General features: G+C 39.6%; 51 protein-coding genes and 4 tRNA genes. 25 read left to right on the top strand and 30 right to left on the bottom strand.

Annotated features, from left to right (window positions below):
• The 3 genes from tnpC to ND6B_RS00090 all read right to left on the bottom strand — a co-directional run.
• Window positions 1-1424: IS66 family transposase (gene tnpC, locus ND6B_RS00080; RefSeq protein WP_033102914.1), on the bottom strand; the 1424-nt coding region annotated here is incomplete at its 3' end.
• Window positions 1425-1504: 80 nt separating this feature from the next.
• Window positions 1505-1855 (bottom strand): IS66 family insertion sequence element accessory protein TnpB, encoded by a 351-nt coding sequence (tnpB, locus tag ND6B_RS00085; protein WP_016899347.1) that lies wholly within the window; start codon window positions 1853-1855, stop codon window positions 1505-1507.
• Complete coding sequence (locus ND6B_RS00090; RefSeq protein ID WP_008467385.1) at window positions 1852-2193, bottom strand: hypothetical protein; 342 nt, start codon at window positions 2191-2193, stop codon at window positions 1852-1854. The genes tnpB and ND6B_RS00090 overlap by 4 nt, the downstream gene beginning before the upstream one ends.
• Window positions 2194-2316: 123 nt before the next feature.
• Between ND6B_RS00090 and ND6B_RS19790 the strand changes: the two genes are divergently transcribed.
• From ND6B_RS19790 to ND6B_RS00105, 4 genes are all read left to right on the top strand, one after another.
• Window positions 2317-2727 carry a TraR/DksA family transcriptional regulator gene (locus ND6B_RS19790; protein WP_016899346.1) on the top strand — a complete coding sequence of 137 codons (411 nt, stop codon included), beginning with the start codon at window positions 2317-2319 and terminating at the stop codon, window positions 2725-2727.
• 294 nt (window positions 2728-3021) lie between these two features.
• A complete protein-coding gene (locus ND6B_RS00095) occupies window positions 3022-3933 on the top strand; it encodes an SIR2 family protein (protein ID WP_033104428.1) in 912 nt (303 codons plus the stop codon).
• A complete protein-coding gene (locus ND6B_RS00100; protein ID WP_033104427.1) occupies window positions 3930-6743 on the top strand; it encodes a hypothetical protein in 2814 nt (937 codons plus the stop codon). Before ND6B_RS00095 ends, ND6B_RS00100 begins: the two co-directional genes overlap by 4 nt.
• Window positions 6744-7146: 403 nt before the next feature.
• Window positions 7147-7449 carry a hypothetical protein gene (locus ND6B_RS00105; RefSeq protein WP_033104426.1) on the top strand — a complete coding sequence of 101 codons (303 nt, stop codon included), beginning with the start codon at window positions 7147-7149 and terminating at the stop codon, window positions 7447-7449.
• A gap of 78 nt (window positions 7450-7527) precedes the next feature.
• Here the strand turns inward: ND6B_RS00105 and nth are convergent, their stop codons facing one another.
• The 12 genes from nth to ND6B_RS00165 form a co-directional block, all read right to left on the bottom strand.
• Complete coding sequence (nth, locus tag ND6B_RS00110; RefSeq protein ID WP_033104425.1) at window positions 7528-8160, bottom strand: endonuclease III; 633 nt, start codon at window positions 8158-8160, stop codon at window positions 7528-7530.
• A gap of 46 nt (window positions 8161-8206) precedes the next feature.
• Window positions 8207-8905, bottom strand: coding sequence for an electron transport complex subunit E (locus ND6B_RS00115; RefSeq protein ID WP_024601098.1), 699 nt, complete (start codon window positions 8903-8905; stop codon window positions 8207-8209).
• Entirely contained in the window at window positions 8902-9540 is a 639-nt protein-coding gene (gene rsxG / locus ND6B_RS00120) for an electron transport complex subunit RsxG (protein WP_024601099.1), read from the bottom strand. The genes ND6B_RS00115 and rsxG overlap by 4 nt, the downstream gene beginning before the upstream one ends.
• Window positions 9537-10595 carry an electron transport complex subunit RsxD gene (rsxD, locus tag ND6B_RS00125; RefSeq protein WP_024601100.1) on the bottom strand — a complete coding sequence of 353 codons (1059 nt, stop codon included), beginning with the start codon at window positions 10593-10595 and terminating at the stop codon, window positions 9537-9539. The genes rsxG and rsxD overlap by 4 nt, the downstream gene beginning before the upstream one ends.
• Window positions 10592-12982 carry an electron transport complex subunit RsxC gene (gene rsxC, locus ND6B_RS00130; protein ID WP_033104424.1) on the bottom strand — a complete coding sequence of 797 codons (2391 nt, stop codon included), beginning with the start codon at window positions 12980-12982 and terminating at the stop codon, window positions 10592-10594. Before rsxC ends, rsxD begins: the two co-directional genes overlap by 4 nt.
• An 8-nt stretch (window positions 12983-12990) precedes the next feature.
• Window positions 12991-13545 carry an electron transport complex subunit RsxB gene (gene rsxB, locus ND6B_RS00135; RefSeq protein WP_033104423.1) on the bottom strand — a complete coding sequence of 185 codons (555 nt, stop codon included), beginning with the start codon at window positions 13543-13545 and terminating at the stop codon, window positions 12991-12993.
• A gap of 1 nt (window position 13546) precedes the next feature.
• Entirely contained in the window at window positions 13547-14128 is a 582-nt protein-coding gene (gene rsxA / locus ND6B_RS00140; RefSeq protein WP_008115244.1) for an electron transport complex subunit RsxA, read from the bottom strand.
• 244 nt (window positions 14129-14372) lie between these two features.
• The gene (locus ND6B_RS00145) at window positions 14373-16316 is read right to left on the bottom strand and encodes a bifunctional diguanylate cyclase/phosphodiesterase (protein ID WP_013465281.1); all 1944 of its coding nucleotides are present in this window, start codon (window positions 16314-16316) and stop codon (window positions 14373-14375) included.
• A 173-nt stretch (window positions 16317-16489) separates the two neighbouring features.
• Window positions 16490-16566, bottom strand: a tRNA-Asn gene (locus ND6B_RS00150).
• 23 nt (window positions 16567-16589) lie between these two features.
• Window positions 16590-16666: transfer RNA gene (locus ND6B_RS00155), tRNA-Asn, on the bottom strand.
• 21 nt (window positions 16667-16687) lie between these two features.
• Window positions 16688-16764: transfer RNA gene (locus ND6B_RS00160), tRNA-Asn, on the bottom strand.
• A 21-nt stretch (window positions 16765-16785) separates the two neighbouring features.
• Window positions 16786-16862 (bottom strand) — tRNA-Asn (locus tag ND6B_RS00165).
• Window positions 16863-17900: 1038 nt separating this feature from the next.
• Between ND6B_RS00165 and ND6B_RS00170 the strand changes: the two genes are divergently transcribed.
• The 5 genes from ND6B_RS00170 to ND6B_RS00190 all read left to right on the top strand — a co-directional run bounded on the left by ND6B_RS00170 (window position 17901) and on the right by ND6B_RS00190 (window position 23983).
• Window positions 17901-19280 (top strand): MATE family efflux transporter, encoded by a 1380-nt coding sequence (locus ND6B_RS00170; protein ID WP_033104422.1) that lies wholly within the window; start codon window positions 17901-17903, stop codon window positions 19278-19280.
• Complete coding sequence (uvrB, locus tag ND6B_RS00175; protein ID WP_033104421.1) at window positions 19277-21271, top strand: excinuclease ABC subunit UvrB; 1995 nt, start codon at window positions 19277-19279, stop codon at window positions 21269-21271. The genes ND6B_RS00170 and uvrB overlap by 4 nt, the downstream gene beginning before the upstream one ends.
• Window positions 21272-22201 carry a class I SAM-dependent methyltransferase gene (locus ND6B_RS00180; RefSeq protein ID WP_013465277.1) on the top strand — a complete coding sequence of 310 codons (930 nt, stop codon included), beginning with the start codon at window positions 21272-21274 and terminating at the stop codon, window positions 22199-22201. It begins immediately after the preceding gene.
• Between the two features lie 8 nt (window positions 22202-22209).
• Window positions 22210-22875 carry a tRNA (adenine(22)-N(1))-methyltransferase TrmK gene (locus ND6B_RS00185; protein ID WP_033104420.1) on the top strand — a complete coding sequence of 222 codons (666 nt, stop codon included), beginning with the start codon at window positions 22210-22212 and terminating at the stop codon, window positions 22873-22875.
• 94 nt (window positions 22876-22969) lie between these two features.
• A complete protein-coding gene (locus ND6B_RS00190; protein WP_033104419.1) occupies window positions 22970-23983 on the top strand; it encodes a hypothetical protein in 1014 nt (337 codons plus the stop codon).
• An 11-nt stretch (window positions 23984-23994) separates the two neighbouring features.
• On the opposite strand, the gene ND6B_RS00195 is transcribed toward ND6B_RS00190, so the two are convergent.
• Entirely contained in the window at window positions 23995-24237 is a 243-nt protein-coding gene (locus ND6B_RS00195) for a hypothetical protein (RefSeq protein ID WP_013465274.1), read from the bottom strand.
• A 165-nt stretch (window positions 24238-24402) separates the two neighbouring features.
• Here ND6B_RS00195 and ND6B_RS00200 point away from each other — a divergent pair, with 165 nt between their 5' ends.
• Window positions 24403-24852, top strand: coding sequence for a methyltransferase family protein (locus ND6B_RS00200; RefSeq protein ID WP_013465273.1), 450 nt, complete (start codon window positions 24403-24405; stop codon window positions 24850-24852).
• A gap of 60 nt (window positions 24853-24912) precedes the next feature.
• Here ND6B_RS00200 and queC read toward each other — a convergent pair whose 3' ends face one another.
• Window positions 24913-25569, bottom strand: coding sequence for a 7-cyano-7-deazaguanine synthase QueC (gene queC / locus ND6B_RS00205; RefSeq protein WP_013465272.1), 657 nt, complete (start codon window positions 25567-25569; stop codon window positions 24913-24915).
• A gap of 145 nt (window positions 25570-25714) precedes the next feature.
• Here queC and queE point away from each other — a divergent pair, with 145 nt between their 5' ends.
• Window positions 25715-26380 carry a 7-carboxy-7-deazaguanine synthase QueE gene (gene queE, locus ND6B_RS00210; RefSeq protein WP_033104418.1) on the top strand — a complete coding sequence of 222 codons (666 nt, stop codon included), beginning with the start codon at window positions 25715-25717 and terminating at the stop codon, window positions 26378-26380.
• 107 nt (window positions 26381-26487) lie between these two features.
• Here queE and ND6B_RS00215 read toward each other — a convergent pair whose 3' ends face one another.
• The 3 genes from ND6B_RS00215 to ND6B_RS00225 are packed head-to-tail and all read right to left on the bottom strand — an operon-like array spanning window position 26488 to window position 27937.
• A complete protein-coding gene (locus ND6B_RS00215; RefSeq protein WP_024601109.1) occupies window positions 26488-26760 on the bottom strand; it encodes a hypothetical protein in 273 nt (90 codons plus the stop codon).
• A gap of 15 nt (window positions 26761-26775) precedes the next feature.
• Entirely contained in the window at window positions 26776-27078 is a 303-nt protein-coding gene (locus tag ND6B_RS00220; RefSeq protein WP_033104417.1) for a hypothetical protein, read from the bottom strand.
• 52 nt (window positions 27079-27130) lie between these two features.
• Complete coding sequence (locus ND6B_RS00225; RefSeq protein WP_033104416.1) at window positions 27131-27937, bottom strand: hypothetical protein; 807 nt, start codon at window positions 27935-27937, stop codon at window positions 27131-27133.
• Between the two features lie 300 nt (window positions 27938-28237).
• On the opposite strand from ND6B_RS00225, the gene ND6B_RS00230 reads away from it, so the two are divergent.
• Window positions 28238-29716 carry a substrate-binding periplasmic protein gene (locus tag ND6B_RS00230; protein ID WP_033104415.1) on the top strand — a complete coding sequence of 493 codons (1479 nt, stop codon included), beginning with the start codon at window positions 28238-28240 and terminating at the stop codon, window positions 29714-29716.
• A gap of 133 nt (window positions 29717-29849) precedes the next feature.
• Here ND6B_RS00230 and ND6B_RS00235 read toward each other — a convergent pair whose 3' ends face one another.
• A complete protein-coding gene (locus tag ND6B_RS00235; protein ID WP_033104414.1) occupies window positions 29850-30296 on the bottom strand; it encodes a hypothetical protein in 447 nt (148 codons plus the stop codon).
• 257 nt (window positions 30297-30553) lie between these two features.
• On the opposite strand from ND6B_RS00235, the gene ND6B_RS00240 reads away from it, so the two are divergent.
• The gene (locus ND6B_RS00240) at window positions 30554-30934 is read left to right on the top strand and encodes a BlaI/MecI/CopY family transcriptional regulator (RefSeq protein ID WP_028835022.1); all 381 of its coding nucleotides are present in this window, start codon (window positions 30554-30556) and stop codon (window positions 30932-30934) included.
• A gap of 11 nt (window positions 30935-30945) precedes the next feature.
• Window positions 30946-32550 (top strand): M56 family metallopeptidase, encoded by a 1605-nt coding sequence (locus ND6B_RS00245; protein WP_033104413.1) that lies wholly within the window; start codon window positions 30946-30948, stop codon window positions 32548-32550.
• Window positions 32551-32703: 153 nt separating this feature from the next.
• Here ND6B_RS00245 and bcp read toward each other — a convergent pair whose 3' ends face one another.
• Together bcp and ND6B_RS00255 are read right to left on the bottom strand one after the other, a co-directional pair.
• Complete coding sequence (gene bcp, locus ND6B_RS00250) at window positions 32704-33183, bottom strand: thioredoxin-dependent thiol peroxidase (RefSeq protein WP_013465264.1); 480 nt, start codon at window positions 33181-33183, stop codon at window positions 32704-32706.
• A 10-nt stretch (window positions 33184-33193) separates the two neighbouring features.
• Window positions 33194-33727 (bottom strand): glycine cleavage system protein R, encoded by a 534-nt coding sequence (locus ND6B_RS00255; protein WP_013465263.1) that lies wholly within the window; start codon window positions 33725-33727, stop codon window positions 33194-33196.
• Window positions 33728-34082: 355 nt separating this feature from the next.
• Between ND6B_RS00255 and bamC the strand changes: the two genes are divergently transcribed.
• Both bamC and ND6B_RS00265 read left to right on the top strand, forming a co-directional pair.
• A complete protein-coding gene (gene bamC / locus ND6B_RS00260; RefSeq protein ID WP_033104412.1) occupies window positions 34083-35141 on the top strand; it encodes an outer membrane protein assembly factor BamC in 1059 nt (352 codons plus the stop codon).
• Window positions 35142-35206: 65 nt separating this feature from the next.
• A complete protein-coding gene (locus ND6B_RS00265) occupies window positions 35207-36595 on the top strand; it encodes a YjiH family protein (protein ID WP_024601116.1) in 1389 nt (462 codons plus the stop codon).
• 34 nt (window positions 36596-36629) lie between these two features.
• Here ND6B_RS00265 and ND6B_RS20065 read toward each other — a convergent pair whose 3' ends face one another.
• Together ND6B_RS20065 and ND6B_RS00270 are read right to left on the bottom strand one after the other, a co-directional pair.
• On the bottom strand, window positions 36630-36779 hold the full coding sequence (locus tag ND6B_RS20065) for a DUF2897 family protein (protein WP_076916055.1): 150 nt from the start codon (window positions 36777-36779) through the stop codon (window positions 36630-36632).
• A gap of 85 nt (window positions 36780-36864) precedes the next feature.
• Window positions 36865-37401, bottom strand: coding sequence for an acyloxyacyl hydrolase (locus tag ND6B_RS00270; protein ID WP_033104411.1), 537 nt, complete (start codon window positions 37399-37401; stop codon window positions 36865-36867).
• 246 nt (window positions 37402-37647) lie between these two features.
• Between ND6B_RS00270 and ND6B_RS00275 the strand changes: the two genes are divergently transcribed.
• Window positions 37648-38241 carry an MlaC/ttg2D family ABC transporter substrate-binding protein gene (locus tag ND6B_RS00275; RefSeq protein ID WP_024601118.1) on the top strand — a complete coding sequence of 198 codons (594 nt, stop codon included), beginning with the start codon at window positions 37648-37650 and terminating at the stop codon, window positions 38239-38241.
• A gap of 209 nt (window positions 38242-38450) precedes the next feature.
• On the top strand, window positions 38451-39788 hold the full coding sequence (locus tag ND6B_RS00280; RefSeq protein WP_024601119.1) for an ankyrin repeat domain-containing protein: 1338 nt from the start codon (window positions 38451-38453) through the stop codon (window positions 39786-39788).
• A 63-nt stretch (window positions 39789-39851) separates the two neighbouring features.
• Here the strand turns inward: ND6B_RS00280 and ND6B_RS00285 are convergent, their stop codons facing one another.
• From ND6B_RS00285 to ND6B_RS00305, 5 genes are read right to left on the bottom strand one after another with little or no spacing between them, the layout of a single operon-like run.
• Window positions 39852-40304 (bottom strand): DUF2069 domain-containing protein, encoded by a 453-nt coding sequence (locus ND6B_RS00285; RefSeq protein ID WP_033104410.1) that lies wholly within the window; start codon window positions 40302-40304, stop codon window positions 39852-39854.
• Window positions 40301-40855, bottom strand: coding sequence for an NAD(P)H:quinone oxidoreductase (gene wrbA / locus ND6B_RS00290; RefSeq protein ID WP_033104409.1), 555 nt, complete (start codon window positions 40853-40855; stop codon window positions 40301-40303). Before wrbA ends, ND6B_RS00285 begins: the two co-directional genes overlap by 4 nt.
• The gene (gene arsC, locus ND6B_RS00295; RefSeq protein WP_013465254.1) at window positions 40855-41202 is read right to left on the bottom strand and encodes an arsenate reductase (glutaredoxin); all 348 of its coding nucleotides are present in this window, start codon (window positions 41200-41202) and stop codon (window positions 40855-40857) included. Before arsC ends, wrbA begins: the two co-directional genes overlap by 1 nt.
• Window positions 41203-41256: 54 nt before the next feature.
• Window positions 41257-42714 carry a M48 family metalloprotease gene (locus ND6B_RS00300; protein WP_033104408.1) on the bottom strand — a complete coding sequence of 486 codons (1458 nt, stop codon included), beginning with the start codon at window positions 42712-42714 and terminating at the stop codon, window positions 41257-41259.
• Window positions 42715-42726: 12 nt separating this feature from the next.
• Window positions 42727-43377 (bottom strand): hypothetical protein, encoded by a 651-nt coding sequence (locus ND6B_RS00305; protein ID WP_033104407.1) that lies wholly within the window; start codon window positions 43375-43377, stop codon window positions 42727-42729.
• Between the two features lie 143 nt (window positions 43378-43520).
• Here ND6B_RS00305 and ND6B_RS00310 point away from each other — a divergent pair, with 143 nt between their 5' ends.
• From ND6B_RS00310 to ND6B_RS00340, 7 genes are all read left to right on the top strand, one after another.
• Window positions 43521-43739, top strand: coding sequence for a hypothetical protein (locus tag ND6B_RS00310; protein WP_033104406.1), 219 nt, complete (start codon window positions 43521-43523; stop codon window positions 43737-43739).
• Window positions 43732-44808 (top strand): AI-2E family transporter, encoded by a 1077-nt coding sequence (locus tag ND6B_RS00315; protein WP_033104405.1) that lies wholly within the window; start codon window positions 43732-43734, stop codon window positions 44806-44808. Before ND6B_RS00310 ends, ND6B_RS00315 begins: the two co-directional genes overlap by 8 nt.
• Before the next feature lie 107 nt (window positions 44809-44915).
• On the top strand, window positions 44916-47171 hold the full coding sequence (locus ND6B_RS00320; RefSeq protein ID WP_033104404.1) for an aminotransferase class V-fold PLP-dependent enzyme: 2256 nt from the start codon (window positions 44916-44918) through the stop codon (window positions 47169-47171).
• A 319-nt stretch (window positions 47172-47490) separates the two neighbouring features.
• Window positions 47491-49137: a glucose-6-phosphate isomerase gene (pgi, locus tag ND6B_RS00325; RefSeq protein WP_033104403.1), complete on the top strand. Its 1647-nt coding sequence runs from the start codon at window positions 47491-47493 to the stop codon at window positions 49135-49137.
• Window positions 49138-49371: 234 nt separating this feature from the next.
• Window positions 49372-50844 (top strand): glucose-6-phosphate dehydrogenase, encoded by a 1473-nt coding sequence (gene zwf / locus ND6B_RS00330; protein ID WP_013465247.1) that lies wholly within the window; start codon window positions 49372-49374, stop codon window positions 50842-50844.
• A gap of 3 nt (window positions 50845-50847) precedes the next feature.
• Entirely contained in the window at window positions 50848-51558 is a 711-nt protein-coding gene (gene pgl, locus ND6B_RS00335) for a 6-phosphogluconolactonase (RefSeq protein WP_013465246.1), read from the top strand.
• A 578-nt stretch (window positions 51559-52136) separates the two neighbouring features.
• Complete coding sequence (locus ND6B_RS00340) at window positions 52137-54755, top strand: TonB-dependent receptor (RefSeq protein ID WP_033104402.1); 2619 nt, start codon at window positions 52137-52139, stop codon at window positions 54753-54755.
• The last annotated feature ends 41 nt before the right edge of the window (window positions 54756-54796 follow it).

Genomic DNA, 54796 nt, shown 5'->3' with positions numbered 1-54796 from the left:
TCATCAAGGCAAGCACAGATGTAATTAAATGGGATTAGACCATTTATCTTGGCGGTTTCCACAATGCTGTAAAGGGTGGCACTAGCATGGGCACCGTTAGCCGTTTGGCTAAATAACCAATTCTTTCGGCCTATCACAAACGGTTTTACCGCGCGTTCTGCTCTATTATTATCGATGCTAAGTCGGCCTTCATCAACATAGCGTATGAGCTTGTGCCATTGATTTGCCAGGTAATTAGCTGCCTCTATCAGTTTGCTGTTCCCCACTAAATTTGGCTGATCCTGCTCAAGCCATATTTTTAGCTTGCTAAGAATAGGCAGGCTAACCTCTTGTCTTGCCGTATATTTGTCATCCACACTTTTATCTTTGATGCGTGACTCAACGCCGTACAGTTTTTGGATAAGGCTCAATACCACATCCGCTTTGCCGGTTTTGTTTTTACCTTGTAGCTTTTTCGCGTCGATAAATTTACGACGAGCATGCGCCCAGCAGCCAATTAAGGTTGCCTCTGTTCTGGCATAGGCTTGATAGCCATCCACGTGCAAGTACCCTTGATATCCATCAAGATAATTGACCACGCAGGCGGCCGCGCGACTATTGTGGAAGTCGTAAAGTACGATATTAGGGATGGGATTATTCGGGTCTGGTGAATCTCGACCCGAGCAATACACCCACATGTAACTGTTTACTTTGTCCGATTTCACCACCTTTAATGGCGTTTCATCGGCAAACAGCGTGGGTTGCCTTAACAGCTCGGCTTTAAGCCGTTCAACTAATGGCGCGAAGAGTGAGGCTGATTTGTCTATCCAGCTGCTCATGGTCTGTCGACTGAGTTCAATACCGTATTGCTTAAACATCGCTTCCTGGCGATACAGCGGTAACCCGTATTGGTATTTACTGGTGATAAGCTGACTGAGCAAACTGCTGGTTGCAATGCCTTTGTTGATGGGCATGGCAGGCATTGAGGCTTGTTTAATCTGTGTCTGAGTTGAGGATTTATCACAGTGACGGCAGGCGTATTTAGGCCTAATATGCTCAATCACTTTGATTTTAGCGGGTATGAACTCAAGCTTTTCTGACTTATCTTCACCCATTTTATGTAGCTCACCGCCACAGCAATCACAGGTTTTGTCGATGATGTCGTGAATAACCTGCTCACGAGGTAAGTCTTTTGGCAGTGGCTTACGCACCGGCTTTTTACGGGTATAGCTAATGGATTGTTGCTCTGCCTCAACTTCCTCAACAATTTCTTCCACTTCATTGAATAACTCGCCTTGCCCGGCAAAGCCTTCAGCACTTTTGCCGAATTGTTTTTGTTGGGCCAAGTTCCAGCGCTCTTCCAATGCCGCAATCTGGGCATCCTTCTGCGCTAACAGTTTTTCAAGTTCAGCAATGCGCTGTTTAAGGGCGAGTTCATTTTTCATGACGCCTATTTTAAGGCATCATCAAAGGCTTTGCAGTGCTAACTGAACTCACTTTGATGATCATCAATCGATCGCAAATATTAAAGCATTTGCTTACCTGCGACATCAATTTTACTGTGTCCAATCACATCATAACCCGATAATAACCAGTGTAATTGCTGCTCGCTTAAGGTCATGGTGGGTGACATGAGTTTGGGCCATTTGAACTTATGCTTATCTAATCGCTTATACCACAGTGCAAAACCGGTGTTATCCCAGTAAAGCAGTTTGAGTTTGTCACGGCCTTTATTACAAAACACAAATAGCGCACCACTGAGCACGGGTAGTTCAAGCTCTGCTTCCACCAACGCCCCCAGACCATTAATTGATTTTCGAAAATCAACGGCATCGGCACATAAATAGACGGTGGGTACATCAACGAACATCCTCATACCGTTAGCCCTTTAATAATGGCAACGATATCGGCCGTCGCTAAATCGATAGGAAACGTGAGTTGGCCGGTTAGCGTATCAAACTGCAGCGTATTTTGACGAGTTTGCGCGCAGACTTCAGTAGTTTGTTTTACCTGGACAAAACGTGATGATGTAAGGCACTGCGTGTGCACTGGCAAGGTGGAATTAGGCTGGTCTTTTGCCAGTAAAGCACGTTGTTTATAATAAGTCGTAATAGCGACATTATGGTGTTGGCAGAATTCAATATTAGTACCACTAAACGTACTGCGTTTCAGCAAAAGCTGCTGCCACTGTGCGCTTGTTCTGTAAGTTTTCATCACCTGCTCCGAATTTATCATTGAGCAGGTATTTTTAGATAATCAGAACATCGATGCTAGGTGTGGTTCGCTAGACGCTTACAGTTTAAATACCTTTTTGATGTTTAGTATAGGATATAAGGAATGCATGAATTTTTAAAAACAGACCAATTAGGGCATATAATAAACCAAGTTAATGATGAAATTTCTATGCTTAAGAATGCTCTGAATGAACCAATAAATAAGAATGTTGAAAGCAATGTACTTGCAGATATTTTAGATCGAGCGGCACTAGAAGAAGAGCGTAAGCAACAATACATTTCACGTTATAGAAAAGGTCTGCAGCTGAAGGCATTGCAACGAGTTAAATTTAGGCTTCAAAAAGAACCTGGCGAATACGGGTATTGTGAAACATGCGGTATTGAAATTCAGTTTAAAAGATTAGTAACAGTGCCAACGGCAGAAAACTGCTGTGATTGCCAATCTATAATTGAAGTTCAAAATAGATATAAGTGTCGGAGGACAATAATTATGAAACTCGACAATAAATACTAAAACCATGACAATAAAGTTCGAAACTTTTCGATGCTATTTGTCGCAGTCTGCCTTTTGTTCTAACAAGCTTTTGCCCCAAAATGAGTTACAAGATAGTGATTGAGTTGTAAGTGTAAGTGGGCTAAATCTAGTGTGTATGGGCTCAATTTTAACCTTAAGTGCTTCAAGTTCCCATATCATGCTTTATCTCTGTGAAAAATCATGTAAAGTAACTGATAATTAGAATAATTTTTCAACATCGAGATGGAAGGGCCTGATGCGAGAATTGCTAACAGTAAAAATGAAGGTTAGCTAATGGCAGATTTTTTGCGGGAAATGCCGGAGTTGGACCCTGAAATAATAACGGCAGCAAAGGAAGGGTCTCTCGTATTATTTATTGGTGCAGGTATATCCCGGCTCGTTGGTCATCAATCATGGGATGGCTTTGCATACGGTGTAGTTGAACAACTATTGAATAACAGGGTTATTAATCATTATGAAAAGGAGATGATTAATGCCCTTGCAGATCCACGTAAACGCCTTTCAATTGCAAAAATCCTTGATGACGAAAATGAAAATGGTACACAAGTTGATTATCAAAAAATATTTACGTTATCCAAAGAAAATAGTGATATTTACAAAAGTATAAATGAATTTGGTTGTACCTTTGTAACAACCAATTATGACAAGCTAATAGTTCCCGAAATTTCCAAAGAGAAAAGTGAAGATGAATGGCGTTATTTCGAAAGAAAAGACTTATTAAGCGCTAACTTGGATCAGAAAGGTGCTGTTGTACATATTCATGGTTGTGTTGATGAACCAAGTAGCATGGTTATAACTACAAAAGATTACTTGAATCACTATACATCTGGTGAGGTTCCTGAGTTTTTACAAAAGCTATTTTTAAATAAAACAGTCTTATTTTTAGGGTACGGATTAGAAGAAACTGAAATACTCGAATATGTACTTAAATCAAGTAATCAGGCAGGCTCCGCTGAAACAAAATTATTTATACTTCAAGGGTTCTTTCAAGCTGAGCAACTACTGTTCGATAAGTTAAACAAATATTATCGCAAATCTTTTAATGCCAAATTGATCGGTTTCTTACGAGACCATGAAAATTATGAACAGCAAACAAGCATTATTGAAAAGTGGGTAAAGCAGCTTGATTTTGGTGGAGCAAGCTTGGCTGAGCAATTAGCTGAGCTTGATAGTGATTTGTCATGAGCACTAATTTAACTGTAAAACAAAGAAATGCTCTTCAGAGAGTTAGAAATGAACCCGCGTTAAAGCCTTGGCTATTTAAAAAAGTCGATGATTTAGTATGGTTTGATGCATTTTTAGAGTCAGGGTACTTAGATCCTGAATGTAACCCAGCTCCAGTTACAAAGTCTGACGGTACAATTCACATACCCTCATGGCCCATCACAGAATATCTTGTTTCGTCATCTCTTAAATTAAGAGAAGAAAATGATGTCGAAATGGCACGAAAATATTTAAGCCTACTAAAAGAAGTTACTCAATATGCGGTAGCAAATGAGCGTTCTAACTACAGGACATGGTGGCAATTCAGTAAAATTCTTAGAAATATACCTTTAGAGGTTATCAACCTTGACGATATTGGCTGTGTTAGCGACTGGCTAAACGATAAATTTGACCGCTATCTTGTTAATAAGGAAATTAGTGAGTGGATGTTAGAGCTGATTGATATTAATACTGAACAGTCGGTTTCATTCGGCATATTTCTGTTAGATAAGTTATTTGCAATTCACAGTGTTGAAGGCAGATACGCAGATAATAAACATGAAGCCGTATTGGGCTTTGATGATTATCAAGCAGGAAAGTTTATAGAAGAGAATGCTGCGGCTCTCGGTGAAAAGTTAGGTTTAGTCGCAGTAAACTTATGTGAGCAAAAACTCAAAGAAGTACTCGATATTAATCGCAATGATAAGTGGTCGAATGTTTGGCGTAACGCAATACCTGAGCATAAGCAAAGCAGCAGACACAATGACGCTGATGATATTGTTCTAAAGCTTTTTAGAGATGCTTTGTTAGGTTACGTAAAAGAAGATTCTGATAACAACGCTAATGAAAAACTAACAGAGTTAATCAATAGTGATTACCAAACTATTAAACGTGTCGCTATCTATGTTGCGAGTGTATATTTTGAAAAACTTGAACAGCAAGTAATAACTTTAGTTATTCAGCCAAATCATTTTAACGATAAGTATCGCCATGAGCTTTGGCATTTTATCCACAAGAATTTTTCTTCACTACGAGCAGAGCAGCAAAAATCAGTTATTGCAGCGATAGAGTCGTTAAATGTGACGGATGAAGAAACTGGAGTGCTATTAGACAAACCAACTGCTTACAAGCAGTCAAATTGGTTTGCCGCTATCAAAGATGAAAATGAAGTGACACAAGCGAAGTATCAAGCTTGTGTTGATATTACAGGTGCTGAGCCAGATCATCCCGACTTTTCATGTTATATGAGCGGTGGTGTTGCGGTAGATGTATCTCCACTGTCTGTTTCTGAACTTGCAGTTATGCTTGAAGACATTGATTCGTTGATACATTTCTTAAACGAGTATAAGGAAGTTGGACACTTCAATGAACCGGGCATAGAGGGATTAGTTAATACGTTTGAAGAGCTAGTTTTACTCGATAGTTGTGAAATCCTTAATAATTTGGATTCATTCATTGATCTTAAACCACATTATCTAGACAAAATATTTTCTGCTTACTCAAAGTTATGGACAGATAAAGCACAGCGACCGTGGAACGAACTTTGGCCTAAAATTATTAACTTTGCTACTAAATTGTTTAATGAAGCTTCTTTTTGGAACTCTGTTGATAATACGGATTCAGGCCCGTTCATAGGTGACAAACACTGGGTGATCAGTTCTTATTGTCGATTAGTAGAATCAGGATGTGAAAAGGATGAACACGCTTTTAGTCTTGAGTTAACACACGATGTTAAAAATACGCTTGAGCTAATTCTAAACAAAGCATCTGGTGAAGATTTTAATGATGACTCTGATGCTGTATCTATGGCTATTAATAGTCCAAGGGGTCGCTGCTTAGAGGCTTACTTTAAATTAGCTCTATATCAATGCAGAAATGTTGAAAAAGATTCAGAAGAGCACATACGAATATGGGCTGGCTATCAGCCAACTTTCGATAATGAACTGAGCAAGCCACATACTGCTGGTGAATATGAATTTATTACGATTCTATTAATGTATGTGCGTAACTTTCTTTATCTTTCTAAAGACTGGACTGTGCAAAATATTGAGCAAATGTTTGGTGAAACAAATTCTCTTCAATGGCGATGCGCTATACAAGCCTATTCATATGTAGGTTGGCTAATTCCTGAAATTCATGCTCATTTTAAAGAAAAACAATATTATCCCGCACTGCTAGATGATGAAAGCTTTTCAGATACGGTTAAAGGTCGCTATATAGAATATGCATGTATTGAATATCTTCAAAAAAGAGATCAACTTGATGATGAAAGCTTGTTGAGGCTTCTTTTAGGTAGACAAAAAGAAAGTGAGTTAAGCAAAGTTGTTTGGTTTTTATGGTCTATAAGAGACCAAAATATAGAAAAGACCAAAGAGTTAGTATTTGCTCTATGGCCTGATTTAGTTGAGCTAATTAATCAACAAAATTTTGATAAAAAGCCTTTGGCATCCAAGCTAGCTTTGTGGGTGGAATACATAGATGAGTTGACTGTGGATACTAAAGCTTGGTTGATGGCTGTCGCTCCTTATGTTAATGACGATCATAATGGTATGTCGTTTATGAAAGAAATGGCGAGGTTGAGTGAAGGCTATGCCACAGATGTCGCAGACATTTGGATAGAGACATTATCAAAGCCATTCTATATGTATGATCTAGACCCTTTAGAAACAATATTTAAGAATATAATTTCGTTAGGTCAGGTCGGACAGGTTATTTCAAAAAAAATTGCTGACATTTACATAAAAAATAATGATGAGCCAGTGGTAGCGATGTATCAAAGGATCACTAAATAATGAGGTATTATAGCTCAGAAAGTCTGAGAGTGTTGACTACAACTTTTTTCCACGAACGTGTTTCAGCAAAAAATGCTAACACGTTTTTGTCCAAAAGTGAGTTAGAGTGACGTCCGTTTTCATGATTCAGCGATTTATTTGTTTGTTAGCGTGATCGTCTGCTAGTGGCACTTTGGCGAAGTCCGCCTAGAGCGAGGAACGGTCATTCAGGAGATTTGCCGTCAGCTAAGTAAGACTAAGAGGATACTTTTCCCTTTTTCTACCTGACGAAATAGCACTTACTAATCATAATATGTATAGCTAGTAATAACTCATGTTTTTTGCTATTAATGTATGTTCACAAAATAAGGACGTTTCGCGCTAAAATAGGGTTATATGGTTTGGCATGGAAAGGGAGAATTTAATGGCTAGACATCGTGTTGGTAATTCATATTTATCAGATGAAGAGCTCTCTGAGCATCAATCAGAAAATTGGAAAATATGGATATTTATCATAGCTGCATTGTTTACTGGGTTAGTTGTAGCAAATATTACAGATGGACAAATTGACCTCAAATTAATGAGATTTTCCATAATTATCGGCTCGGCTATATTAGTAGGTGTCATAGCTGCAAAATTAAGTGAAGTTATTCGCTGGGCAGTATATTTATCTATTGTGCTTGGAATAACCTATTTTGTAGGCTCACTCATTTGGTCGTCGCTGTGATACATATAACAATCATTGAAGTCGCACGCCCCACAAAGCGTGTCACCAATGTCCGCTCATGGCAAAAGCAGGCTTTGATTACTCTGTTTTATCCTTAAACTCACACAAATCTTCAATAATGCATGAACCACATTTTGGTTTACGTGCCACGCAAGTATAACGCCCATGTAAAATGAGCCAGTGGTGCACGTCTACTTTAAATTCTTTGGGGATAACTTTTTCGAGCTTTTGCTCAACCGCAACCACGTCTTTACCCATAGCAAGCTTAGTGCGGTTTGAAACACGGAAAATATGCGTATCTACAGCGATGGTCGGCCAGCCAAAAGCAGTGTTCAGTACTACATTAGCAGTTTTACGGCCAACGCCGGGCAGGGCTTCTAGGGCTTCACGGTTTTCAGGCACGATGCCATTATGCTGATCAACCAGTATTTGGCACATTTTATAAACATTGGCGGCTTTGGAATTAAACAAACCGATGGTTTTTATGTAATCACGTAGTGTGTCGTGGCCTAAATCTAAAATGGCTTGGGGTGTGTTAGCCACTGGAAAGAGCTTACGGGTGGCTTTATTTACCCCAACATCGGTTGCTTGTGCTGAGAGTGTTACTGCAACTAGCAACTCAAACGGGCTTGAGTACTCAAGCTCGGTTTCAGGGTGTGGGTTTTGCTCACGTAAACGCGAGAGTATTTGGTGACGTTTTTCTTTATTCATGTAACTTAAAACGCATTCGCTTTTATTAAGTTAATGCGTTTTCCCCTTAAGTTAAGCTAGTAACACGCGCTCGCGGGCCTTTTTCAGCTTCTGGCGGCGTTACTTGTTTTGATTTTATTTGTGCATCAATGACGTTTTTAGCGGCGATCAGCAGCCCAAGCCCTAAGAATGCGCCCGGTGGTAAAATGGCCAGTAAAAACTGGCTATCAAAGCTAAACACTTCAATGCGCAATATAGCAGCCCAAGGCCCGAGTAATAAATCGGCACCATCGAATAAGGTGCCTTGGCCAATCAACTCTCGCATAGCGCCAAGGACAACCAGAACCAACATAAAGCCTAAGCCCATCATCAAGCCATCAAAGGCAGATAAATGCACTGGATTTTTAGAGGCAAATGCTTCAGCACGACCAATAATGGCGCAGTTAGTCACAATCAACGGAATGAAAATCCCTAAAGATTGATAAAGGCCAAAAGTGTAGGCGTTCATTAACAGCTGCACAATCGTCACAAAACCGGCAATGATCATTACAAAAACCGGTATTCTGATATCTTTAGGCACCCAATTGCGAACAAATGATACGGTAATATTAGAGCCCACTAACACTAACAAGGTTGCTAAGCCTAAACCTAGCGCATTAGTAATCGTGGAGGTAACAGCAAGTAAAGGACATAAACCTAATAACTGTACTAAGGCGGGGTTATTTCCCCATAGGCCTTCTTTATAAAGGGTTTTTAATTCACTCATGGTGTTACCTCAGGGCAAGCATTCGCTGCTGCAAAAAGATCATCAAAGTTATTTTGTGCATACACTACCGCATTTTTAACTGAGCCAACTACAGCGCGAGGCGTAATGGTTGCGCCAGTAAACTGATCAAACTGACCGCCATCTTTTTTAACGGCCCAACGCGCGTCACTTTCGCTTTGTACTGTTTTTGAATTAAATGAGGTGATCCAGTCTGACTTTTTAATTTCAACTTTATCGCCTAAACCTGGGGTTTCTTCATGCTTAGTAACCCTTACACCAGCAACGCTGCCATCGCGATATACCGCGCTAAGCAAGTTTATATCGCCACTGTAGCCGCTAGGAGTGACATGACGAATGACTAATGCAACGGGTTCGTCATCTTTACGTGCACGGTAAATTACTTGGTTGTCGTATGGCCCCAGTAAAGGATCAGATATAATTACACAATCTTGCGATAGCTCATTGCTGTATTTGGAATGCGGTAATACTTCTTGTAACTGGTTAGTTAATTGCAGTTGCTCTTGCTCTGCAATTTTATCAGCGGTAAGTGTATTAATTGTGGCAACGAGTCCCGTTGTTAGTAACGCAAACCCACACAATATTGCGCCATTTTTTACCATTGAAGAAATAATCATTTTACTGCTCCATGGCCATAAGTTCTTGGTTGTGTGTAGTAATCAATAAGCGGTACTGTAATATTGATCAGTAATACGGCAAATGCAACCGCATCCGGAAAGCCACCAAATGTACGAATTAAATACACAATTAAACCAATCGCGGCACCATAAATAAGGCGACCTCGATTGGTGGTTGCAGCTGATACAGGATCGGTGGCGATAAAAAAGGCCCCCAGCATAGTCGCACCACTAAACAAGTGAAACACTACACCCGGCTCTGTACCTGGCGAGGCAATATAACCAATTGCTGCGCATAAGCTTAAGCTTGCAATAAAACTCACTGGTATATGCCAGTTAATTACTTTTGTTTTTAACAGGTAAAGGCCGCCGAGTAAGAAGGCTAAGTTAACCCAACCCCAACCTAGGCCAACCCATTCATTAAATACCGGTTTTTGCATACTTTCAGTGACGGTAAGACTATGAGTAATATCTGTTTTTAAGGTATCAAGTGGGGTGGCCATCGTGCTGCCATCAATACCCACTCTGAGCTGATCTAAGCTATATCCAAGAGTTGTAAAGTCACTAAATATTAGACTAAGCTGCTGGCTAAAAGTAATGCCCGTATTGAGTAACTCTGTAACTGGTAACCAGGCCGTCATTTGCACAGGAAATGAAACTAATAAAAGTACATAGGCCGCCATTGCAGGGTTAAATAAATTAAAGCCCAAACCACCATAAAGTTGCTTAACAATAACAATGGCAAATAAACACCCTATAACAATAACCCACCACGGCGCTAAAGGTGGAATACTAATAGCTAATAGCACACCGGTTAGCCATGCGCTGCCATCGCTTAATGAAGGCCAAATAGGGCGCTTACGCATTAACATAATGGCTGCTTCAAATGCGCTCACACACACTAATGCTAATAATAATTGGATAAGTACACCGGTACCAAAAAATACAACTTGTGCAATAACACCAGGAATACAGGCCGCAATCACAGTTAGCATTAACCGTGTCACAGACTTGTGACTATGATTGTGGGGTGAACTGGCCATGGTTAGTTTCATGACTGATCGTTTCCTTCTTTTTGTTGCTTTTTAGCTTTAGCACGGGCAATGGCGGCGGCTACGGCGGCTTTCTTTTTTTCTTGAGCTGTTTGTTGTGAACCTTCTGAAGATTCATCGTTGCCTTGTGGCTCAGCATTTTCATTCTGTTGTGCTAATGCATTAGCTTGCGCTGCTTTCTTAGCTTTAGCACGGGCAATAGCAGCAGCTACGGCGGCTTTTTTATCATCGGCAGCGACTGGCGATTCAATTACTGTGTCATCACTTGGCGCTTGCTCATTGGCTTGTGCAGCCTTTTTGGCTTTAGCACGAGCGATAGCAGCAGCCACGGCAGCTTTTTTATCATCGGCAGCAACTGGAGATTCACTTGCAGTGTCATCACTTGCTGCCTGCTCATTTGCTTGTGCTGCTTTTTTGGCTTTAGCACGGGCAATAGCGGCAGCGACGGCGGCTTTTTTATCACCGGCAGCGACGGGTGATTCACTTGCAGTGTCATCGCTTGCTGTTTCCTCATTAGCTTGTGCTGCTTTTTTGGCTTTAGCACGGGCAATAGCTGCAGCGACGGCGGCTTTTTTATCATCGGTAGCGACTGGCGATTCACTTTCTGTGTCATCACTTTGCGCTTGTTCATTGGCTTGTGCTGCTTTTTTAGCTTTAGCACGGGCAATAGCGGCAGCAACGGCTGATTTTTTATCATCTACAGGCTCGTCATCACCATTGTTTTGTGCCTTTTGTTCTTTATAAAGGCGAGCTTGCTCTTTACGGGCTGCGCGTTCTTTTGCAACTTCACTGTTATCTGGCTCAAGTTCGCCACCTTGCTTTTTCGCTTTAGCACGCGCAATTGCCGCTGCTACAGCTGATTTATTGTCACCATCGCTAGTTTTATCTTTAACGCGGGCAAGGGCATCGGCTACTTTTTGCTGCTCTTCGGTCGATTTAGGGGCAGGTTTACGTTTGTGGCGATTTTTTCGCTCAGCTTGTTCTTGCTCTAAACGCGCTTTACGTGCATCAAAGCGTTCTTTAGCGCGATCAGATTTTATCTTCTCGGCAATTTGCTCTTTAATCTCAACTTTTGCAACGCGGTAGTACTGAACGAGTGGTATTTCACTTGGGCAAACATAGGCACACGCGCCACATTCAATACAATCAAATAAGTTATGTTCTTGGAGTTTGTCGTATTCTTTTGATTTAGCAAACCACTGTAACTGCTGTGGTAACAATGAAGCAGGGCAGGCATCGGCACAGGCACTGCAGCGAATACAGGCTTTTTCTGGGCCAGGCTCTGCTAATTCTTTGTGATCTGGGGCAAGTATGCAGTTTGTTGTTTTAACAACGCCAATACGAACTGTGGGTAAGGTAAAGCCCATCATAGGGCCGCCCATGACCACGCGTTGTTGTGGCACCGGTGAAAAACCTTGGCAATCAAGTAAGTGCTTAATTTCAGTACCTAATAACGCCCATACATTGCCAGGATTATGTATAGTATTGCCGGTAACGGTAACGACACGTTCAATTAACGGTTTACCTTCGTATACAGCTTGCTGAATCGCAAATAAAGTGCCGGTGTTATGTACTAAAATGCCGATATCAGCAGGGATACCGCCGTTTGGTACTTCACGGTTAGTGAGCAGTTTTATCAGCTGTTTTTCACCGCCAGAAGGGTAAACAGTAGGCACGGTTTGTATTAAAATATGCTCGCTATGCTTCGCCGCTTCTGTCATGGCTGTGATAGCCTCGGGCTTATTGTCTTCAATGCCAATAATACACAGCGTCGGATTGAGCAGCTGTTGCATTAGCTCAATACCTTTGACTATTTCAGCGGCGTGCTCACGCATTAAGGTATCGTCAGCCGTGATGTAAGGTTCACACTCAACCGCATTAACAATCAAAAATTCAATAGGTTGTTTAATATCAGCTTTTACATAGGTTGGGAAGCCTGCGCCGCCCATACCAGAAATACCCGCATTATGAATAACATCAACTAGTTCATCGTGTGATGCAGTGGCTGGGTTTGCTAAAGGCGATAATTCACACCAGGTATCGTTGCCATCGGGTTCAATAATAATGCTTAATTCAGGTAATGCCGAAGGATGCGCTGATGGCATAGGCGTAATATCAATAATAGTGCCAGAAGTCGGTGCATGTATTGGCACCGACCAATTAGCTGATGGCTTTGTTAACGCTTGGCCTTTTAACACGTGCTGGTTTTTTTCAACTATTAATTTACCACTAGCGCCAATGTGCTGCTTTAAAGGCAGAACAAGTTTTTCAGGCAAAGGGAGTCTGGCTATAGGCGCACTATTAGATAATGATTTCTGCTGAGGAGGATGTACGCCGCCAGGAAATGCCCAAACGGTGCCTTTTTTTATTTGTTCAAGTAACTTTTCCACTCAAACCTCTAATCTATTTGGGTAACAGGAATAGCGTCTAGTTGCCATTTCCAAGTTTGTTTTGTTGGTGCAACGGGTAGCATGTCAATACAATCAACCGGACAAGGTTCAACGCACAAGTCACAGCCTGTACATTCGTCAATTAGAACGGTGTGCATTTGTCGGGTTGCACCAACAATGGCATCAACAGGGCAGGCTTGAATACATTTGGTACAACCAATACATTCATCTTCGCGAATGTAGGCCACCGTTTTAACTGGCTCGGCTTGTTCTCCGCCAGCGAGGGGTTTAGCCTCAACCCCCATTAAATCAGCTAGCTTTTTAACGGTCGCTTCACCACCTGGAGGGCATTTATTTATTTCATCGCCATTGGCAATGGCTTCTGCATAAGGACGACAGCCCGGGTAACCACATTGGCCGCATTGTGTTTGCGGTAAAATGGTGTCGATTTGTTCTACAACAGGGTTACCTTCAACTCGAAAGCGTACTGCTGCAAACCCTAAAATTAATCCGAAAATTAACGCCAGCAAACCCAGCGCTATTAAAGCGTACAACAAGGTCATATTAAAACTTCACTAATCCAGTAAAACCCATGAAGGCCATTGACATTAAACCTGCCGTTATCATTGCGATTGAGGCACCTTTAAATGGGGTTGGTACGTCTGCTGCGGCTAAACGTTCGCGCAATGCAGCAAATAAAACCAATACTAATGAAAACCCCACCGCAGCACCAAAGCCATAAACGGCCGATTGTAAAAACGTGTGATCTTCTTTGATATTTAATAAAGCAACACCCAATACCGCACAGTTAGTGGTTATTAAAGGTAAAAATATTCCCAGTAACCGGTAAAGCGTTGGACTGGTTTTTCTGACAACCATTTCAGTAAATTGTACAACAACAGCTATCACTAAAATAAAGCTCATTGTTTTCAGATAGGTAATATCCAATGGTAATAAAATATACTCATTTACTAAATAGCTTGTCACAGAGGCAAGCGTTAGCACAAAGGTAGTTGCCAAAGACATACCTATGGCTGTGTCAAGTTTCCCAGACACGCCCATAAACGGGCAAAGGCCTAAAAATTGTACTAATACAAAGTTGTTGACTAACACTGTTCCAATTAATAACAAGACGTATTCTGTCATGTGTGCCTCACGCTAATAAAATCCCGTGTATTATCCTTTTTTCTACTGTGATTAACAACACGTTGAGTGATTATCAGTTAAATAAACAACGTTAAATAATGGGCTAATTGTAAAGGGTTAAAATCAAGGGACATTGCAATTAAAAAACTGTCAGCATTTTAACGGCTGAAAATTCATAAAAGCACACTTTAGAACGTAAAAAAGAGCATACATGCTCTTTTTTACGTTAATTGGAGTAGAGGCGTTAGATGTCTTTGGGCTTTTCAATGTAGTAACCTTGAACACCATCTAGGCATAGCGTTTCTACAATGTGTTTTTCTTCTTGGCTTTCGACGCCCTCAGCAAAAACACTGACGCCAATTCGGTGTGCAAGGTCGACCATTAAACGCATAAAGTACTGATTATTTTTATCATCCTCTAAGCCTCGGGTATAACTTGCATCCATTTTAATAAAGTCTGGTTTTAAATCTCTGAAAAACTTAAATGATGTGAGTCCTACACCAAAGCGTTCAACAGTAATTCTGGCTCCAACGCGATGCACCATATCAATAAAACGTTTGCTTGCTTTAATGTTTTGTTGCAGACCAAATTCACTCACCTCAAAAATTAACTTAGAAGCAATATGGGTATCTTTAAGCAAACGACGCTCTAACCAAATCATAAATTGGTCACTGTGCGCACTTGAAGGGGTGATATTTAAGCCAAAGTATTTTTCAGATAAATTACTCGATTTTATTCTTTCTAATGACGATTCTATAATTAACTTATCAATTTCTATTGCCATATCGAGCTTTTCAGCCATTGCTAAAAATGAAGCGGTAGGCAAAGCTTGATTTTCTTCTGTTTTGAAGCGGGCTTGAATTTCAGCATAGGCTTTAATGCTTTTACCTAATGGCATAATATTTTGGATCACTAAATGGACGCTTTTAGACTCGATCACTTCGTTAATCACTTTACGCCAGTTTTGATTACCAAACCCTGCGCTCACATTATTAACAAGATCAGTATCGCGCTGCACATGCCACGCATTAGCTTGCTTAGATTGCGCCATACTCATTGCGTTATCAACGATAGAGAGCAACTCACCTAAAGGTTTGGCTTTTTCGTAACCCACAATACCTGTGTTTGCAACCGAGCTAAGCTCTTGGTTTTGCATGTATTGAGTAAAGCGAGATTGTAAGTTTTCACCAAATTTTTCAGCTTCTTTTAACGGGGTATTCGGCAATATAATTATAAAGTCAGAGCTGTTTACTCTAAAAACTTGACTGCCGGAATAGGTGCCACTGATATTTACTATGATATCTGCAACCGACTTAATGTACTCATCACCTTTTTGATAGCCTCGACTTTGATTAATTGACTGTAACTCACTACAGCGGACAAGTGCTAAAGAGCCAAATGTGCTTATTTCGGTGTTTTCTATATTTTTTTCGTAGTAATCAACAAACATATTGCGATTACCTAATTCAGTAACACCGTCTTTGTAGGCTTCACGTTTAATATCGTGGGCTGCATTTTTTATATTGTCGTTTTTACTTTTTAAAAAGTGTGATAAACGATTAAAGCTAGGAATTAAACTTTTCCCCAACTTAGCTAACTCAGGTGAATCAATTTTAGTTGCAAAATCATCACCTAGTTGGTTTTGATTAATATATACATCAATAACATCAGCAACGTCCGTACATATATTGTCGTTAATGTGCTTAACAATGGTTTTCATCAATATAATAGGTATTAGGGCGAGTAGGGTGCTAACAATTAAAATAACAAAAAACGCGGTTTGAAACTGCTCACCCAAGTGAGTAATGTTTAATTTAAATTCAATTTTTATGTCGGCGTTATTATTTGTGGCGTACTGAGGACGTACTGAGTTGCTACTAGATTGAATAAGCTCAGCAATAAAAGGTAATTGCACTGCATTGTTAACCGAAAATACTTCAACGCCTTGATAGTCACGTAAAACAAAATTTGAAAAGGTTTCACTAGTTGCAAGCGTGTTTTTAAGATTTTCTGCTGATATATCTGTCGCAGAGAGATTTTTAATGTATTGCTCAACGGTCGCTTGTGCATTTTTTTGAGCATTGCCGATGGCATTATCAAAATTTTGGCTAATAAAATAACTACCAGCGGACACAAGTACCAGCCAAGCTAACAGTTGTATAAGAATAAGTTTTTTGAAAGCTGCCATTATTTAATCTTTTTATGTCAAATGGGGGAGGACACAACCTCATGATTATTAAACTAATTATAGCTCGATATCAATAGTTATCAAATGGTTAGTTTTTTAAGCAAAAAAGTTTTTGTTTTAAAAGAAGAATGGTAGAGCAAATTGGATGGTATGTCTATGTGATTGTAGTAAATTGGCTCCCCCTCCCCGACTCGAACGGGGGACCTGCGGATTAACAGTCCGTCGCTCTAACCAACTGAGCTAAGGGGGAACTAAAATATACTTTTTATGATTTGGCTCCCCCTCCCCGACTCGAACGGGGGACCTGCGGATTAACAGTCCGTCGCTCTAACCAACTGAGCTAAGGGGGAACTACATCATAAACATAAACTTGGCTCCCCCTCCCCGACTCGAACGGGGGACCTGCGGATTAACAGTCCGTCGCTCTAACCAACTGAGCTAAGGGGGAATCGTTTATGGCTGAAAAACTTGGCTCCCCCTCCCCGACTCGAACGGGGGACCTGCGGATTAACAGTCCGTCGCTCTAACCAACTGAGCTAAGGGGGAAGCGTCTTGCCTTTCAACGGGGCGAAATATTAATGACCGCATAGCAAAGTGTCAACATATAAAAGATCATAAATTCAAAAAAGAGGTCTATTCGTTGTTTTTATGTGCAATCTGCGCGTTTTGTAACACTATTTAAGTAAAGCGCAGTGATATTGTTTTATAAAAACAGGGTAATATTTGCATGAAGTTTGTAATTTGAGCTAATAAAGTGATGAGTAAAATTTAAGAAAACGGCTTTTAATAGCAAAAACGCGTTCTATTTCCTGTATTTTTATAAAGCGATAATTAACTTATTTAAAATAAATGGCTCCTTTTTATTTTTGGTACGTTAAAACGGTTGAACTAAATGCGTATTAGTTACGTAAACTAAAACTAGCGCTAAAACATAATATAAATTTTGACTGCAGCAGCAATACTTTGTACAAAAATAAAACAATCAATGAGTTAGCTACCTGTTTGAGTGTGTTACTCACTGATATTAGTCTAAGAAAAAATCATCTTCATACACATAACAGGGGCATACAATGCTGTTTGCATATTGGTAACGGAAAAAACCAAATGATCAGACAATTTAGCACTCGGTTGTAGCCCTTTATAAACGTGGGGTTGATTGAGTTATCCACGGTTTCTGTGGATAACTCTGTTTATGAAACTTTAAGAACATCAGCACCCCCAGCATTGTAGGGCGCTACAACGATTTCAAGTATTTAAAAGCTTTTTTTTATACATTTAAAAACAATAGCTTACGATTCAGCTAAGTTACTCACTTAATCGATAAATAAAATTTTTCGTGACGATAAAACACAGTCTCTGACTGTGTGATAAACCAACAAAACCTAAAAAATAAATGTTGCAAAAGTTACATAAATGTATTTTATTTGGTTTTTAGTGTGTTAGCGCAAAATTTGTTTACAAAGGCATAAAAATAACAGTTTGTAGATTAAACGTTTAATTAATTGTTTAGATTTAATAAAGCATGGCTTGAACAGCTCGGATGCTTTAAAATATGCCGTTCAGTAAAAGAGGCTTATTTATTTTATGCGCGCACATTCTCAATCACATACTCGCCCTGATTTACTCACCGCCCCAATCTTGCCTACACTAAAGAAAATGACCATTCCGATGATATTTGGGATGATCACCCTAATGATGTTCAACATAGTTGATACTTTTTTCATTAGCTTATTGGGTACAGAGCCGCTTGCTGCAGTGAGCTTTACATTTCCCGTCACTTTTACTGTTATTAGTTTAGCGATTGGTTTAGGCATAGGTACCTCAGCGGTAATAGCAAAAGCATTAGGCAGTAACAATATTGAAGAAGCGCGTTTTGATGCCAGTATATCGTTGTTGATTGCGGTGGTATTAGTGTTGGTTTTATCTACGTGTGGCTATTTATTAATTGATCCTATTTTTACTTTACTCGGAGCTGGGGAGCAAGTATTACCGCTCATTCATGAATATATCAGTATTTGGTTTTTAGGCAGTGTATTTTTAATTACCCCGATGATTGGTAATTCTGTACTGCGTGCCAGTGGCGATACTAAAACACCGAGTATTATTATGGGTGGAGCGGGACTTATCAATGCGGTACTCGATCCTGTACTTATTTTTGGTTTTGGCCCCATTCCTGCGTTTGGCATTAAAGGAGCCGCCATCGCCAGTGTTATAGCATGGGCAGTTGCTGTGGCAATTATTTTATACTTATTAATTGCTAAAAAGCGCTTATTGAGTTTAAAAGCAGGGTCGCAAACGGTTATTGGAGCTATTCGTAAAATATTAAAAATAGGCTTACCCGCAGCAGGTGCTAACATGCTAACACCGGTTGCTATGGCAGTAATGACGGCATTGGTTGCACATCATGGCCCAGAGGCTGTGGCTGCTTTTGGAGTAGGGAGTCGAATAGAATCAATAGCGAGTTTGGTGGTATTAGCATTATCGATGACTTTGCCACCTTTTATTAGTCAAAACTTTGGAGCCAGTCATTTTTCTCGCGTAAAGGATGCCTACCTAGGAACCTTAAAATTTGTGATGTTATGGCAGTTTGTTATTTATATTTTATTAATTATGTTCTCAGGCGTCATCAGTGAAATATTTGGTAAGGAGCAAGCCGTTGTTGATGTCATAAAACTGTTTATTTATACCATCCCATTAAGTTATGGCTTGCAAGGAGTGATCATTTTATCCAACTCCTCGTTTAACGCTTTACACAAACCCATGAACGCCTTAGTTTTGAGCGTCATTCGGTTATTTATTTTTTATGTTCCCTTTGCGTATATCGGGAATGAACTGGCAGGTTTAATCGGCTTGTTTATTGGCGCGGCCATTGGTAATTTATTCACAGCCCTTGTAGCCTATAAGTGGTTTATGAAAGAAATTGAAGCGTTAAGCAGTCAAGCATTACAGGAGTGTAGTCATTGAGCGATCATTTTCAGTTAGAATCAAAATTTAAACCCGCTGGGGATCAGCCGACCGCTATCGCTCAGTTGTGCGAAGGTTTAGAAGCAGGGCTTGCTCATCAAACCTTATTGGGCGCAACAGGGACGGGAAAAACCTTCACGATGGCTAACATCATTAGTGATTTAAATCGCCCCACTATTATTATGGCGCACAATAAAACCTTAGCGGCGCAATTATACGGCGAGATGAAAGAATTTTTCCCGCATAATGCGGTTGAGTACTTTGTATCTTACTACGATTACTACCAACCAGAAGCCTACGTGGTAGCCAGTGACACCTTTATTGAAAAAGATGCATCCATCAATGAACACATTGAGCAAATGCGGCTCAGCGCCACTAAAGCGTTGTTAGAGCGTCGCGATACCATAATCGTTGCGTCGGTATCGGCGATTTATGGTCTGGGCGATCCTGATTCATACATGAAAATGATGCTGCTTTTAAAAGTGGGCGAAAAAGTCGACCAGCGCGATATGCTGCGCCGCCTTGCAGAGCTGCAATACACCCGTAACGATATTGATTTTAGTCGTGGTACATATCGTGTTCGCGGCGAAGTGGTGGATATATTTCCCGCTGAATCAGATACCTATGCAGTACGTGTAGAAATGTTTGATGATGAAGTTGAACGCCTAAGTATTTTTGATCCCCTCACTGGTGCTGTTGAAAAACACATAGTGCGCGCTACTATTTACCCTAAAACTCACTATGTAACGCCACGAGAAAAAATACTCGAAGCCATCGAAAAAATAAAAGTTGAGCTTAAAGAGCGCAGGGCACAATTACTCAGCGCTAATAAATTAGTTGAAGAGCAACGTATTGCGCAGCGTACCCAATACGACATAGAAATGATGACCGAGCTTGGTTATTGCTCAGGCATTGAAAACTACAGCCGTTACTTATCGGGGCGTACACCTGGCGATCCGCCGCCGACATTACTTGATTATTTACCCGACGATGCATTAATGATTATTGATGAATCGCACGTAACTGTCTCGCAAATTGGCGCTATGTATAAAGGCGATAGAAGTCGTAAAGAAAACCTCGTTGAATATGGCTTTAGAATGCCCTCGGCCATGGATAACCGCCCACTGCGTTTTGAAGAATTTGAAGCCATTGCACCGCAAACTATTTATGTGTCGGCCACACCGGGTGATTTTGAATTAGATCGCAGCAATGGCGAGGTTGCTGAACAAGTTATTCGTCCAACCGGCTTACTTGATCCATTAATAGAAGTGCGTCCGGTTGGCGATCAGGTTGATGACTTACTCTCAGAAATTTATAAAAGTGTTGAAAAAGGCGAGCGCGTGTTAGTAACAACACTGACCAAACGCATGGCTGAGGATTTAACCGACTACCTGAGTGAGCACAATGTAAAAGTACGCTACTTGCACTCTGACATAGACACCGTAGAGCGGGTTGAAATTATTCGTGATTTACGAGCCGGTGTGTTTGATGTGTTAGTAGGCATTAACTTACTACGTGAAGGCTTAGATATGCCAGAAGTGGCACTAGTTGCTATTTTAGATGCCGATAAAGAGGGCTTTTTACGTTCAGCTCGCTCGCTTATTCAAACCATAGGCCGTGCTGCGCGCCACCTTGATGGTCGTGCTATTTTATACGGTGATAGAATCACTAAGTCGATGGCCAAAGCCATTGATGAAACCCAGCGACGCCGCGATATACAGCATGCTTATAATGTTAAGCACGGTATTGAGCCTAAAGCACTGATCAAAAAGATACTCGATGTAATGGATGTAGGTGAAGATGCTTCACCGCAAGATAACTTACAGCTTATTCGTAAAGAGTCTAAAAAAATTCTTAGTGCGAAAGAAATTGCCACGCAAATTAAGCAGCTTGAAACCAAAATGCATGCCTACGCCAGTGATTTAGAATTTGAAAAAGCCGCCTCTGTACGCGATGAAATACATGAACTACAACAACAGTTGATTAATTAAATGACAATCGATTTTACTCCTCTTATTAATGCATTAGCAGACACGCCTTTTGCAGATAACGAATTATGCCGCGTATTTCATGGTCGCGGCCACAGCGTAGAAGCGCTAAGCCATATTAACTTAGACTTTTATCCACCGAGTTTGTTTTTGGTGTCATACAGTGAAATTGATGAGGTAACACTCACTACGCTCACCGATACGTTATGGCAGTGGGCACAACAACATCATCCAGAGCTAATTACTGCATTGGTGTATCAGCAGCGAGCGGGGCTGCAAAGCCATAACACCCTTGTTCACGGGCAATTGCCCGCGCGCCATAGCGTAGCCGAAAATGGTGTGCGTTTTTTGGTTGATTTAATGAGTAAGCAAAACACCGGTATTTTTCCAGATATGCGAAAAGGCCGTGAGTTTGTCATGCAAAATAGTAAACATGCCAAAGTACTTAACCTGTTTTCTTATACTTGTGGTTTTTCGGTAGCGGCTATGCACGGCGGTGCCGATCATGTGATGAACATGGATATGAGCAAAGGCGTGTTAAAAGTCGGTAAGCAAAACCATCAATTAAACAATGTTGATAGGGGCGTCAGTTTTTTACCGCATGATATTTTAAAGTCGTTTGGTAAGCTAAAAAAAGCCGCACCGTTTGATTTAATTATTGTTGATCCACCCAGCTTTCAAAAAGGCAGTTTTATATTAACAAAAGACTACCAAAAAGTGCTGCGCAGACTTCCTGAGCTTTTAAACGATACTACACAGCTGTTGTTATGCGCTAATAGCCCAGAGCTTTCAGAAAACGACTTTAAAGCACTTATTCAAGAACATACTCAAGGTGCTATTGAGTTTGTTAAACGCCTAGAACCGACTGATCGCTTTATTGAAATTGATAGCGATAAAAGCTTAAAAGCATTGGTGTACAAAACAAAAACATAGTGAGTTAAATGAAACTGAGTAAACGTTTAAACGCCATCAATTCATTAATTACAGAGCCTTACGATATTGTTTGGGATTGTTGCTGCGATCATGGCTTTTTAGGGATGGCGTTACTTGAGCGCGGTATAGCAAAACATATAAATTTTGTGGATATTATTCCAACGTTAATGGAAGCGCTCGAACAGTCGCTGCAACAATTTGAGCAAGGTAAATTTTTACCTTCATGGCAAGTGCGCTGCGAAGATGTTGCGCAAATTAAATTGCCAACAGCTGCAAAGCAAGTGGTGGTTATTGCTGGTGTGGGGGGCGATTTATGTTTAAAGCTTATTGAACAAATTATTGCCAACAACCCGCAAAGCTTGCACCAACTCAGTTTTATTATTTGCCCCATTCAGCATCTTTACAAAGTGCGCGAAGGTTTAAAAGCCTGTAATTTAAAGCTCGAAAACGAGCAAATTATTGTTGAAAACAAACGTTTTTACGAAGTATTACACGTTAGTGTAAATGCCAGCCAAACACTCACTCAAACCGGTGCTCAAATGTGGGATAAACACAATCCACAACATCATCAATATCAGCAGCAATTGCTTAACCATTATACTCGAATGCTCAATAAAGATAGACTTTACTATCAAAAAGTTATAACAGAGTATCAACGAGTATTTGAATGCTAAATACTCCTGTCAGTGTGATCGGTTTTTGTGATTAACTACGTAAAGTGCTTCATAGTTAATATCTTGCCACTAGGCGGATTTATTTGGTTTATATATGTCAGATAAAAATATAAAAATTGAGCCATTATTAGGCGATGGGCAAAAGTGGCAACACAGTTACGAGCAACCGATTTCGTATGCGCCGTTAGTACAACTGGCCAATAATAATTGGATTGTTCCCCAGCATTTTTTACGTTACAAACATACGCTAGCCAGCGTTAATGAAGTGCTTAACGACATTAGTTTTTCTACTCACTTTAGTGTGTTAGCTGCAGAAAAAAACAGTGATATTTATCTGCAAGTGGCGGTACTTAGTCCAGATAATTACCGTGCTGAGAACAAAGCAAAAAAGTTACTGTTTGGTCGTCGCTGGCCAGTAGAGCAAAATTTGCCAACCTCAGAGCTTATTCAAACAGCATTTTTAGCATTGAAAGTGGCACGCGAGCATGAAGTAAGAGAGCTTTTTCAGCTGCAGCATCAAGGCGCAACCAGCACGCCGTTTAATAATCATCATGACTTACCTGTTATGGCGCAAAACCCTGAGCTTGTTAAAAGCACATCGTTTAAAAATATTCCATTGAACGACCTGATAGAGCGCCTGGTGTTTGCGGATAATAAAATTGCGCTAATTAACTGCCAAGCCATAATCACCGGCGAGCAGGTGTATACGGTTAAACTTCATTGCGATAGTTGTCAGCTAAGCGAATTTAATAATAAAACCTTGTCATTTTTAGCACCTGATGCAACAACCAACAGCTTTTTACATAGCTTTATTGCCACACTGGTTGCTGTAAGTAACGAGTATGTGAGTGAGCATTTTAAATACCAAGGCTTTGCGCGCTTTAGTAAAGATGTACACGCAGAGCAGGTCGGGGAGCTAAGCATTGCCATGCGTTCACCAAGTTCAGTTAGTTTATGTTCTATGGGTAAGCAAGAGGCGAATCAGTTAAACTTTGAAATAGACAGCGGCAGGGCACCCCAAGGGTGTGGACAAGCCATTGGCGGGTTTTTAGCTGCCCATGGTATAGAGCAGCCAGAAAATGCACATTTATACCCTAATTATTTATAACTAAGGGACGGCTATAGTTTGTTTATTTCTTGTTTTACGCTATAGCTTGAGTCGGTAACAATGGCTTCAAGTGTTTGTACTCGCTGTTTGAGTTCAGTCACTTGCGCGGTTACTTCTGCTAGTTGCTTATGAGCATCTTGATTGTTGTCTTGAACTTTATGTTTAAATTCAAGGTGCTTTTTATACATATCGTAAATAACCCCCGAACCTACAGAAATAAGTACAATGAGAACTATCATTGTTGTGCCAGACATAATTACTTCCTTTAATTTTATTTTAAGTTTAAATTATAACCATAATTAAGCGCCGATAAAGGCAATAAATTGTAACTTTATTTGTATTTATAAAGTCATTGTTATTATTTGTGCCGCCACCATATAGTAACCATGTAGTTTTTTTAATCGATACAAGGAATAGGTATGTTAAATAATAAAATTCCACCGGTTGTCGTTGTGGTATTTTTCGCTGCTGTTATGGCACTGATTGCGCATTACACAGTAATAGACTTTACCGCCTTCATAACTTACCTAGCATTAGGATTAGTCGCTATAGGTTGTTTCTTTTGTATTGCTGGGGTCGTCAGTTTTCGTTTAGCCAAAACCACGGTACTACCAAATAAACCTGAGCAAGCAACAAGCTTAGTTACCTCAGGGGTATATAAACTCTCACGTAACCCTATGTATTTAGGCTTTGCTTTTATACTGGCGGGGTGGGGCGTGTGGCTAAGCTCTATTTGGGCTTTTTTAGGTATTGTGGGCTACGTTGGTTATTTAACGCTGTTTCAAATCATTCCCGAAGAGCGGGCGTTACATCAGTTATTTGGTGAGCAATTTGAGGATTACAAATCGCGGGTAAAACGCTGGCTTTAATGTTTTTTCATACTAAAAAAGGCTACCCTTGGTAGCCTTATAGTGTGCTTATTTTAAACTTTACTCGTATTCAAGCGGGTCGGTTACGTTGTTCAGCTCAAAGGCTTCTAAACGTTCTTGGCAAGCGCCACATTTGCCACAGGCCTTATCACGACCGTTATAACAGGTCCATGTTTGGCTGTAGTCTAATCCCATTTTAATACCATCGGTTAAAATATCGATTTTAGTATTATTTAAATACGGGCTAAAAATTTCTACCGCATCGTAATTAGCAATACGACACACATCATCCATTTTTTTAACAAACTCAGGGCGGCAATCTGGGTAAATAGCATGATCGCCCGAATGCGCACCGTAATATACTTTGCTTGCTTTAAGCGACACCGCATAACCTACCGCTAAAGAAAGTAAAATCATGTTGCGATTAGGCACAATGGTGCTTTTCATGCTTTCTTCTTCGTAATGGCCTTCTGGCACATCAATATCGTCTGTTAACGACGAACCACCAATAAGCTGATTAATTGCCGATATATCAACAATTTTGTGCGGTACATTTAGCTTTTCACATACGCTGGCGGCGACTTTAAGTTCTTTAACATGACGCTGACCATAATCAAACGAGAGGGCATAAACATCATGGCCTTGCTGCAGGGCTTTATTTAATACAGTAAATGAGTCCATACCGCCGGAATAAATAACAACTACTTTTTGCGTCATACGTGGTTTGCTCTTTAGTTTTGATAGAGGTTTATATCAGGGCGCGATATACTACACGGCCAAGGCATAAATGACAATTTTTGCACCGTGCTTTGTGATTTCTAATAGTAACAATTTTGCCGTCAGGTTGTAAGTGAGATTTCTTTTGTACAAAATTAATGAAGTGTTTGAAACCATTCAAGGTGAAGCGAGTTTTACTGGTACGCCGTCTATTTTTTTACGCCTGCAAGGTTGCCCTGTGGGATGTTCATGGTGCGACACAAAGCAAACCTGGGATGTTGATAACGTATATAAAGTATCACTTGATGACACGGTAGAAAAAAAAGCCGACTCAGATCATTGGGCTGAGGCCAGTGCCTCGCAAGTACTGGAGTTATTTAAATCCCGTGGCTATACCGCCAAGCATGTTGTTATAACCGGTGGCGAACCTTGCATGTATGATTTGAACCCAGTATGTAATTTACTGCATGATCATGGCTTTAGCACACAAATAGAAACCAGTGGCACCTTCGAAATACTCGCCCCTGCACAAACGTGGGTCACGGTATCGCCAAAAATTAATATGCGCGGTGGTTACAAAGTATTGAGCAGTGCTATGCAACGCGCCGATGAAATTAAACACCCGGTTGCTATGCAAAAACACGTAGAAGAACTGGAAGAGCTATTTACCGCCACCGGCGTAAACCCAAAACTGGTATATTTGCAGCCAATCAGCCAAAAAACCTCAGCCACTAAATTAGCCATTGATACTTGTATCGTCAAAAACTGGCGCTTATCAATTCAAGTACATAAGTATTTGGGGATTAGTTAAAGGGCAGCTGTAAGCTGCTCTGCGTTAAGTTATATTACGTAGATACAAGGTTGGGTTATAAACCCAACCTAACTAAACAAATTTCAACTCATAAAGTTAAGCTGGCTTTAAATATAATTTTCATCAATAAACTGACACCACAGCTGTGTATTTAATTCTGGTACATTTGGCTTATCTCTAATACCGAGTTTAAACATGATCACAGAGCGCCATTCTAAAGAGCCAATGTCTGGCCCATGTCCATAACCGTCACCGGTATTAATTTGCTGTTCAACATAGTTAAACCATGCCTCAGAGCACGGCGAATATTGTTCATCTTTTTGCGCAACACTACTGCATCCAGCAATAATGAGTAATAAAGGGGCCATTAATAGTTTCATATTTTACCTATGTGTTTATTTTGCTAATCGCTGCTGTGTTAAGTTTAAACGCTTATGTGAGCTGTATACTTGCAACCTTTCATCGTCCGTAATTAAAAATGCATCCATTTCTACAGATATTAAAGCAGATATGGGGAAAATCTCTAAAATACCAAGATCAGCAAGTTTAGCTGAAAGAAGTGCTGTTTTGCCATTAACAATAAAAGTAGAATCTTGATCACGAAAATCGCCATCAACATATAGTTTCGCACCACCAAACCATGAGTTAACAATTTTAATTTTATGACCCTTGACCGTGAATTCGAACTCTTTTCTCATTTTCAAACTCCATTTTTTGAAAAACATATAAAGTTTTAACAACTTGTTATACCTAGCTTCTATTCATTAAAGTAAATACATGATGCTCCTTTATATTCTTTATATGAGAAAAAGACTCAAGAACCTCTTCTCTAAAACCAAATTCAACAGAGTCAATTAATGAATCTGCAATAAGATCATTACCGCTCTCTTTTTCTTTGCCTATAAAATCAAACAATCTAATAATTTTATGAATAATCAATGGGGTAGTATCTGTGCTACCTGAAAAAATATCAACCAAAGCACGTTCCATGTAAATTAGTACGAGTGAATCAAGATCTTCTTTTGGTGTAGGTGATAAGCCGCCTTTACCAACTTTTAAAATAATATCTTCATTTCTAAAGTTCTGTTCAGAGACTTTGAATCTGCAGTACCTTTTTACTTTTCGCTCTAATGTTTTAGCTCCCATCTCACATCCAAAACAATTATCAAGTATATACTTATGGTTTTGTTCTAATTTTTCATAAGTTAACTGAGTAGCTTTTACAACATCATTTCTTAAAATTCGAGAATCCATATAAGTAGTTGTACTTTCTAGCATGTTATTAAAAATTTTTAAGTTCAGCTCAGAGTTCATCATTTCATTTGCGTGCTTAAGTTGATTTTTGCTCGTTTGCCAAGTTAGAAAAATCAAGATGGATGTAATTGCTAATAGTGGTGGTGTTAAAATTGAGTTGAAAAAACTAGCAGTGCTTATCCAATCTTCTATTGGAGCATTAAAATTAAACTTAAACCTTATAAAGTAAGCAATACAAATGATTGCAAAAAGAATAATTAAACTAATTATATATGCCGTTAAAGGCTTGTTATCCTTTTCCATAAATATCCTTTTACTAAAATTTTCTTTATCAATTCAAATGAATCGTTTATTAATAGGGTTCGCAAGAGGCGAATCTTTGCTAGGTAAATTAAACTTGCTGACTGCCCGCTTCACTCTAAGTCGAATTTTGAAAAAAGTGCTATAAACGAATATCGCGTGTAACCCATGATTGCAATTATGGCCTTAACTCATTTCAGCCATTAAGTAACTTAACGTAAAGTCCTTACAAAGTCTCAAACTAAAACCCAAGTTTGCAAAGTGTATTAGGTGGTGCTTATATTAAACTAAGTGATTGGGAGAATGCGCTTGGCTAAATACCTACTACTGTTGTTTGTTTTTTCTTATGTTTTTATAAACTCGGCTTTTGCTACTGTAAAAGTGGGCGTGACTCACTGGGTTGATTACACTAATCCGGATGAAACAGGCGTTTATATTGAATTATTAAAAGAAGTTTATGCGGATGAACAGCTCGAGTTTGATTTTAGTACTTACAAACGAATTACCAATTTATTTGAACAAAAACAATATGATATTGTTGTTGGTGTTGCTAAAGAGGATATTCCTTTAGCTTATTATCCTAAATGGTATTTAGACTACGATTACCCAATTAATGCGTATTTTGTAGATTCTGCTAATAAGTTTAATAAACTGTCTGATTTAAACAACAAAGTATTAAGCTGGCTCGATGGTTACAATTTCGATAAGTTTATTGAATACCCTCACGATTATTACCCGGCTTCTACTATTGAAAACGCAGTGGCACTGCTACTCAATAAACGCATAGATGCTTTCGTTGATTTTGACTACAACATTCCCAAAGAGTACAAATCAAAGCTTAATTATGTAGAGGTTGTGCCAGCAAGGCCTATTTATTTAGCCTTTTCGAATAATGAAAAAGGGAAAGCCTTGGCGAGAAAATTTGACCAAACAATGCCAAAATTAAAATCATCGGGAAGGTTGCAGGCATTATATAAATTAGATTATGAAAATACGCGTTTTGCAGAGTTTGACGCAAATAAAACAAAAATCGTATTAAGTAGTAACGATGAGTCTTTGCTACGACTGAACTCAGTTACCGCAGGAAAATCACTCGACGCGCAGCTTTATAAGTTAATTTTGGCTGAAATGCGAGATTACAGAATTGAGTTTGTAAAAGCGCCAGATACCAATGTTGAGGTGCAATTTGGCATTAGTCATTGTTTCGCCAATAAAATTAACACGCCAGAACGAGCAAGCCGCTATTTAATATCAAAGCCGTTTTCTTTGTATCTCGCACCGCGACTTTATTCTCCAAATAACTTGGCTCAATTTAAACATATAAAAAATTTAGACGAGTTGGTGTCACAAAGTGGATTAAGGTTGGGGTTATCAAAATTCAGAATATTCTCCGAAGACATTATGTCTCTACTTGAAGAGGTAGATAAAACTAAAATAAAACCAGCTCCCACTAATATATTCTCTAGATTACAACAATTAGCGAAGTTGCAAGAGTTTGATGCGTCTATTGAATACCCCAGCGATGTAGCCACGTATTGGCACGATATAACAGACGCTGATATTCACTCCTTTGATTTGAAATTAAAAACATCGTTTACTGTTGGGCATTTAATGTGTGAGCGCAGTGAAGAAAATATAAAATTTATGCAGGACTTTAATAATACACTCTCAAAATTAATTCAAAGCGATGAGTATAAAGCGCTTATCTACCACTTTGCGGCAGACTTACCTGCTGAACAGTTTAATAAAATTTATCAGCAAGCACTGTTAGATGAAGAGTGAGAACGCAAACACAACGTGGTTGTTTAACCGCTAGGGTAGGCATATTTATCATTGAAATAATAAGCCGATGATAAAAATAAAGCCGCCTTTGTAAGGTAAATTAGTATAACGCTGAATACTTGGCTCTGAAAATTCAAACAATGGCACTAACAAGTGCCCCCGCGTCTGTAATACCTGCATCCTTCATGGCTTGGCTGATCATTTGCACAAGCGCAATTACCTGAGATTGTGTTGATGAAACGATGTTTGCTTGTGCTTCAATTTGTGCCTGTATAGCCTCGTCTTCTTGGTCCGATTGAGCTTGTAATTGAGTGAGTTGCTCTTTTTGTTCTTCAAGCAGCTGCTTGAGCTCTTTAAGTTGCTCTATCATTTTTGCAATATATTCAGGCATCTCTGAATTTGTGGTTTTTTCAGCTTTTTGCTCAGCCTCTTTTCCTGAGAGCTTATTACGCTCTCTGTCTGATAATTGATAATCAGTGTTGTCCTGATTTTTTGTTGTGTCTTTTGTTTGTTGTGCAATATTTGTTTTTTCGGCTGTAATTTTAATGTCAAAGGCTGAGTGTTTATTTAGCTGTATCACGGTTAATTATCCATAATGTTATTCGTTACCAATTTAGCTATCGGCAGGAATGCTAAAGTACTAAAGCGATAAATACAAAAAATGATATCTCATTATTTATGCTCACTTCGATAATTATGCCTCTTATCGCTTATGTATTTACCAACCTCTAAATTTATTTTTTATTTTAAATTATATAATTTTTATATTGACACACTGAGTGCTTATTACTACATTTGTAATAGTTGAAAACTACAGTTGTAGTAATAGAGGTTAAAATGAAACTTAGTGAATTTGAATTAGACATAATGCAGTTGCTTTGGCAGCACGAGCCTTGTACTGCTAGCCAGTTACATAAAGCCCTACTTGCTGATACAAAAAAAGATAAGCAAGTAGCTTACACCACAGTAAAAACAATCGTTGATAGGTTAGAACAAAAACAAGCGATAGCTCGCTGCGGGCAAGAGGGGAGAGCGATTGTATTTAAATCAGTGATCACTCAAAGCGCATTTTCAGCACAAGCAATGCCTAGCTTCATGCAGCGTTTTTTTAAAGGTAACTCTCGCAGCTTAATTGCCCACTTTATTAAAGAAGAAAAGCTGAATGACGAGGATATTGAGTACCTACAATCGTTATTGAAAAATAAAAAGCAAGATTAAAGGAGAAGGCTATGATGGATTATTTTGTAACTTGCACAATTATTAGTGTGTGTTGTTTGCTTGCATCATTAGGGATGAAAAGTGCCCCTTCTAGATTAAATTTTTACGTAATAATGCTGGCTTTAATAGCCTGGTTTGTTCCTTGGCAATACTTTTCTCAATTGCCATTATTTGAAAGTACATCGCAATATACTGTTAATGTTGCTGAGTTTAGTTTTTTAAATACGTTAATAGCCCCTACCAGTGCGCAGGTCATAACATCAGAAAGTAGCATTATTGCACCAGTGAGTTGGTTACCATCATTAAACCATATTTTTAGTGTATTGCTGTTTAGTGGAATTGGCTTGTTTACATTGCGTGTTGCTATGTATGTAAAGTTAGTCAAAAACTTAAAAGCTAACTCAAGCTTATATAGCACTTCAAAACGAGAAAACTGTATATACCCAATAAGATTCACCTCAATTGGAGGGCCTGCTTTTGCAACAGGATTAGTCAATCCGGTTGTTTGGCTTACTCCTGAGATGGAAAATCGAAAAGAATTAAACTCTGTTATTGAGCACGAATTAACGCACTTACAACAAGGTGATATTTATTGGACATGGCTAATTTGCTTTATAGAAAGTGTTTTTTGGTGGAACCCAATATGCTCAAAACTAGCGCGTTTGGCAAAAGAGCAGTTAGAGCTTAGTTGTGACGAAAAATGTATGCGTAAACTCAAAGGTAAGTATCAGTTAGATTTAGCCAGTTTGTTACTCTCTGAGCATGAAAAAAAATCTAAATATAACTTTTTCACTCCCCCTCTTTTGAATATTGAACACTCAAAGAGTTTTAATATTCAAAGGATCAAAATGTTAAACAAGGAAAAAACAATGAAAAGTAAACATATGGTAATGGCTTTGGCTGCACTGTCTTTTAGCGCGTTGGCAGCAGCACAAATTGTTGATGAAAATCCAAAGAATGACCAACATAGTGCGCAAAAACAGCCCGCTGCTAGTAATCAGTATAACCAACAGTTAGCGCAACTTTTAGAGGTAGCTGGTGATGCAAAAAGTGATCAACCAACACAACTAATACAAACGGCAAAAAATATTCAAAAATGGTATGCAAATAGAGATGTGCTATCAGGTTTTGAAGAGGGAAAAATTAAATTAGAAAGTTATACTTTACTCGTTCATGTTTTTTCTAAACTTGAACAATATGAAGATATCTTAAGTGCTTACGAAACATGGTATCCAGCAGGAAGCAACCCGCCATATTTTACGAAAAACTCGCTTGCTAATGCCTACATACAACTAGGTCGTTATGAACTGGCTATTGCTGAGTTAGAGGGGTTGTCTAGAGAGCTTGACGGTAACTTACACGAAGGTTCTGCTGGAAACTTAGCATTAGCTTATATTTATGCAGCAGATTACGACAATGCATTAGATACACTGCAACAAGGTAATTTAGAGGGAAGTGCTTATGGTGATGTTTTAAAATACTACATTTACGATCAGCAAAATAATCAAACAAAAATGGCTGAATTAAAAGGACGTTTACCAGCAGCCTTTGCGGTAACACCGGCTCTACTTCCTCGAGTAGGTATTCCACAATCACCGTTATTAGCTAAATTATAAATAAGCAAATATAAAAAAGCGTTGCTCTTGAGCAACGCTTTTATTTTTATCTTGTTTAGCCTTTAGCCTTTAGCCTTTAGCCTTTAGCCTTTAGCCTTTAGCCTTTAGCCTTTAGCCTTTAGCCTTTAGCCTTTAGCCTTTAGCCTTTAGCCTTTATTCAGCTGCTAAATAATCTAATACCACTTGGTGGTGATCTTTGGTTTTGAATTTATCAAACAAGTGTTTAATTTTACCGTCTTGGCCTACTAAGAAAGTGAGGCGGTGGATACCGTCGTACTCTTTGCCCATAAACTTTTTATAGCCCCACACCCCAAATGCGTCAGCAATGGCATGATCTTCATCTGAAAGTAGATCAAAGTTAAGCTCTTTTTTTGTTTCAAAGTTTTTAAGACGCTTAATCGGATCTGGGCTTATGCCAACAACATGGGTGTTAAATTTAGCAAGTTCTGCTTGTTGGTCACGCAGGTTTTCGGCTTGTACGGTACAGCCAGGCGTTGACGCCTTAGGGTAAAAATACACCAGTACTTGTTTTTCTTTTAATAACTCGCTAAGCACGACGGTTTCATCATTTTGGTTTTGTAAGCTAAAAGCCGGTGCTGTGTCGCCACTTTGTAATGGGGTAATTTTGTTCATGCTAAACTCCTTAGCGAATACGTCGAAAGATGTAATCTACGTTTAAAACGTGCGAAAGGTTTTCAAAACTAATTTTAAATTGGTCAATATCAACGTCAACGGGAATATTAAATTCAAGTTCACAGCGCATTTTAAGCTCAGTTTCTTCTTCGTAGGTGTCTGACTTTAATGAGCAAATATTAATATTATTATCTGCAAAAAAACGCGTTACTTTACTTAATGTGCCAGGGGTGTCTATGCCGGTATATTCTAAGGTATAGCCTGCACAAAACTCGCTTTGATTATGGCTTGAAGTACGCTTCATCATAGTGAGCAGTCCAAGCTCCATGCCTTTGGTCGGTAATGTATGCTCTATGCGGCTAATGGCTGACATATCACCGCTAAGTAGCATAATAAAGGTGAATTCGTTGCCTAAAATCGCAATACGGCTATCTATAATATTACAGTGGCAATCGCTTACGAGTTGCGTAAGTTCACTGACGATGCCCGATCTATCCTCGCCAATTGCGGTTAAAACAATTTGATGATTTGAAAATGCAGTCATGGGTTTTAAAGTACCTAAGTTACTTGGATGAAAACAACCGACTTGGCAACAAAAAAATAAACACGTAGCGTTGCACGGCGGCAAAGTTTAACACAAAACCCGCGTTAAACTATAGCAGCGGTTAATTTTAGGCGGTTAATAGTGCAGTGTTTCTTGTTTTTACAAGCTTGTGAAAGTACCATAGCAAAAATGTGTCTATTTGTAGCCTAGTCCGTTTGTTATCTCATAGGCTGAATGCAGTTAGGCAAGCAAATTATAAATGTAAAGTTAATATTGATTTTACACTGAACCAAATCGGCATTACCCACTCATATATTTGTTAAAACAATTAAGGGTATGCTAAGGAGAATTATCTGTGCAGTATTGGATCCCAAAAGCACTAGCAGTAAGTGTATTGGTAAGTTTGTCAGGGTGTAGTGTATTTACAAGTGATGCTCATAATGAGCGTAATTACCGCGCCCATGAGCCGGTTAAAGCGCCTGCATCGTTATCTCAACCCGCTCAAGATCCTGTTTATAAAATGGATGTGGGTCAATATGATAATAATCCGGAGGCAACAAACTATCGTCCGCCGGCGCAAGTTTTAACCATTGCTAAAGGCAGTTGGGTTGAGGAAGCAGATAAACAAGCGCGTATTTATTTTGATAAAAATGACGGCATTGAAGATTTAGATGTGTTTATTTGGGATTCGATTCAAGCGGTGCTTGCTGATAATAACATTAACGCAACACAGCAAGATAAAACGCAAGGAACACTCGTAACCGATTGGTACGCTATTGTAAAGCCAGAAGAAAGCTGGTTATGGGGCAATGATGAAAGCGTTGATTTAGAGCGTTTTAAATTTACCATTGAAGAAAAAGAACACCAACGCACAGCGTCTTTAACCGCTGAGCTTATTGATTTTAAAGGTGATAAGCCGCTAACTGATTTATTAAAACAACAGCTTGAAGTGCGTGCGCTTAACCAAGTAGTGAGCGAGTTTGATTACCGCTACCGTCAGCTTGAAGTTGATATGCGTAAGCGTCAAGGGATCATCTCGTTAGAACTCGGGTTTGATAACAAAGGCAATGCCGCACTTGTTACTGAGCAAACGTATGACACCGTATTCGATCGCTTTTCTGGATTTTTAGAGCGTTTATCTTTTACTATTGTTGAAGTAAACCAAGAGACAGGTTTAATTACAGCAGATTATGCGAAAGTAGAAAGCAGTGTGTGGGATTCAATTTGGGGCGATGAACCAACAGAGCTTCCAATTGATGAAGGTCAATACCAAATTTTGGTTAGCAAAACCAAACAAGGTGGCACCAGTCTAACGTGGATGGATGACAAAGGCGAAACGCTTGAACCAGGTACAATGAATGGGTTACAACAAGCATTAGAAGCGGCGTTAATCAAGCGCGGTATTAAAATTTAATAAATATAAATACTTCCCACAAAAAGAGCACTTAGCTCTTTTTGTGGTTTTTACAGGTTGAAAATATGTCTCAGTTAGATTCATCACGCCCAGCACCGGTCCAAAAAAGTTATGATTTGAAAGTATGGTTGGTTTTTTTAATTCCTTCATTAATCGGTGTTTTTTTGTTCATGACGCCAGTACCGTCTGGCGAAATAATGACGATCCCTATTGCGGTAATGGCAAAAGCAATTCAAGCCTTATTTAGTGAAATAGCACTAGGGCTAATAGCGACAATTATTTGTATTACTGGCGTTATGTCGTTGATATTTAGTGTGTTTAAACCGAAAAGCTTAACCAAATTTCGCTTATTAAATCATTTGTTTAATGTGAGTTGGATTTGGTTAGTAACACGGTTATTTGGTATGGCGTTTGTGCTTTTAACTTATTTTCAAGTTGGGCCGCATGCTATTACCTCAGAAAATACCGGTTTATTAGTATTAAAAGATTTACTACCAGTGTTGTTTTCGGTGTTTATTTTAGCGGGCTTGTTACTGCCGTTATTACTTAATTTTGGTTTACTTGAGCTGGTGGGTACCTTACTTACTAAAGTAATGCGTCCATTGTTTGGCGTACCAGGGCGCAGTGCAGTTAACTGTGTTGCTTCGTGGTTAGGTGATGGCAGTGTCGGTATTTTGATGACTGCACGCCAGTATGAAGATAAATACTACACTCAACGTGAAGCTGCGATTATTGGTACCACTTTCTCTGCTGTATCAATTACCTTTTGTTTGGTTGTTATTGGCCAAGTAAAGCTTGAATATTTATTTGCACCTTTTTACCTAACCGTGTGTTTAGCGGGTGTAGTGGCTGCGATAATTGTTCCGCGTTTACCGCCACTGCGTTTTAAAAAGGACGTGCTTATTGATGGTGAAGAGCCCGATGGAAACGCTGAATTGGTTCCTGAAGGCAAAACATTATTTAAGCATTCACTTGATGTTGCATTAACTAAAGCAGAAAAAGCACCAGGCTTAAAAGGCACAATTGAAGAGGGCTTACACAACGCATTTGATATGGTGTTTGCAGTATTACCTGTGGTAATGGCTGTGGGTACATTTGCGTTAATTATTGCTGAGTACACGCCGATATTTCAATATTTAGGTATGCCGTTTATTCCATTTTTAGAATTACTACAAATACCTGAAGCTGAAATGGCGGCGCAAACGATTATGGTGGGATTTGCAGATATGTTTATTCCGTCTATTTTAGCCGCAGGCTCAATTGAAAGCGATGTAACACGCTTTATTATTGCTGCTATGAGTGTAACGCAACTTATTTATATGTCTGAAGTGGGCGCACTTTTATTGGGTAGTAAAATACCGGTTAATATTTTTGAGCTATTTGTTATTTTTATTCTCAGAACCTTAGTAACCTTGCCTGTTATTGCCTTAATGGCACACTGGTTAGTTGGTTAGAACAATCATTTAAACGAAAAAAAGCCCTGAATATTCAGGGCTTTTTTGTTTCTTTGCTTTGCGCAGATGAGCGTGGTGCTGAGGGTTTAAACTCGCTTTTTGCACTTAAACGCAGCAGTACTAAATTGCCGATAACAATAGCCAGTACAATCACGATAACGAGTACGATTTGCCAAATTTGCATTGCGATGCTCTTATTTTTTATTAAGCGGTAATTATGACCACTTTAAATAAAAGCCGCAATCCTCTCTAGGACTGTAAATAAGCAATTAAAACCGTTGTGCCACCGATAACGTTAAAAAGTTAATGCCTGGGTTGGGCGCTTTAAATCCGGCGTTTGAATAGTGAATAATTCGCAGCGCTACATTGGTTTCACCAAAATCTGCCACTAGGCCTATCCTATCTTCAAACTGATAGTGAGTACTTAGGTTTTTACCGGCAAAATAGCGCTCATCAAGTAATGAAAAACCAATGCCAGCCTCTACATAAAAGGGGGTGTTGTATACACTAAATGCTGGAAATTGCACCACCGGTGACACAGCCAAGACCACGTTGGATTGTGATTGTTGATCATGGCGGTATTGCCACACGTTAACGCTGCTTTCTAAATAAAAACGAGCATCGCCGACAAAGTTTTGCATTCCTTGAGGGTGATATTGATACGCAAGCTTTGTCCCTGTTACATTGCCTTCTCCTTTTAAAAAATCGACGGCATAACCATGGTTAGAGGATGCATAAGCGGCTTTGGTAGCCAATATAAACAGGGTAAAAACAAGAACAAAAAGTCTGTTGTATGAGGTTTTCATAACGGCCAACTAGGGTTTAAGTCAAAATATTAAAGGGATAATAAGGGCGGTGAATTGGTGTTTTCAATGAGGACAAAAAGCCGCTTGTATATGGCTTGTTAACCGATTTATTTAACCAATTGAATTTATTTAATTAATTCAATTGGTGCCAATTAGGCATTAATAAGTTGCTTATTTATGCCTTTTTTATTGCCTGTTATTTGCGTAAATTACGCTTAAATTAATTATTTAAACTATGCATTTTTTATGAAACTTATAAAGCTTTTAGTGGTTATTGCTGTTTTTTTCAGTAGCACTTTGTATGCACAAACGCAGCCATCACCTAAGCAGTTATTGCAAACTGTAGCAGAATCATTATTTAACGATATTGGACAGGTAAATGCGAAAGGCGATGCCAGCAAAGAAGCCATGTCGTTAATTGTTCAGCAGCGTTTAATGCCACATATTGATGTTAAGTTTGTGTCGTTTAAATTATTAGGTAAGCATATTAAAGGTATTAACCGCGAACAAGGTGTTGCGTTTATTAATGCTGTAGAGCATTACTTAACAGGAACATATGCCGGTGCGCTTATGAAGTACACAGGGCAGGATGTAATATTTGAGCAAGACGCTGCTGCAAGCGACTCTAAATTTGCTACGGTAAAAACGCAAATTATTGAACCGAATAAGCCAACCATTGATTTGCACTTTAAATTGCGTTTAGGTAACAACAACCAGTGGAAAGTATACGATATTGTTGCAGAGGGAATTTCGTTACTCAGTGCTAAGCAAAAAGAGATCATTCAACGTATTTCTGATGTGGGATTAGACCAAGTCACAGCAGAACTTCAGCAAAGTTAGTACTTTTGCAATTAACAGCTCCAACCTAAAAGCAGCTAATGGCAGATGTCGTTAGCTGCTTTTGTATTTTGGCCTATATTGCATGAGTTTACGCTAGCTTGGCTACCTAGCTGTGGTAGAATATTGGCTTCTTTGATTAAGCGTGGTGTCAGCTAAATACTGTTATAACTGACTACTCACCCGAGCTACACTGGAGTTGTGTTGTTTTAATGGAAAATGTACTAATTTGGCCAAAGGAATACCCGTTACTGGTCAAAGGGCTGGTTGAACAAAACGGTGCCTTCATTTTAGATGCTTTAGAAGCTTGGCCCGCCTGTCGCTCTACTGAAGAAGATAATGGTGTATGCACTACTGTTTTACCCCCAATTTATTATTTAACCTGGTTAACCCCCTTAGAGCCATTTGAAGAGTGTTATTTTCAGCATATTTCTGAATATGATGAAAACGCACAAGAGTATATTGCTGCACTGAAAGAGCATTATTTTGCCAATGATTACAGCATAGAAAATATTGTGCTAATGCTGTGTCAGCGACTTGAAAAGTATGCAAGTGTGTCGGCACAAAATAACATTGAAACGCCACTTTCTTTAATTAGCTTATTTTTTAGTAAACGCTTTTTTACTCTGATAGAGCATGCGCTAGAGCAAGGTGCAAAGCTCTCAGCTGAAGATACCTTATCTATTTGGAAAGAGGTCGATTTTAGAGAGCGTTTAAGTGCGCATATTCCCCAGTCGATTGCTGATATTGACCACTTAGCAGAGCTGACCAGTGAAAAAGTGGCTGCTGGCAAAGATTACTTTACTTTGTTAACTCAGGTGTCTCCTGATGTTGACTCTATTGTGCTTTTAGAAAATGCCTTACTTGCGCATTTAAACAAGAAAAAAGCTAAGCAAACCATGGCAATGCGCTTTATTGAGCAAGGCGCCACGGGCACCTTAACCGATGAAGATAATAAAACAGCATTTATGTGGGCGGCAGAAAAAGGCTACGTAAATGTAGTAGAAACACTCCTGCAGTACCAAGATAAAAAAGCGGTAGACGGCCAAGGTAATACGGCGCTGCATTACGCGGTGATAAGTAAAAACGAATCGTTAATGATTTTACTGCTCAAAGCAGGATATGACTTTAGAGCGCGAAATAACGAGGGGTTAAGTTGTTACCGATTAGCGGTTAGTATAAAAGCCAGCAACTTAGTTAAGTGCCTTGAGCGCGACTTTGGTATTAAAGAGTTATCGCCAGAAGGGCAGCTAGAGCGAATTAAAAAGGTGCATGTGTTACATGCGGTTGTGGCTTTATTATTACCGCTACAGTTATTTTTCTTTTTTGATGAAAACATCACTATAAAAAGTGAGCTTACTCTTTTTATGACCATGACGGCGGTGGTGTGTTTTTTCTTTGCAACGAACTTAAAGCGCTGCTCATTGTACCCGCATGTAAAACACCCATGGGGGTTGTTTTTAGTAAGAATGATGTCGGTTTTTAGTCTTGTAGCTCAACTAGGTTTAGCCTGTATTGTGGGGCTGGCAGCTTTAAGCGAGTTAGTTTAAAACTTAATATCTTGCTACAAAAAAACGCGCTAATTAGCGCGTTTTTGCATTGTTGGGTATTTATTACGGATTGTTTTTATCGTGCTCGTGTGCGGCTTTTTCTTCAGCGAGCTCATCTTTAAGCTTACGAATTTTAAGCCCAAGTTCTTGCCCTCTGTGGCGCGCATAATAAGTACAGCCAATAAACATAGATGAGGCAAATAATAACTCTAGTAATACCCATATAAGCTCATCTTGTGCGACCCACAGTAATGTAAACCCATGAATAAAATAAAACATAACAATAAAATTAGCCCACGCATAGGTGTAGGCTTTATCTTGTAATATGCCTTTTAAAGGCAGTAATAGTGGCAATACATACACTAAGAAAAGAAAGGTGTTACTGTGGCCGTCTCTTGGGGCTAATATAAACATCCATAACGGCATTAAAATAAGCAGGCCAATATAACCAAATAAGGCTAGGCGCTGAAATTTAATGGTAACCGGTTTTTTAGCAGGCTCGCTTGCTTGAATCATTTAAGTTTACTCGCAACTTGAGTCAGGCGCTTTCCTACGCTTTGACATATTTTAATTTCATCCTTACTCAGGGTTGAGCTGTTATTGCTACCTGCAACGTGAGAGGCGCCATAAGGTGTTCCTCCTGTTTCGGTGCCGAGCAACTCAGGTACATCGTAAGGTACGCCCATCAACATCATCCCATGGTGTAACAAAGGCAATGACAAATTGAGTAGGGTTGCTTCATTGCCACCATGCATACTGCTTGATGATGAAAACACACAGGCAGGTTTATCAATAAGTTGGCCTTTGAGCCAAAGATCGCTGGTGGTTTCCCAAAACGTTTTTGCTTGTGAAGCCATCATGCCAAAGCGGGTCGGCGTACCAAATGCAAGCCCGTCGCAGGAAACTAAATCATCTTTACTGATCACAATGTCGTGCGGGTTTTTGGCCACAAAAGTACGCAGTAATGCGGTTGCGCCTTGTTGCTCTATTGACTCTGCAATCTCATGCGCCATAGCCTCTACTGAGCCATGGCTTGAGTGATACAGCACCACGATAGTTGTGCTCATTATAAAACGCTTAATACGTTTTCAGGCGGGCGACCTAGGGCGGCTTTATTGTTATTTACTACAATAGGGCGCTCAATTAGTTTTGGATGATTGACCATGGCATCAATAAGCACTGACTCGCTGTTTTCATCTTTTAAATTAAGCGCTTTGTACTGCTCTTCTTTGATGCGCATCAAATCTCGTGCCGAATTAAACCCAAGTTGAGAAACTAAGGTACTAATTTGCTCATGAGAAAGGGGTGTTTTTAAGTATTCAACAACACTCGGTTCAATGTTTTTACTTTGTAATAGGTTAAGGGTTTCGCGTGATTTTGAACAACGCGGATTATGATAAATAGTAACTGACATAAAAATACATCCAAAGTATAAATTGTGGCTATTTTAGGTGAACTCACTAAAGACTTAAAGCCTCGCAAGCTCTTTTTGCAATAACCGATACTGTGTGAGTAGCGCTTTTAAGCGCTGTTGCTTAACATTTTCACTTGGCTCTACAAAATTAAGCGCTTTTTGTATTTCGTCGGCCGCTTTTAAATACGCACCATACTGAGATAATACATCGGCATTGGCTTCATGGTAGGCCGCCAATTTTTCTTGTTTTTTGTAGGCGTCAGTTAAAAGCTGTTTGCCTAAACTGTGATCGGGTTTTTCCAGTAAAAACGACTTTAATATATTTTCAGCTAACTCATATTGCTCAGCCTCTAATGCCGCGTTGGCGTAATTTAAGGTGATCACTTGGTTATTTGGCCGATAATTATTTAACTCGCTTAAGTAACTAACAGCTTCTGCGGCTTTTTTTTGTGCAATGAGTAAATCTGTTTTGGTATCAATATAAAATAAGTTTTTAGGATCGTCTGCCAGTAACTCATCAAGAATAGGTTGTGCTTCATCCGTCTTTTTTTGATCAAGCAAACTAATAGCTAAACCGTATTGTAATGCTACGTTGTTATAGGTGTTTTCGCGCATTAACTTTCTAAATAAGGCTTCTGCGTTTTCGGGTTTGTTATCGTAACGCGCCAGGACTCGGCTTTTTGCTAAGTCAAAATCAAGGCTCGAGCTTACTTGGCGTTTAGGGTATTGCTCGGCACGAAGGCGAACATCTGACACACGACTTTCAGGAAGAGGGTGAGTGAGTAAAAACGCCGGTGGTTTATATTTATAACGAATTTGCGCAGCCAGTTTAGTTAAAAATTCACTTGATGCTCTGGCATCAAACCCTGCGTTGTTGAGGGTTTGCATGCCCATTCTGTCTGCTTCTTGTTCGGCAGAACGGCTATGTGTCAGCTGACTGAAAGCTGATTGTGTTTGGCTGGCTGAAATAATAGCCATACCGGCATCAGGGGCTACAACCGCGGCTAAAATACCAGCAATCATGCCTGCAATGGTAAGCCCGCTATTATCTTGTTGCTGCTGAATGCGCCTTGCTAAGTGGCGCTGGGTGACGTGTGCAATTTCATGGCCAAGAACCGATGCAAATTGACTCTCGTTATCGGCTTGGGCTATTAATCCGGTGTGTACACCAACATGGCCGCCATAAAATGCAAATGCATTGATTTCGGGATTATTTAACCAAAAGAATGAAAACCCAAAACGCACATCATTGGCGTTAGCAACTAACTTTCTACCTAAGGTTGTTAGGTATTCATCAAGCACCGGATCGTTAATCAAAGGCGATGAGCCTCTGATCTGCATCATCATCACTTCACCAATCGCTTTTTCTTTTTCAATTGGCAATGCTTGTAAGGCTGAAGTGCCTAAGTCGGGCAGTTGAAGATTGGTTTGTGCCTTTAACGGCTCACTTATCAGTAGGCTAAATGTAAGCGCTGCACTGCATAAAGTGATAAAGGCTGATTTTAGCTGCATTATATTCCTTGTTTATTTTTTATCAGGGGCACTAGCACTTGAAAGATCATCTGTGTATAAACGGCTGTCCTTTTCACATAGTTGATAAAACGCCTTTATTGTGACCCCATCAACCTTAACAATGTTCAATTGAGTTTGTAAAAAAGCAATAATTTTATGAACCACTTTGTGAGAATGTAATATAAGCGCTTTATCTGCCTCATCGCCTTGGTCTAAGTAAAAGCCAATGAATTTATGTAACTGATTAATGCGAATAACGGTTTTCATCGTCAATGGATCCCATAACCTAAACTCCATTGATTCATCATGTCGTGCGTACCTATCGATGGCGGTATCATTAGAAAAAGGGAAGGCTTGTAATTCAAAACCACGCTCGGTAAACACTTGATGCAGTGAAATTCGTGGTTTGTTATTGCTTTCTTTTTCATAAAGCTCGTTGGGGTCTATTCCCAGCGCTTCTAAATTCCAATTGCGTTTGTCGATAATACGCTTAATGGCATTATCAAATCCGTGATCTAAAATACTTTCACATTCACTTACCGACGAAGCCACTAAATGATAAAAATGCGGCAGCTCCCCCCAATTAATTTGCTTTTTAAACCAATTAATTTCTTTGAGAGTTGGATTGCTAGGCAATTGCGCTTTATTATGCGAATTAGGCATTAACGTATCCTGATAGCTAACGATGCTATAAGGATAAACCATTGCAGAGGTTGTTTTAAGAAAAAGTTAAATTTAACTGCGGTTAATCTCAATTGGCCCTGTTATAGGACTTATTATTAATGTGAATAGGTAGCGAAACGAGTATGCTAGAGCTAAATTTACGCACTTATAAATGCCCACAGCAATTTATTCAGTTTAAATTAGGGCTGCGTGATGCAATATCGTTAAAACAAGCAATTACCTTTAATATCTCACAAGAACAAAACACTGATGATATTGAACGATATTTGCAAAAAAAAGCGTATTATTACAAGTTAAATAAACAACAGGGGTTGTTATTAGTGGAGCCGTTACGTGTTTGAATATGTAAAAGCATGGTATGAAAAAAAGTTTTCTGATCCTGATTCAGTCACTTTACTTTTTTTATTGTTGGCACTGGTTGCCATGTTGTACTTTTTTGGCCCATTAATTGTGCCTGTGTTAGTGGCACTGATCATAGCTTATTTATTAGATTGGCCTGTGGTTCACTTAGAACGGTTTGGCCTTAAGCGTTTTACTGCCACCAGCATAGTAATGCTGATATTTATTGGCATTATGCTCACTTTAATATTGGTTATAGGCCCTGTGCTTTGGCAGCAAAGCAGTAACTTAGTCCAAGAAACACCGCATATGGTTGAACAAGGTAAATCGTTTTTACTCGATCTGCCTGATAAATACCCCAGCCTTATTAGCGCAGAGCAAGTACAATCGATTGTAGTAACCGTTGAAACCAAAGTTCTCGACTTTGGCCAAGTGGTATTGTCTGCGTCGCTTAATTCATTAAAAGACGCTGTAGCATGGTTAATTTACCTTATTTTGGTACCGCTACTGGTGTTTTTTATGCTCAAAGATAAAGTAGAGCTCAGTGCCAGCATTGCTAAAATGATCCCACGCCAACGCCGCTTAATTTTACAAGTGTGGCATGAAATGAATCAGCAAATAATGAATTATATTCGTGGCAAAGTATTTGAAATTTTAATTGTTGGTTCTGTGTCGTTTATTGCTTTTACCATACTGGACTTACGGTACGCCGCGCTTTTAGGCGTTCTCGTAGGCTTTTCGGTGCTTATTCCGTTTGTGGGCGCAGCGTTAGTAACTATACCAGTGGCCGCAGTAGCGCTGTTTCAGTTTGGTTTAGAAACTCAATTTTGGACCGTTTTAATTATATACGGCATTATTCAAGCGCTCGATGGCAACGTATTGGTGCCTTTATTGTTCTCTGAAGCGGTTGATTTAAATCCGGTATTTATTATTGTTGCGGTGCTATTTTTTGGTGGGCTATGGGGTTTTTGGGGAGTGTTTTTTGCCATTCCATTAGCATCATTAGTCAAAGCACTTATTAATGCTTGGTCATCCAAACACGAAGAACTCGCGCAAGAGCTCGGTCACTAAAAGGTATAGTAAACGCACTTTAATTACGAAAGATTATTATTCATTCCTGTCAAAACTATGTACTATTGGGAATAAGATATATTTTTTAGTAATAAGGTGCGTTTTTAATGTCAGAGTTTTTATTGCCAGATGAACCCAAAGCTCAAGTTTATCTCGATGCAAATGCGACCACACCTGTATTGCCCTGTATTGCAGAGGTGGTGTGCCATGCTATGCAAATTTGTTTTGGTAATCCCTCAAGTCCTCATATAACCGGCATTCAAGCCAAACACTTATTAGAACAAACTAGGCAAAAAGCCCGTACCGTCATTGGCGCGCAGCAAGGTGATATTTTATTCACCTCCGGTGCCACTGAGGGGATTCAAACCGCCATCGTATCGACGCTCATTAATGCAAAACACCATACAAAGCCAAACCCCGTTTTATTGTATGGGGCAACCGAACATAAAGCGGTGCCTAATACGCTAAAGCATTGGAATACAGTGCTTGAGATTAACGCTGATATTATTGCTATTCCGGTTAATCGTGATGGTATTTTAGATTTAGACTTTATTGCTCAGCATATTGATGACGCTTTGATGATTTGCACGATGGCCGTTAATAATGAAACCGGTGTTTACCAAGATCTAAGCGCCATAGAAAAGGTGATTCGTAGTCGTAATAGCCAAGTCACTTGGATGGTTGATTGTGTACAAGCGCTTGGCAAACAACAGCTAAACCTAAGTGAAACAACGATTGATTATGCGCCTTTTTCAGGGCATAAACTTTATGCACCTAAAGGCATAGGTTTATTGTATATTCGTCAAGGCAGCCCATACACGCCTTTTATAGCCGGTGGCGGCCAAGAAAGTGGCATGCGCTCTGGTACAGAAAACCTGCCTGGTATAGCTGGGCTCAATAAGCTGTTTAGTTTGCTGCTAGATAAACAAGACGAGACTTTTAAATCAATAGATGTACTTAACTTGTATCGAGATAAACTGCATAGCGCCTTAGTTGATACTTTTGGAAGTATTACCTTTAATCATGACTTTGCCTGCTCTGTGCCCACAACGCTTAATTTTGCAGTTAACGATTTAACCAGTAAAGAAGTTATTGATTTGTTTGACGCTGCAGGTATTAGGGTCAGCGGCGGCTCTGCATGCAGCACGGGAGCTACGCAGAGCTTTGTGCTTGATGCGATGGGAGCCTCACAGTGGCAAAGTGAAAACGCTATTCGTTTGTCATTTGGCCCTGCTGCTACGATGGCGCAAATAGATGATGCATGTGAACAAATTAGAGCGCTTAAAACGGTATTACAAGCTAACTGTTTAGTGATTTCTGATAGCAGTTTTCCTTTGCAAGAAGTATGTGCTTTAGGGCTTACCCAATTTAGACACCAAGGTGCATGTAGTTGGTTGTATGTAACAGATGATCAACATGCATTTATTATCGATCCGATTATTGAACTGATCCCTCGCTTTGAAAAAATAGTAACTACGCAAAATTTAACTATTACCGCTATTTTAAATACGCATGAGCATCAAGAACGTCACTGCGCACTTGATTTAATGCGCAGCGCACTTAAAGAATACTTAGTCGCTGGAGAGGTTGATAAATTAGGCTGGCCAACGAATAGCGACACATTGCAATTAACCACTCACGTACTCGAAAAGCTAGCCACACCAGGGCATAGCCAAGATAGCGTGAGTTATTTATTAAAAGCGAATAATGGAGATGTTCAGTATTGCTTTTGCGGTGATTTAATTTTACCTGCAGGGCTTGGAAATACCGCGCTTGATGGCGGGGATGCAATGAAAATGGCGCATTCCTTGACGATGTTAGCAGCAGAGCTGAATCCGCAAAGTGTGGTGTGTTCAGGGCATGATTACCAACAGTGCTTTGCAATGAACTGGGCTGTTCAACAGCAGCAAACGCCATTATTACAAACCTTAATTAAAGGTGATATTGATGACGCTGAATTTGCCGCACAAAAACAGCAAGCAGATTTACAACAGCACACACAAGCTAACACGCTCTGTGGTTATGTTAATGCTAAGCCTGCTGTAGAAACTTCGCAATTAAGTTTTAACCAAGCAAAAGAAATACTGGTAAAGGGCAATGCGTATTTAATTGATACCCGAGAACCTTATGAACATGGCGCTAATAATTTAAGCGTATTGCTAAACGTACCCATAGCTAAAACCTTAAATATTCCTTTAAGTCGAATGGCTCATGCACTTACGCAAGGCCAATTGGACAAAAACAACCAGTATATTTTGGTGTGTCGCAGTGGTAACCGTTCAAAAATTGCGGCAGCAAATTTGACTGAGCTTGGTTACAGCAGTGTTTATAACTTATCAGGTGGTTTAGCGTTAACCGGTTAATTGTTTTTTTAGAGGAAAGGCCGACATTTGTCGGCCTTTTTTTTGCTCGCTTTAATTTGGATCAGTTAGAAATTAATAAAATCTTCATTAAAGAGAGGGGCTGATCAGTTGTTAAATTCAATTTTTAATTTTATGATACCGGTGTCAAAAGCAAAAAATTGCGCTATTATCTGCATCAAAGCTTATAAAAATAACGCAAATTAGACTTTTTAAGCTATAATATTGGGCTTTGCTTTTTACAAAATTCGGTTGTTTTACGTCGTAAGAAATTAAATAAAGCGCTTTAAATCAATAGATTAATAAATTAGGGGATGTTTACATGGCGAGCCGTTCTGAGTTAGTAAGTTGGCAAGCACTAGAAAATAGTGCACAAAAGATGGCACAAACACATCTGAAAACTTTATTTGCACAAGACGATTCTCGTTTTTCTCAATTTTCTACTCACATTCCCGGTGTATTGTTTGATTATTCAAAACAACGTATTGATGAGAAAGTTTTCGCTCAATTAATCTCATTAGCTAAAGAGTGTGATATTGAAGCGTGGCGTGAAAAAATGTTTGCCGGTGAGAAAATAAATATCACCGAAGACCGTGCCGTATTGCATACCGCACTTAGAAATCGCGCCCATACACCGCTTATTGTTGACGGTGAAAATATTACTGAGGCGGTCGATAGCGAACTTGCTAAAATTAAAACCTTTGTTGAAAAAGTACGCAGCGGGCAGTGGTTAGGTTACACCGGTAAAGCGGTGAAAGATGTAGTGAGTATTGGAGTAGGGGGGTCAAACCTAGGCCCTCAAACGGCGACTGAAGCACTTAAAGCAGTGGTTGATAAGCCGTTAAACGTTCATTATGTTTCTAATGCTGATGGCGTACAAATTGCGTCAGTATTGAATAAAGTTGACCCTGAAACAACGTTATTTGTTATTTCGTCAAAAACCTTTACTACCTCAGAAACCATGACCAACTCAAAAACAGCGGTTGATTGGTTTTTAAATAGCGCCAAAGATAAAAGCGCCATAGCAAAGCATTTTGTGGCAGTAAGCACCAATTTAGAAAAAACCGCGGCATTTGGTATTAGTGACGAAAACGTATTTACTATGTGGGATTGGGTTGGGGGTCGTTTTTCACTTTGGAGTGCCATTGGTTTACCTATTGCACTTTATGCCGGCTTTGAAGCATTTGAAGCTATTTTAGAAGGGGCGTTTGAAGTTGACGAGCACTTTAAGTCGGCACCGCTTGAGCAGAATATTCCTTTAATTATGGCGTTGTTGAGTGTATGGAATACCAGCTTTTTAGGATTTGATTCGCAAGCTATTTTACCTTACGACCAAGCATTACATATGTTGCCTGCGTATTTACAACAGGGTGAAATGGAAAGTAACGGTAAGCACGTCACTTTTGATGGGCAAACCGTACCTTACACTACCGTGCCTATTATTTGGGGCATGACGGGAATAAATGGCCAGCATGCGTTTTATCAATGTTTGCACCAAGGCAATGTAATTGTCCCTGCGGACTTTATTGGCTCTGTAAAACCACAGGTTAGCGTTGATAAGCATCACAATATTTTATTATCGAACTTTTTTGCACAAACCGAAGCATTAATGAACGGGGTAGATGCGCAGCAGATAACCGCTGATTTAGCAGCCAAAGGCAAAACGCCTGCGCAAATTGAAATGCTACTAAAGCATAAAATTCATCAAGGAAACCGCCCAACAACGTCTATATTATTAGACACGGTTGATGCAAAAGCGGTGGGTCGTTTAATTGCACTGTATGAACATAAGATTTTTTGCCACGGTATTCTTTTACAAATATGTTCATTTGATCAGTGGGGCGTTGAGCTTGGTAAAGGTTTAGCCTCTAAAATTGAAGCTGAATTAACCGACGATAACGTGGTTAATGAGCACGACAGCTCAACACAGGGCTTGATGGCGTACTACAAACAACACCGTACGCAGTAACACATTTACTTATTGCACAATAAGTAACCAAATACCTTTGAACGGGTAGCGCTGGAGTCCTAGGGCCTGTATTTTTGTGAGAGGAATTACAGTGTCCCTAGACCCATTTTTTATGGCGCATATAACGAACAACATTAGTAGGCTTTGTGCTAAGGCCTGCATATCCAGATAATAAACCGCTATAACTGATTACCAATACGGTAGTGGCAGGTAGCATAAACGTAGAGAGTAACTATGCTTAATCCTTTTGATATTATAATTTTTGGGGGCGGTGGTGATCTTGCGTTACGCAAATTACTTCCTGCAATGTATCGAGCATATCAAGAAGGTAACTTACCGCAAGGCTCACGTATTTTGCCTACCGTGCGCGAACAAAGTAAATGTGATGAATACATTGATACCGCACACAAAGCATTACAAGAATTTTTAAGCGAAGGCGAGTATAACGCTAAGGATTGGAAATCGTTCTCAGCGTTTTTAGTGCCTGTAGTGAGTAATGTTACCGAAGCGGATGATAACTGGGATGTACTGAAAAAGATTCTTGATGAAGACGACAGCGATAAATCTCGTGTGTTTTACTTATCTCTTCCGCCAGCTGTGTATGGCACTTGTTGTGAAATTCTATCTACTAAAAAATTAATAACAGCCAATTCACGTGTTGTTGTAGAAAAACCAATTGGCTATTGTGGCGAGTCTGCAGAAGTTATTAATGCGAAAATTGCACAGTACTTCGACGAAGATCAAATCTTCCGTATTGATCACTATCTAGGTAAAGAAACCGTTCAAAACTTAATGGCATTGCGTTTTTCAAATTCATTATTTGAAAACATGTGGGATGCTAAATCGATTGATAACATCCAAATTAGCTTATCAGAAACGGTAGGGCTTGAGAGCCGCGCTGGTTTTTATGATAAAGCCGGTGCTTTGCGTGACATGGTGCAAAACCACTTGTTACAGCTACTTTGCTTAGTCGCAATGGAGTCACCGCATAAACTTAAAGCCAATAGTATTCGCAATGAAAAGTTAAAAGTATTAGAAGCATTACGCCCATTAGAGGGCAGCGATGTTGATGACAATATTATTCGTGGGCAATACGTACCGGGTGATTTAAACGGTAAAATAGTCCCAGGTTACTTAGAAGAGCTAAACGAAGGGGCAAGTAAAACTGAAACCTTCGTGGCTATTCGTGCGCACATTGATAATTGGCGTTGGGCGGGTGTGCCTTTTTACCTGCGTACCGGTAAACGTATGGCAAAGCGCTGCGCTGAAATTGTGGTTGAATATAAAAAAGTATCTCATAACGTGTATGAGGACAGCGTAGGTAATATCGAGCCAAACCGTTTGGTGATCCGTTTACAACCACAAGAAAGCATTCAATTAACGCTGATGTCGAAGCGTTTAGATAATTTAGACATGCAACTTGAACCTGTAACGATGAACATTGAGCTGTCGCAAGCATATAGTAATGGCTTTCACTCAGATGCTTACAAACGTTTAATGCTTGATGCTGCAGCGAATAATCCATCATTATTTATTCATCGTGATGAAGTACGCCAAGCATGGAAGTGGATTGATCCAATAATTGAACGTTGGCAAGAAAAAGGTAAACCAGCACTGTATAGAGCCGGTAGTTGGGGCCCTGAAGATGCAGATGAATTATTAGCAGAGAATAATCATGTTTGGTTTAATACTGGCGATAAGGCATAAGTGATGGCAACAATAGTAGAAAAGTTTTTTGACGATAAAGCTGCGCTGACTGATGAATTATCTCAGTCGTTAGAGCATGCTTTACGTGATGGTATTGAACGTGATGGCCGTGCAGTATTAATGGTTTCAGGCGGTTCATCGCCAGAGCCGGCTTATAAACATTTATCGACCCTTGATTTAAATTGGGCAAACATTGATGTTGCTATGGTTGATGAGCGCTGGGTTGAGGCAAGTCATGAAAAGAGTAATGAAGCATTCATCAAGCGTACTTTGTTACAAAACCATGGTGCAGCGGCTAATTTTATTAGCATGAAAAATACAGCAGCCACTGCAGAGCAAGGGGTAGATGCCTGTGAAGCGCAGTTTCAAGCATTAAAACGTCCTTTTGATGTGACTATTTTAGGCATGGGCCCAGATGGCCACACCGCGTCATTATTCCCACATGCACAAGGCCTGAAAAACGGCCTAGATTCAAGCCAACTTGTGTGCGCTATCAACGCGATACAAAGTGACGTAACAGGCAGTATTACTGAGCGCATGAGCTTAACGTTAAATGCGATTGCACAATCTAAAGTAGTTAAATTGCTAATTAGTGGCGATGAAAAGTTGGCTGTTTATAAACAAGCTTTAGCGGGGGGCGATGTGAATGACATGCCGTTACGTGCGGTATTAAATCACCCTGAGATCAACATTGAAGTGTATTGGGCGCCCTAATTTTAATATAAATTAGATGTGCGCTAAACCTCTTTGTATTGATGGTTTAATGAAAGGTCAGTCGCTTTTGCTACTGACCTTTTTTATTGCTGATCTGTTTTACTCTTTGCTGAATTATAAAAAGCAGCGCAGAGATAAAGATGAAATGCTGAGTATTGCCTCCACAATTAGCAGTATAAAATAGGCTTTTATACCGATTGTAAATACTGAATAAATTTTACTTATAGCCAAAAAATCAAATGGTTATATTTATTAAACACTAACTCACAAGCATGTTTTACGGTTTGAAAATTCCTACTCACCACGTCGTTTTAAACAAAATCAATTTAAAAATGCTTCAAGTACATGCTGGAAATGTGAACGAATTAAAATAATTTAATTCGGCTTTTTCATGCAATAATTAATTTCTTTAAAATCATTTGCTTAATGTTGAATTAGCTGTTTTTCATACAAAAGAGCGGAAAAATGTAGCAAAATTGTAATTTTGCATGTATGGTTTGTTACTACTATGACAGCGCTGTCATGGCGGTAGGCAAAATGATAAACAAAAACCAACAAAATGATTCAAGGGGAATCCTGTGTTAGCTAAAAATTTTAAAAAAAGCTTATTAGCAGTAAATATCGGCTTAGTAATGGGAGCCGGGTTCACTGGTGCTGCATTCGCAGCCGATGAAACTAAAGTTCAAGAAGATGTTGAAGTAATCCAAGTTACGGGTATTCGCGCTTCAAATAAAGAAAACTTAAACGGCAAGCGTTTTTCAAATGCCGTTGTTGATGTTGTAACAGCTGAAGACGTTGGTAAGTTTCCTGATGGCGATGTAGGTGAATCTCTTGGTCGTATTTCTGGTGTCAGTGTATCTCGTCAATTTGGACAGGGTCAGCAAGTATCTATCCGTGGTGCATCAGCACAATTAACACGCACATTACTTGACGGTCATACTGTTGCCTCAACTAGCTGGTTCGATCAACAAGCGGTCGATCGTAGCTTTAATTATTCATTACTACCTTCTGAATTAGTAGGTGGCTTAGAAGTTTATAAATCATCTCAAGCTAATCTAGTTGAAGGTGGTATCGGCGGTACTGTAATTGTTAAAACTCGTAAACCGCTAGATTTAGATGCAAACACTGTATTTGCTAGTGTTAAAGCTGATTACGGTACAGTATCTGAAGAGACAGATCCTGAGCTTTCAGGCTTGTACAGCTGGAAAAATGATGGTGAAACATTTGGTATCTTAGCTGCGGGTTCATTATCAGAAGTAGATTATCAACGTAACGGTATTGAATCGTCAGGTGGTTGGAGTGGCGGTATGGCACCCACAACCTTCCAGCAAGCTCGTGAGCGTACTGCGTATAACGTAGCTATGCAATATCAGCCATCAGATTCGCTAGTTTTAGGTCTAACTTATACAAGTTTAGAGCTAGATGCTAACAATGCTAACTCGCAAATCATTATATTCCCAGGTGATGGTTCATGTGAACAAACGAACGCCTCAGGTAACTGTGTTTCGCGTAATATCGACGGCAATGGCACGGCTTTTTTCCAAACATGGGCGCGTAAAGCAAGCATGAAGTCTGATACTATTGACTTAGATTGGAAATATGACTCAGAGTTATTCACCTTTAAAGGTCGTGTAGGTAAAACAAGCGCAGACAGTGATGTAACAACGGCAAACTATGGTATGTTTGCAAATAACAATAGCGACTTAAATGGGTCTATTGATATGACTGGCGACGTGACTAGATTTAATTTAGCTAACCAATCATACGATGCTAGCATTTTACCTGATACCATCAGCCCACAAACTTGGGCGCCTGAATACAACCCTGATTCAGATGAAGAAAGTTACTTAAATTTAGACTTTGAAATTCCTGTTGAGCTTGGTGTTATTACCGCAATTAAAACGGGCTTAAGATATGCCGATCACAAAGTTGTACAAGATGGTAATGCAGCCAATGTGAATGCCGATTTAGTACCTGTACGTAATGCTAATGAATACTACCCAGGTACCGTGACTGCCGGTGGTGGTTTTGTAATACCTGAACCTGATATGGATCTAATGATTGCTGATTCATTAGCAATGACAGAAGGTTATACAGCACGTCCACAAGCATACGGCACCATAGAAGAAGAAAACTTTGCTTTATATGCGATGGCTGATTTTGACACCGGTGGTATTCGCGGTAATTTAGGTGTTCGTTACATATCAACTGATATTTCGTCAGATTACTATGATTTAAGTGATGAAGGTGTTTACGACTCGACGTTATCTACAGACAAAGCCGATTACAGTGAGTTCTTACCAAGCTTAAACGTGGTTATGGATTTAGCTGACGACTTAATCTTACGTACCTCAGCAGCACAAGTTATCTCTCGCCCTAATTACGCAGATTTATTTGCAACGCGTAATCTAGCGGGTTATACAGATAACCGTCCTTTAAATGAAGTGTTAAATACGGGTAATGTAGGTTTAAGTCCATTTAAAGCGTTCCAAGCAGACATTGGTGTTGAATGGTATTTTGATGACGATGCTATGTTAAGCGTCACTTACTTCACTAAAGAAGTAAGCTCATTTATTTCTACCCAACAACAAACAAACCAACAAATTGGTATCGACATCCCAGTTTATACGACTAACCCAGATGCCGGCGAGCCACCGTGTGGTGCTCAGCAATATGACTGTTGGACAGTAAGCTCATCAACAAATGGTACGGGTGGTTCAATCGAAGGTATTGAGTTCCAAATTCAAGATTCATTCGATAACGGCTTTGGTTATTCATTTAACTACACCTATTCAGATGCGAAAGCACCAGCAGAGAATTACCCAGACCGTGTTGGGGTATTCTCTGATTCATCTAAAAACAGCTATAACGTAGTTGGTTTTTATGAAAATGATGATTTCTCTGCCCGTTTAGCATATAACTGGCGTTCAGAGTTTATTATTCGTGAAGCACCAGGTTGGTACGGTAACCGCGAACATCAAGACTACGGACAGCTAGATTTCAGTGCAACATACTCTGTAACTGATTACTTAGATGTTACTTTCGAAGGGATTAACCTAACAGAGGAAGACAGCGTTCAGTTGGGTAACAATGATGCATCTACCTCATTACCAAACCCTGATTTACTGAATGACTTCCCAGTGTGGAGTTTTGAAGGTGAAGCACGTTACAAGCTTGGTGTAACAATGCGTTTTTAATACGCTAAATGAGTAAAAATAACCTAGGCCCAGCATTGCTG

Origin of the sequence: Pseudoalteromonas sp. ND6B, assembly GCF_000764215.1 — a bacterium.
In the GTDB taxonomy this organism is placed as follows: domain Bacteria; phylum Pseudomonadota; class Gammaproteobacteria; order Enterobacterales; family Alteromonadaceae; genus Pseudoalteromonas; species Pseudoalteromonas tetraodonis.
The sequence above is the reverse complement of the archived record's forward strand: the minus strand, read 5'-3'. Positions and strand labels throughout refer to the sequence as shown.

Bases quoted from the DNA above. Each gene is read 5' to 3' on its own strand.
- bcp (WP_013465264.1), bottom strand. From the start codon at position 33,183: ATGAACAAAATTACCCCATTACAAAGTGGCGACACAGCACCGGCTTTT.
- ND6B_RS00240 (WP_028835022.1), top strand. From the start codon at position 30,554: ATGAAACTTAGTGAATTTGAATTAGACATAATGCAGTTGCTTTGGCAG.
- tnpB (WP_016899347.1), bottom strand. From the start codon at position 1,855: ATGAGGATGTTCGTTGATGTACCCACCGTCTATTTATGTGCCGATGCC.
- ND6B_RS00095 (WP_033104428.1), top strand. From the start codon at position 3,022: ATGGCAGATTTTTTGCGGGAAATGCCGGAGTTGGACCCTGAAATAATA.
- rsxB (WP_033104423.1), bottom strand. From the start codon at position 13,545: ATGACCTTGTTGTACGCTTTAATAGCGCTGGGTTTGCTGGCGTTAATT.
- ND6B_RS00115 (WP_024601098.1), bottom strand. From the start codon at position 8,905: ATGAGTGAATTAAAAACCCTTTATAAAGAAGGCCTATGGGGAAATAAC.
- ND6B_RS00200 (WP_013465273.1), top strand. From the start codon at position 24,403: ATGTTAAATAATAAAATTCCACCGGTTGTCGTTGTGGTATTTTTCGCT.
- wrbA (WP_033104409.1), bottom strand. From the start codon at position 40,855: ATGAGCACAACTATCGTGGTGCTGTATCACTCAAGCCATGGCTCAGTA.
- ND6B_RS00100 (WP_033104427.1), top strand. From the start codon at position 3,930: ATGAGCACTAATTTAACTGTAAAACAAAGAAATGCTCTTCAGAGAGTT.
- ND6B_RS00105 (WP_033104426.1), top strand. From the start codon at position 7,147: ATGGCTAGACATCGTGTTGGTAATTCATATTTATCAGATGAAGAGCTC.
- ND6B_RS00185 (WP_033104420.1), top strand. From the start codon at position 22,210: ATGAAACTGAGTAAACGTTTAAACGCCATCAATTCATTAATTACAGAG.
- ND6B_RS00190 (WP_033104419.1), top strand. From the start codon at position 22,970: ATGTCAGATAAAAATATAAAAATTGAGCCATTATTAGGCGATGGGCAA.
- ND6B_RS00145 (WP_013465281.1), bottom strand. From the start codon at position 16,316: ATGGCAGCTTTCAAAAAACTTATTCTTATACAACTGTTAGCTTGGCTG.
- ND6B_RS00280 (WP_024601119.1), top strand. From the start codon at position 38,451: ATGGAAAATGTACTAATTTGGCCAAAGGAATACCCGTTACTGGTCAAA.
- rsxG (WP_024601099.1), bottom strand. From the start codon at position 9,540: ATGATTATTTCTTCAATGGTAAAAAATGGCGCAATATTGTGTGGGTTT.
- ND6B_RS20065 (WP_076916055.1), bottom strand. From the start codon at position 36,779: ATGCAAATTTGGCAAATCGTACTCGTTATCGTGATTGTACTGGCTATT.
- ND6B_RS00285 (WP_033104410.1), bottom strand. From the start codon at position 40,304: ATGATTCAAGCAAGCGAGCCTGCTAAAAAACCGGTTACCATTAAATTT.
- ND6B_RS00225 (WP_033104416.1), bottom strand. From the start codon at position 27,937: ATGGAAAAGGATAACAAGCCTTTAACGGCATATATAATTAGTTTAATT.
- ND6B_RS00270 (WP_033104411.1), bottom strand. From the start codon at position 37,401: ATGAAAACCTCATACAACAGACTTTTTGTTCTTGTTTTTACCCTGTTT.
- nth (WP_033104425.1), bottom strand. From the start codon at position 8,160: ATGAATAAAGAAAAACGTCACCAAATACTCTCGCGTTTACGTGAGCAA.
- ND6B_RS00180 (WP_013465277.1), top strand. From the start codon at position 21,272: ATGACAATCGATTTTACTCCTCTTATTAATGCATTAGCAGACACGCCT.
- ND6B_RS00220 (WP_033104417.1), bottom strand. From the start codon at position 27,078: ATGAGAAAAGAGTTCGAATTCACGGTCAAGGGTCATAAAATTAAAATT.
- ND6B_RS00275 (WP_024601118.1), top strand. From the start codon at position 37,648: ATGAAACTTATAAAGCTTTTAGTGGTTATTGCTGTTTTTTTCAGTAGC.
- arsC (WP_013465254.1), bottom strand. From the start codon at position 41,202: ATGTCAGTTACTATTTATCATAATCCGCGTTGTTCAAAATCACGCGAA.
- ND6B_RS00230 (WP_033104415.1), top strand. From the start codon at position 28,238: ATGCGCTTGGCTAAATACCTACTACTGTTGTTTGTTTTTTCTTATGTT.
- ND6B_RS00310 (WP_033104406.1), top strand. From the start codon at position 43,521: ATGCTAGAGCTAAATTTACGCACTTATAAATGCCCACAGCAATTTATT.
- ND6B_RS00300 (WP_033104408.1), bottom strand. From the start codon at position 42,714: ATGCAGCTAAAATCAGCCTTTATCACTTTATGCAGTGCAGCGCTTACA.
- ND6B_RS00195 (WP_013465274.1), bottom strand. From the start codon at position 24,237: ATGTCTGGCACAACAATGATAGTTCTCATTGTACTTATTTCTGTAGGT.
- pgl (WP_013465246.1), top strand. From the start codon at position 50,848: ATGGCAACAATAGTAGAAAAGTTTTTTGACGATAAAGCTGCGCTGACT.
- ND6B_RS19790 (WP_016899346.1), top strand. From the start codon at position 2,317: ATGCATGAATTTTTAAAAACAGACCAATTAGGGCATATAATAAACCAA.
- ND6B_RS00265 (WP_024601116.1), top strand. From the start codon at position 35,207: ATGTCTCAGTTAGATTCATCACGCCCAGCACCGGTCCAAAAAAGTTAT.
- pgi (WP_033104403.1), top strand. From the start codon at position 47,491: ATGGCGAGCCGTTCTGAGTTAGTAAGTTGGCAAGCACTAGAAAATAGT.
- ND6B_RS00320 (WP_033104404.1), top strand. From the start codon at position 44,916: ATGTCAGAGTTTTTATTGCCAGATGAACCCAAAGCTCAAGTTTATCTC.
- rsxA (WP_008115244.1), bottom strand. From the start codon at position 14,128: ATGACAGAATACGTCTTGTTATTAATTGGAACAGTGTTAGTCAACAAC.
- ND6B_RS00305 (WP_033104407.1), bottom strand. From the start codon at position 43,377: ATGCCTAATTCGCATAATAAAGCGCAATTGCCTAGCAATCCAACTCTC.
- ND6B_RS00090 (WP_008467385.1), bottom strand. From the start codon at position 2,193: ATGAAAACTTACAGAACAAGCGCACAGTGGCAGCAGCTTTTGCTGAAA.
- queC (WP_013465272.1), bottom strand. From the start codon at position 25,569: ATGACGCAAAAAGTAGTTGTTATTTATTCCGGCGGTATGGACTCATTT.
- ND6B_RS00170 (WP_033104422.1), top strand. From the start codon at position 17,901: ATGCGCGCACATTCTCAATCACATACTCGCCCTGATTTACTCACCGCC.
- zwf (WP_013465247.1), top strand. From the start codon at position 49,372: ATGCTTAATCCTTTTGATATTATAATTTTTGGGGGCGGTGGTGATCTT.
- rsxD (WP_024601100.1), bottom strand. From the start codon at position 10,595: ATGAAACTAACCATGGCCAGTTCACCCCACAATCATAGTCACAAGTCT.
- ND6B_RS00215 (WP_024601109.1), bottom strand. From the start codon at position 26,760: ATGAAACTATTAATGGCCCCTTTATTACTCATTATTGCTGGATGCAGT.
- ND6B_RS00245 (WP_033104413.1), top strand. From the start codon at position 30,946: ATGATGGATTATTTTGTAACTTGCACAATTATTAGTGTGTGTTGTTTG.
- ND6B_RS00255 (WP_013465263.1), bottom strand. From the start codon at position 33,727: ATGACTGCATTTTCAAATCATCAAATTGTTTTAACCGCAATTGGCGAG.